This is a genomic window from Campylobacter sp. S4:11, from assembly GCF_024723695.1.
GTDB classification, from domain to species: domain Bacteria; phylum Campylobacterota; class Campylobacteria; order Campylobacterales; family Campylobacteraceae; genus Campylobacter_D; species Campylobacter_D jejuni_C.
Genome location: NZ_JANQDC010000012.1, coordinates 1 through 49,212 on the forward strand (window position 1 = coordinate 1; position 49,212 = coordinate 49,212).

50 protein-coding genes and 4 tRNA genes are annotated in these 49,212 nt (G+C 29.3%); 24 read left to right on the forward strand and 30 right to left on the reverse strand.

The window, feature by feature from the left end; translation table 11 throughout:
• Positions 1–234: 234 nt before the first annotated feature.
• Complete coding sequence (locus CAMP5053_RS05365) at positions 235–405, forward strand: hypothetical protein (RefSeq protein ID WP_337217429.1); 171 nt, start codon at positions 235–237, stop codon at positions 403–405.
• Positions 406–973: 568 nt separating this feature from the next.
• On the opposite strand, the gene CAMP5053_RS05370 is transcribed toward CAMP5053_RS05365, so the two are convergent.
• Positions 974–1,049, reverse strand: a tRNA-Met gene (locus tag CAMP5053_RS05370).
• 13 nt (positions 1,050–1,062) lie between these two features.
• A tRNA-Gln gene (locus CAMP5053_RS05375) sits at positions 1,063–1,137 on the reverse strand.
• Positions 1,138–1,246: 109 nt separating this feature from the next.
• Between CAMP5053_RS05375 and CAMP5053_RS05380 the strand changes: the two genes are divergently transcribed.
• Positions 1,247–2,269 carry a bifunctional 3,4-dihydroxy-2-butanone 4-phosphate synthase/GTP cyclohydrolase II gene (locus CAMP5053_RS05380; RefSeq protein WP_214126189.1) on the forward strand — a complete coding sequence of 341 codons (1,023 nt, stop codon included), beginning with the start codon at positions 1,247–1,249 and terminating at the stop codon, positions 2,267–2,269.
• On the opposite strand, the gene CAMP5053_RS05385 is transcribed toward CAMP5053_RS05380, so the two are convergent.
• The 5 genes from CAMP5053_RS05385 to CAMP5053_RS05405 are packed head-to-tail and all read right to left on the reverse strand — an operon-like array spanning position 2,259 to position 7,625.
• Positions 2,259–3,209, reverse strand: a complete 951-nt coding sequence (locus tag CAMP5053_RS05385; RefSeq protein WP_308400336.1) for an SAM-dependent methyltransferase — start codon at positions 3,207–3,209, stop codon at positions 2,259–2,261. The two genes, CAMP5053_RS05380 and CAMP5053_RS05385, sit on opposite strands and share 11 nt — an antisense overlap.
• 2 nt (positions 3,210–3,211) lie before the next feature.
• Positions 3,212–4,018: a M23 family metallopeptidase gene (locus CAMP5053_RS05390; protein ID WP_337217430.1), complete on the reverse strand. Its 807-nt coding sequence runs from the start codon at positions 4,016–4,018 to the stop codon at positions 3,212–3,214.
• Positions 4,015–6,009 carry a glycine--tRNA ligase subunit beta gene (glyS, locus tag CAMP5053_RS05395; RefSeq protein ID WP_337217431.1) on the reverse strand — a complete coding sequence of 665 codons (1,995 nt, stop codon included), beginning with the start codon at positions 6,007–6,009 and terminating at the stop codon, positions 4,015–4,017. Before glyS ends, CAMP5053_RS05390 begins: the two co-directional genes overlap by 4 nt.
• 33 nt (positions 6,010–6,042) lie before the next feature.
• A complete protein-coding gene (locus tag CAMP5053_RS05400; protein WP_214126181.1) occupies positions 6,043–6,183 on the reverse strand; it encodes a hypothetical protein in 141 nt (46 codons plus the stop codon).
• Complete coding sequence (locus CAMP5053_RS05405) at positions 6,183–7,625, reverse strand: alanine/glycine:cation symporter family protein (RefSeq protein WP_047208171.1); 1,443 nt, start codon at positions 7,623–7,625, stop codon at positions 6,183–6,185. Before CAMP5053_RS05405 ends, CAMP5053_RS05400 begins: the two co-directional genes overlap by 1 nt.
• Before the next feature lie 219 nt (positions 7,626–7,844).
• Here CAMP5053_RS05405 and CAMP5053_RS05410 point away from each other — a divergent pair, with 219 nt between their 5' ends.
• Complete coding sequence (locus CAMP5053_RS05410) at positions 7,845–8,597, forward strand: amino acid ABC transporter permease (protein ID WP_337217432.1); 753 nt, start codon at positions 7,845–7,847, stop codon at positions 8,595–8,597.
• Positions 8,590–9,318, forward strand: coding sequence for an ATP-binding cassette domain-containing protein (locus tag CAMP5053_RS05415; protein WP_087700533.1), 729 nt, complete (start codon positions 8,590–8,592; stop codon positions 9,316–9,318). The genes CAMP5053_RS05410 and CAMP5053_RS05415 overlap by 8 nt, the downstream gene beginning before the upstream one ends.
• Here CAMP5053_RS05415 and CAMP5053_RS05420 read toward each other — a convergent pair.
• The 4 genes from CAMP5053_RS05420 to CAMP5053_RS05435 all read right to left on the reverse strand — a co-directional run bounded on the left by CAMP5053_RS05420 (position 9,315) and on the right by CAMP5053_RS05435 (position 11,785).
• Positions 9,315–9,782, reverse strand: coding sequence for a tRNA (cytidine(34)-2'-O)-methyltransferase (locus CAMP5053_RS05420; protein WP_214126177.1), 468 nt, complete (start codon positions 9,780–9,782; stop codon positions 9,315–9,317). The genes CAMP5053_RS05415 and CAMP5053_RS05420 overlap by 4 nt on opposite strands.
• A 13-nt stretch (positions 9,783–9,795) precedes the next feature.
• Positions 9,796–9,872, reverse strand: a tRNA-Arg gene (locus CAMP5053_RS05425).
• A gap of 42 nt (positions 9,873–9,914) precedes the next feature.
• Positions 9,915–10,931, reverse strand: coding sequence for a fla regulon two-component system sensor histidine kinase FlgS (locus CAMP5053_RS05430; protein ID WP_087700531.1), 1,017 nt, complete (start codon positions 10,929–10,931; stop codon positions 9,915–9,917).
• 2 nt (positions 10,932–10,933) lie between these two features.
• Positions 10,934–11,785: a DUF234 domain-containing protein gene (locus CAMP5053_RS05435; protein WP_337217433.1), complete on the reverse strand. Its 852-nt coding sequence runs from the start codon at positions 11,783–11,785 to the stop codon at positions 10,934–10,936.
• A 58-nt stretch (positions 11,786–11,843) separates the two neighbouring features.
• On the opposite strand from CAMP5053_RS05435, the gene CAMP5053_RS05440 reads away from it, so the two are divergent.
• On the forward strand, positions 11,844–13,109 hold the full coding sequence (locus CAMP5053_RS05440) for an aminotransferase class V-fold PLP-dependent enzyme (protein WP_087700529.1): 1,266 nt from the start codon (positions 11,844–11,846) through the stop codon (positions 13,107–13,109).
• 1 nt (position 13,110) lies between these two features.
• On the opposite strand, the gene CAMP5053_RS05445 is transcribed toward CAMP5053_RS05440, so the two are convergent.
• The 6 genes from CAMP5053_RS05445 to CAMP5053_RS05470 all read right to left on the reverse strand — a co-directional run bounded on the left by CAMP5053_RS05445 (position 13,111) and on the right by CAMP5053_RS05470 (position 18,537).
• Entirely contained in the window at positions 13,111–13,869 is a 759-nt protein-coding gene (locus CAMP5053_RS05445) for a basic amino acid ABC transporter substrate-binding protein (RefSeq protein WP_337217434.1), read from the reverse strand.
• Positions 13,870–14,059: 190 nt separating this feature from the next.
• Complete coding sequence (gene ftsW, locus CAMP5053_RS05450) at positions 14,060–15,223, reverse strand: putative lipid II flippase FtsW (RefSeq protein ID WP_087700527.1); 1,164 nt, start codon at positions 15,221–15,223, stop codon at positions 14,060–14,062.
• A gap of 70 nt (positions 15,224–15,293) precedes the next feature.
• Complete coding sequence (locus tag CAMP5053_RS05455; protein WP_087700526.1) at positions 15,294–16,100, reverse strand: adenylosuccinate lyase; 807 nt, start codon at positions 16,098–16,100, stop codon at positions 15,294–15,296.
• Between the two features lie 18 nt (positions 16,101–16,118).
• Entirely contained in the window at positions 16,119–16,838 is a 720-nt protein-coding gene (locus CAMP5053_RS05460; RefSeq protein WP_337217435.1) for an arginyltransferase, read from the reverse strand.
• Positions 16,838–17,098: a hypothetical protein gene (locus tag CAMP5053_RS05465; RefSeq protein WP_337217436.1), complete on the reverse strand. Its 261-nt coding sequence runs from the start codon at positions 17,096–17,098 to the stop codon at positions 16,838–16,840. The genes CAMP5053_RS05460 and CAMP5053_RS05465 overlap by 1 nt, the downstream gene beginning before the upstream one ends.
• Positions 17,095–18,537 carry an acetyl-CoA carboxylase subunit A gene (locus CAMP5053_RS05470; RefSeq protein WP_039617956.1) on the reverse strand — a complete coding sequence of 481 codons (1,443 nt, stop codon included), beginning with the start codon at positions 18,535–18,537 and terminating at the stop codon, positions 17,095–17,097. The genes CAMP5053_RS05465 and CAMP5053_RS05470 overlap by 4 nt, the downstream gene beginning before the upstream one ends.
• 120 nt (positions 18,538–18,657) lie before the next feature.
• Here CAMP5053_RS05470 and CAMP5053_RS05475 point away from each other — a divergent pair.
• A tRNA-Arg gene (locus CAMP5053_RS05475) sits at positions 18,658–18,734 on the forward strand.
• Position 18,735: 1 nt separating this feature from the next.
• Here the strand turns inward: CAMP5053_RS05475 and CAMP5053_RS05480 are convergent.
• The 5 genes from CAMP5053_RS05480 to folD all read right to left on the reverse strand — a co-directional run bounded on the left by CAMP5053_RS05480 (position 18,736) and on the right by folD (position 23,726).
• Complete coding sequence (locus CAMP5053_RS05480; protein ID WP_087700523.1) at positions 18,736–19,500, reverse strand: CorA family divalent cation transporter; 765 nt, start codon at positions 19,498–19,500, stop codon at positions 18,736–18,738.
• Positions 19,494–20,615: a tRNA guanosine(34) transglycosylase Tgt gene (gene tgt / locus CAMP5053_RS05485; RefSeq protein WP_087700522.1), complete on the reverse strand. Its 1,122-nt coding sequence runs from the start codon at positions 20,613–20,615 to the stop codon at positions 19,494–19,496. Before tgt ends, CAMP5053_RS05480 begins: the two co-directional genes overlap by 7 nt.
• A gap of 88 nt (positions 20,616–20,703) precedes the next feature.
• The gene (locus CAMP5053_RS05490; RefSeq protein ID WP_337217437.1) at positions 20,704–21,870 is read right to left on the reverse strand and encodes a pyridoxal phosphate-dependent aminotransferase; all 1,167 of its coding nucleotides are present in this window, start codon (positions 21,868–21,870) and stop codon (positions 20,704–20,706) included.
• A gap of 162 nt (positions 21,871–22,032) precedes the next feature.
• Positions 22,033–22,881, reverse strand: a complete 849-nt coding sequence (lepB, locus tag CAMP5053_RS05495) for a signal peptidase I (RefSeq protein WP_087700520.1) — start codon at positions 22,879–22,881, stop codon at positions 22,033–22,035.
• Positions 22,878–23,726 carry a bifunctional methylenetetrahydrofolate dehydrogenase/methenyltetrahydrofolate cyclohydrolase FolD gene (gene folD / locus CAMP5053_RS05500; RefSeq protein ID WP_240386712.1) on the reverse strand — a complete coding sequence of 283 codons (849 nt, stop codon included), beginning with the start codon at positions 23,724–23,726 and terminating at the stop codon, positions 22,878–22,880. Before folD ends, lepB begins: the two co-directional genes overlap by 4 nt.
• An 80-nt stretch (positions 23,727–23,806) precedes the next feature.
• On the opposite strand from folD, the gene CAMP5053_RS05505 reads away from it, so the two are divergent.
• The 7 genes from CAMP5053_RS05505 to CAMP5053_RS05535 are packed head-to-tail and all read left to right on the forward strand — an operon-like array spanning position 23,807 to position 29,651.
• A complete protein-coding gene (locus CAMP5053_RS05505; protein ID WP_337212469.1) occupies positions 23,807–24,151 on the forward strand; it encodes a c-type cytochrome in 345 nt (114 codons plus the stop codon).
• Positions 24,148–25,425, forward strand: a complete 1,278-nt coding sequence (gene hemL / locus CAMP5053_RS05510; RefSeq protein ID WP_337217438.1) for a glutamate-1-semialdehyde 2,1-aminomutase — start codon at positions 24,148–24,150, stop codon at positions 25,423–25,425. The genes CAMP5053_RS05505 and hemL overlap by 4 nt, the downstream gene beginning before the upstream one ends.
• Positions 25,422–25,700 carry an AtpZ/AtpI family protein gene (locus CAMP5053_RS05515; protein ID WP_220555304.1) on the forward strand — a complete coding sequence of 93 codons (279 nt, stop codon included), beginning with the start codon at positions 25,422–25,424 and terminating at the stop codon, positions 25,698–25,700. Before hemL ends, CAMP5053_RS05515 begins: the two co-directional genes overlap by 4 nt.
• Positions 25,684–26,169, forward strand: coding sequence for a hypothetical protein (locus CAMP5053_RS05520; RefSeq protein WP_337217439.1), 486 nt, complete (start codon positions 25,684–25,686; stop codon positions 26,167–26,169). The genes CAMP5053_RS05515 and CAMP5053_RS05520 overlap by 17 nt, the downstream gene beginning before the upstream one ends.
• Complete coding sequence (locus CAMP5053_RS05525; protein ID WP_337217452.1) at positions 26,166–27,359, forward strand: MFS transporter; 1,194 nt, start codon at positions 26,166–26,168, stop codon at positions 27,357–27,359. Before CAMP5053_RS05520 ends, CAMP5053_RS05525 begins: the two co-directional genes overlap by 4 nt.
• Positions 27,349–29,358, forward strand: coding sequence for a flagellar hook-length control protein FliK (locus CAMP5053_RS05530; RefSeq protein ID WP_337217440.1), 2,010 nt, complete (start codon positions 27,349–27,351; stop codon positions 29,356–29,358). The genes CAMP5053_RS05525 and CAMP5053_RS05530 overlap by 11 nt, the downstream gene beginning before the upstream one ends.
• A gap of 2 nt (positions 29,359–29,360) precedes the next feature.
• Positions 29,361–29,651: a FlhB-like flagellar biosynthesis protein gene (locus CAMP5053_RS05535; protein WP_012661291.1), complete on the forward strand. Its 291-nt coding sequence runs from the start codon at positions 29,361–29,363 to the stop codon at positions 29,649–29,651.
• On the opposite strand, the gene CAMP5053_RS05540 is transcribed toward CAMP5053_RS05535, so the two are convergent.
• Both CAMP5053_RS05540 and CAMP5053_RS05545 read right to left on the reverse strand, forming a co-directional pair.
• Complete coding sequence (locus CAMP5053_RS05540) at positions 29,626–30,435, reverse strand: phosphatidylserine decarboxylase (protein ID WP_337217441.1); 810 nt, start codon at positions 30,433–30,435, stop codon at positions 29,626–29,628. The two genes, CAMP5053_RS05535 and CAMP5053_RS05540, sit on opposite strands and share 26 nt — an antisense overlap.
• A complete protein-coding gene (locus CAMP5053_RS05545; protein WP_337217442.1) occupies positions 30,436–31,566 on the reverse strand; it encodes a metallophosphoesterase in 1,131 nt (376 codons plus the stop codon).
• 71 nt (positions 31,567–31,637) lie between these two features.
• Between CAMP5053_RS05545 and abc-f the strand changes: the two genes are divergently transcribed.
• From abc-f to CAMP5053_RS05585, 8 genes are all read left to right on the forward strand, one after another.
• Positions 31,638–33,575, forward strand: a complete 1,938-nt coding sequence (gene abc-f, locus CAMP5053_RS05550) for a ribosomal protection-like ABC-F family protein (RefSeq protein WP_337217443.1) — start codon at positions 31,638–31,640, stop codon at positions 33,573–33,575.
• Between the two features lie 515 nt (positions 33,576–34,090).
• On the forward strand, positions 34,091–35,854 hold the full coding sequence (locus CAMP5053_RS05555; protein WP_337217444.1) for an autotransporter family protein: 1,764 nt from the start codon (positions 34,091–34,093) through the stop codon (positions 35,852–35,854).
• 100 nt (positions 35,855–35,954) lie between these two features.
• Positions 35,955–37,142 (forward strand): M48 family metallopeptidase, encoded by a 1,188-nt coding sequence (locus CAMP5053_RS05560; RefSeq protein WP_337217445.1) that lies wholly within the window; start codon positions 35,955–35,957, stop codon positions 37,140–37,142.
• Entirely contained in the window at positions 37,142–37,942 is an 801-nt protein-coding gene (locus CAMP5053_RS05565; RefSeq protein ID WP_337217453.1) for a HemK/PrmC family methyltransferase, read from the forward strand. Before CAMP5053_RS05560 ends, CAMP5053_RS05565 begins: the two co-directional genes overlap by 1 nt.
• Positions 37,943–37,971: 29 nt before the next feature.
• A complete protein-coding gene (locus tag CAMP5053_RS05570) occupies positions 37,972–38,439 on the forward strand; it encodes a DUF4149 domain-containing protein (protein ID WP_337217446.1) in 468 nt (155 codons plus the stop codon).
• Positions 38,440–38,472: 33 nt separating this feature from the next.
• A complete protein-coding gene (locus tag CAMP5053_RS05575) occupies positions 38,473–39,222 on the forward strand; it encodes a flagellin (protein ID WP_337217447.1) in 750 nt (249 codons plus the stop codon).
• Between the two features lie 37 nt (positions 39,223–39,259).
• On the forward strand, positions 39,260–40,135 hold the full coding sequence (gene cmoB, locus CAMP5053_RS05580) for a tRNA 5-methoxyuridine(34)/uridine 5-oxyacetic acid(34) synthase CmoB (RefSeq protein WP_337217448.1): 876 nt from the start codon (positions 39,260–39,262) through the stop codon (positions 40,133–40,135).
• Positions 40,136–40,137: 2 nt separating this feature from the next.
• Positions 40,138–40,698 carry a hypothetical protein gene (locus CAMP5053_RS05585; RefSeq protein WP_087700505.1) on the forward strand — a complete coding sequence of 187 codons (561 nt, stop codon included), beginning with the start codon at positions 40,138–40,140 and terminating at the stop codon, positions 40,696–40,698.
• Here CAMP5053_RS05585 and CAMP5053_RS05590 read toward each other — a convergent pair.
• Both CAMP5053_RS05590 and CAMP5053_RS05595 read right to left on the reverse strand, forming a co-directional pair.
• Entirely contained in the window at positions 40,678–40,863 is a 186-nt protein-coding gene (locus CAMP5053_RS05590) for a hypothetical protein (protein WP_039617919.1), read from the reverse strand. The genes CAMP5053_RS05585 and CAMP5053_RS05590 overlap by 21 nt on opposite strands.
• An 8-nt stretch (positions 40,864–40,871) precedes the next feature.
• On the reverse strand, positions 40,872–41,396 hold the full coding sequence (locus CAMP5053_RS05595) for a thermonuclease family protein (protein ID WP_214100608.1): 525 nt from the start codon (positions 41,394–41,396) through the stop codon (positions 40,872–40,874).
• A 54-nt stretch (positions 41,397–41,450) separates the two neighbouring features.
• Here CAMP5053_RS05595 and CAMP5053_RS05600 point away from each other — a divergent pair, with 54 nt between their 5' ends.
• Positions 41,451–42,719 carry a M20/M25/M40 family metallo-hydrolase gene (locus CAMP5053_RS05600; RefSeq protein WP_337217449.1) on the forward strand — a complete coding sequence of 423 codons (1,269 nt, stop codon included), beginning with the start codon at positions 41,451–41,453 and terminating at the stop codon, positions 42,717–42,719.
• Between the two features lie 138 nt (positions 42,720–42,857).
• Positions 42,858–44,252, forward strand: a complete 1,395-nt coding sequence (locus tag CAMP5053_RS05605; protein ID WP_133319306.1) for an anaerobic C4-dicarboxylate transporter — start codon at positions 42,858–42,860, stop codon at positions 44,250–44,252.
• A 31-nt stretch (positions 44,253–44,283) separates the two neighbouring features.
• On the opposite strand, the gene CAMP5053_RS05610 is transcribed toward CAMP5053_RS05605, so the two are convergent.
• The 4 genes from CAMP5053_RS05610 to CAMP5053_RS05625 all read right to left on the reverse strand — a co-directional run bounded on the left by CAMP5053_RS05610 (position 44,284) and on the right by CAMP5053_RS05625 (position 48,397).
• Entirely contained in the window at positions 44,284–46,140 is a 1,857-nt protein-coding gene (locus CAMP5053_RS05610) for an aryl-sulfate sulfotransferase (RefSeq protein WP_337217450.1), read from the reverse strand.
• Between the two features lie 23 nt (positions 46,141–46,163).
• Positions 46,164–46,901 (reverse strand): protein-disulfide oxidoreductase DsbI, encoded by a 738-nt coding sequence (gene dsbI / locus CAMP5053_RS05615; RefSeq protein ID WP_214100604.1) that lies wholly within the window; start codon positions 46,899–46,901, stop codon positions 46,164–46,166.
• A 15-nt stretch (positions 46,902–46,916) separates the two neighbouring features.
• Positions 46,917–47,579, reverse strand: a complete 663-nt coding sequence (locus CAMP5053_RS05620; RefSeq protein ID WP_039628174.1) for a thiol:disulfide interchange protein DsbA/DsbL — start codon at positions 47,577–47,579, stop codon at positions 46,917–46,919.
• 173 nt (positions 47,580–47,752) lie between these two features.
• Positions 47,753–48,397, reverse strand: a complete 645-nt coding sequence (locus tag CAMP5053_RS05625) for a thiol:disulfide interchange protein DsbA/DsbL (RefSeq protein WP_412175583.1) — start codon at positions 48,395–48,397, stop codon at positions 47,753–47,755.
• Positions 48,398–48,532: 135 nt separating this feature from the next.
• On the opposite strand from CAMP5053_RS05625, the gene CAMP5053_RS05630 reads away from it, so the two are divergent.
• A partial coding sequence (locus tag CAMP5053_RS05630; protein ID WP_337217451.1) for a pentapeptide repeat-containing protein occupies positions 48,533–49,212 on the forward strand: 680 nt, incomplete at its 3' end.

Genomic DNA, 49,212 nt, shown 5'->3' on the forward strand with positions numbered 1-49,212 from the left:
ATTTATATTAAGTATATATACTTTAAAAATAAACAAAGTTTAGTTTTAAACTGATTTTTATTAAGTATATTAAGTATATTTTTTATAATTTTGATTTTAAAAGCATACAAGAGTATTAAGTTATAGAATAATTCTTACTAGCATAAAAATAGTGTTATAATAAGCACATGATTGATTGTCAAAAAAGGAGAATCAGCATGAATGAGAACTATTTAGAAACAAAAGAATTTTTGTTTGAGAAATATAAAAAAAATGACTTTAAGTAAAAAAGAATTTGCTGAAGTATTAGGTGTTTCTTCAGGAACTATTGATAATCTAAGAAGAAAAGGTAAAACACAATCTATGGAAGTATCTCGCTATGTATTATTTTCCATTGAAGAAATAGCTAAAGTTATCAGGGGTTAAATCTTTAAAATGAGATTTAACCTACTTTAGCAATTCATATAATAGCAAATATTCTATTTTTGAAATTGTTTCTTGAATATATTTAAACACTTGTTCTTCATTAGTCAGGCAGTATTTTTCTTTGTTAGAATATAAATCCACAATATTATTTCCTTGAAATTCACACTCTAAAAATTTTAATATATCACCTATTTAGCAAAACAATATCACTTTTTTACACATTTTTACAATAAAATACAAAGTATGTGTAAAAGTATGTGTAAATGAAAAAATATTTCATTAAAGTATGGATACTTAAGGGTTTGGTTGGTAAATTACACGCCTGCTAAATCCACCATTTTATTTTATCTCGTATTTTTTTCTAATTATAAAGAAAATACCATTTTATTAAAACTTTTTAAATTATATTCTTGTTTCGTGTATTTTGTATTAAAGTAATTTAAAAATTTTTAACATGTTTAATTAAATTATAAAAATACTCAAGAGACTAATGAAAATCATTAAAGTAAGACTGATTAGACTTTTCTGTAGCTAACTCAAATTATTTAAAAAATCATTTATAAAATATTGGTTGCGAAGGGGAGATTTGAACTCCCGACCTTCGGGTTATGAGCCCGACGAGCTAACCACTGCTCTACTTCGCGGCATCATATGAAGTGGATGGGGTAAAGGGATTCGAACCCCTGAATGACAGGACCAAAACCTGTTGCCTTACCGCTTGGCGATACCCCAATAAATGAAGTAATTCTCAAATTAAAAGTGGTATTATATATTATTTTTTACATAATGTCAAGAAAAATGTTATATAATTTCTTAAAAATAGAAAAAAAGGAGATTAATAGTGGGATATATTAGTGTAGAACAAGCTATAAAAGAACTTCAAGATGGCAAGATGTTAGTAATGGTAGATGCAGAAGATAGAGAAAATGAAGGAGACTTGATTTTCCCTGCACAATTTAGCTCACAAGAAAAAGTAAATTTTGCCATTACTCATGCAAGAGGTGTAGTGTGTGTAGCATTGAGTGAAAACTTAGCTAAAAAATTTGAACTACCTTTAATGGTACCTAAAAATACGTCAAATCACGAAACAGCTTTTACCATCACTGTCGATGCAAAAAATGCAACAACAGGAGTAAGTGCTTATGAAAGGGATATGACGATTAAAATTTTTGCTGATGATAATGCAAATGCAAGTGATTTTGTGCGTCCTGGACATATTAATCCTTTGATAGCAAAAAAAGGCGGAGTTTTAGAAAGAACAGGCCATACCGAGGGAACAGTGGATTTATGTCGCTTGGCAGGATTAAAAGAAGCATGTGTAATATGTGAAATTGTTAAAGATAATGGAGATATGGCTAGAAGAAGCGATTTGCTTGAGTTTTGCAAAAAACACGCTATTAATATGATTACTATTTCAGATTTAATCGAGTATCGTTTAAAAAATGAAAGTTTGATTTCTTTAATCAAAGAAGAAGAAAGTATTTTAGCAGGTTTTAAAGCTAAAAAAATGACTTTTAAAGATCATAATGAAAATGAACATATAGCTTTTAGCTTTGGTACTTTGAAAGAATGCGAGAATGTTAAATTTTATCTTAGTGGAAGTGACTTTGAGCTTCTAACTTCTAATAAATTCAATGAATTATTAAAACAGATTGAATTTTTAAGTCAAAAAGGCGGTGTAATCATTTTCATGAAAAATGAAAAACAAGAAAACACACAATTTAAAAATTACGGCATAGGAGCGCAAATTTTAAGGTATTTAAAAATTTCAAAAATCAAACTTCTAAGTCAAAATACCGATAAAGAATTTATAGGCTTAAAAGGTTTTGGACTTGATATTACAAGCAGTGATTTTAAATCTTAAATTCTAAAAACTTAAATTTATCGCCAAAGTTAAACATCAAATTTTTACTTTGGCTGATAAAGTTTTTATAAATTTGAGAGTTAGCATTTTTAGCTTGCTCGATAATTTCTTCCAAACCAAAGTCAATTAAGGCTTGATTTTGATTTTTATATTCTAACACTTCAAAGCCCTCTTCTTTTAAAACTTGTAAAAAATGGTCAAAATTTACATTATATGTAATATCACTTTTAGCAAAAAAATCTTTTAAATTCTCTTCAAAAAGATTATATACTTGATGATTTTTATACATTCTAATACTAATTTTTTCTTCTTTTTTTGCATAATCAAAACATGCAAAAGTTAATTTTTCGCAAGTTTGTTTTAATTTGGATAAAAAAGGTTTATAAGAAATACAAAGCTCACTATTAGTGATAGAATATTTTTCACATTCTTTTAAAAGATCTTCATTCATAGGCTTAAAAACAATGTTTAAATCATCGTCAACATATGCCATTGTTCTATCTTTTATAAGTTCACACGCAAAACAATCAAATAATTCATTAGCATAAAAAAAGGCATTTTTAAAATGACATTCTTCTAAAGAATTATAAATTTTTACATCTAAATCATATTCATCAAAAAGTTTTTTTTGAACACATCTTAACTTTTCATGTGGCTCTATGATAAAACACTCAATCTGCTCTAAAACATCAACTCTAAGTGTGTATAAAGCTTGTATAAAATCAAGCATTAAATGCCCTTCATTTGCCCCTATTTCTACAACTTCAACCGGTAAAATTAGCTTTTTATCATCTATAAGTTTTAAAAAATGATTAGCTAAGAGCACTCCAAAAAGATTTCCCACACTAACTGCAGTATAAAAATCTCCATTTTTGCCAACACTCACAGCTTGGGAGTAATATTTATCAATCCAATTTTGAAAAAACTCGCTAAAAGCTATCATTATAAAGCATTAAATTTAGCTATAAAATCAAGCGGATCAACTTGCACACCATTGACTAAAATTCCAAAATGCAAATGTGGCCCTGTAACCCTACCACTAGCTCCACTCAAACCTATAAGCTCGCCTTTTTTTACCTTCTGTCCCACTTTTACATTAAGTTTTGATAGATGATAATACTGAGAATAAATCCCATATCCATGGTCAATCACCACTGAATTTCCTGCATAGTAACGATTTGAAGCAATCCTTACAATACCATCATTACTCGCATAAATTTTTGTCCCACTTGCTGCTCTAAAATCAGTTCCGCTATGATAACTTTTAAGAGTATCATTAAACAACCTTGCTTTTCCAAAAGCACTTGTAATTTTACTTTCTAAAGGATATGCAAAATTACCTTCAAATAAAGCTGTATTAGTATAAGTATTATAAACCTTAACAGCTTCTTGGTATTCTTTGCTAATGCGATCAAGTGTTTCTTTAGGTGGATTGACCTTAGAAGCACTAACTTTTAAAAATTCTTTTTTGTAATTTCCTTCGCTAAATTTTATATTAATTTCTTCTTTGGAATTATCTTTAAATTCAGCTATTAATTTTCTATCTTTAGGATTTTTATAAGGCATAGCTATGCTAACAATAACTTTATTTTTATACTCAAAAAAAGGAAGTTTTTTAGAATTTGAGCTAATTTGTAAAAAATTACTTTTATCAAATTCTAAAAAAACTACTTGACCTTTTACAAGCTCAATCTCTCTAGCTTCTAATGCAAACACTAAAAAACAAAGTAAAAAAAGAATTTTTCTCATACACTAAGTTCTTTAATATCAGCTATTTTTAAAAACTCACGATAGATTGCACATACTAAAGCTTGACGATTGTTTTTAATATTTTCATCTTTGTCATTAATCATTACTTTATCAAAAAAAGCATCAATTTGTGGTTTGAGCGCAAAAAGGCTTTCTAAAAGCTCTTGGGTATTATTTTCTTTTGTTTTACACTGCATAAAAGCTTGGTATAAATCTTTTTCCTCTTGAGTGTTAAACAAATTTTCATTAATTTGAACTTCACTTAATACTGCAATATTTGCTAAACGCTTAAAAGTAGCAAAATTTTGACTAAAATCTGCCTTATTTGCGCTTTGAATCAAAGCTTTAATACAAGAATCAATGTAAATAACATCATAAGTTTTAGAGCTAAGCACAGCTTTAACAAAAGAAGCATTTACTTCATAAAAAGTATATAAACGCTCTAAGATAAAGTCTAATAAAATTTTCAAATCAAAGCTTTTATATTCACTAGCTATTGCTTCTAAAAATACCTTAAGATCAAAATTTTTATTTAAAGCTAGAATAATTTTTAAAACACCATTTGCTGCTCTTCTTAAAGCATAAGGATCTTTTGTACCACTTGGGATTTTTCCCACTAAAAAAAGCCCCATGAGTGTATCAAACTTATAAGCTAAAGCTACAATAGAACTAAATTCATTACTTGGCATAGCTGAATTATCGCCATTTGGAAGGTATTGTTCTTTAATCGCTAAAGCAAGCTCATCACTCATGCCCATAGCCTTAGCATAATAAGATCCTATAATACCTTGAAGATCAGTAAATTCATATACCATTTGAGTGCTTAGATCAGCTTTTGAGTATTCTATGGCTTTTAAGATTTCATCTTTTTGGGTATTAGCAAAAATCTCACAAAGCTTAGCAGCGATTTTTTGTTCTCTAATGATTTTATCTTTTAAGGTTCCAAGTCCTTCAAGATAAACCATTTGGCTTATTTTATCATTATTTAAGCCCTGTGCTAAGTCATTTTTCCAAAAAAACATCGCATCGCTTAATCTTGCTCTTAAAACCCTTTCATTTCCATTAATGATTTTAGAATAATCCTCACAAACCGCATTAGAAACTACGATAAAATGATTGCTTAAAGTATTGTTTTTAAATACTGCAAAATAGCGTTGGTTTTCTCTCATGGAAGTGATGATTACTTCACTTGGGATTTCTAAATACTCTTTTTCAAAATGCCCTAATAATGCCTTTGGATACTCTGTAATAGCTACAACCTCAGCTAAAAGCTCATCATCTTCTGCAATAGTAATATCATTTTCTTTTTCAAGTGTCTTTAACTGTTCAATGATAAGCTTTTTTCTTTGTTCTTGATCTAAAATAATATAATTTTGCTCTAAAGTTTTAAAATACTCATCAATATTCGCAAAAGCTATCAAATCATAACTAACACTTCTATGTACAAAAGTACTTTTTGCACTTTTAACACCATAGCTTTCAAATTCAATCAACTCATCATTTAAAATACAACAAAGCGAGCGAATAGCTCTGATAAATTCAAATCTACCATCGCCCCATCTCATAGTTTTACCAAAGCTCAAGCTTTTTAAGAAAGCTTCAATCATTTGAGCTAAAACTGCTTTACTTTGTAAGCCTTGCACTTGTTTTTGACAATACAAGACTTCTTTGCCTTTAATTTCTTTAAATTCAAGCTCTTCTTCTTTTAAACCACTTTTTTCTAAAAAACTAAGCCCTGCTTGAGTAAGCTTTCCATCTTTATAAGCTATCGCCCTAGGTGCACCTATAAATTCCACAAAAGAATCATCTTGTTTTTCTTTAAAATTTTCATGAATAAAAACTAATCTTCTAGGAGTATAGAAAAATTTAAATTCAGATTCTAAATGATACTCTTGTAAAATCTTTTCCCATTTTTTAGTAATATTTGGAAGCTCTTTTAATAAAGGAATAGCAGGAAGTTCTTCTGTGCCTATTTCTATTAACAATTTCATTTTACACTCTTTTTTAAAAATTTTTAGTGTATTTTACCTATTTTTTTTAAAATCTTTCTTTGTTTTTAGTTTTTCTTCTCTTTGTTTGGCTTTTTCTTGCATTTGGCGGTTAAAACCAAACACAAGAAAAACCATAAAAGCTACAAACAAAGTAATAATAATATAATCTATCATTAGTCCCAACACTCTGCGTTTTTAATACCAAGTTTTGAAGCACTAAATACCGGATCTCTACCTTGTCTTTTTTGCTCGCTAAAGTCTTTTAATACCTTTTTCACTATACCACCAAGCAATAAAATAGAAATGATATTAATCGTAGCCATAAATGCCATAGTAGTATCAGCTAAATCCCACGCAAATTTTAAATCCATATTTGCACCAATAAAAATCATAAGCACAGCGCTTGCTTTAAAAAGATTAATAATAATAGGATTTTGAGTAAGGTATTTAATATTTGCTTGAGCGTAATAATAATTTCCTATCAAAGAAGTAATAGCAAATAAAACTATACTAACAGTAGTAAAATGCACACCTAAATTTCCATAATATTCTTTCATGGATTCTTGCACCAAAGGCAGTGCTGTTAAAATAGGCTTACCATCTACGCCGATATTATTTGCATAAGCAAGTGAAAATAATACTAAAAATCCTGAACTTGTACAAATAATCACATCAATTAATACAGAAAATGCTTGGATAACCCCTTGTTTTGCAGGATGAGTTGTAAGAGCAGAAGCTGCTGCATTTGGCGCTGAACCCATACCCGCTTCATTAGAAAACAATCCTCTTTTTATACCTATAACCAAAGCAGAACCTGCAAATCCACCAAAAATAGCTTCAAAATCAAAAGCACTTTTAAAAATCATAGAAAACACTTCAGGAATTTTATCAAAATTCATAAACATTGCTATGATAGATAAACCTACATAAATCATCGCCATAATAGGAACGATAACTGAGCTTACTTTACCTATTTTAGTATGATCACCAAAAAACATATAAGCAGCAAAAACAGCTAAAATTGCTCCTATTACAATAGGCCACCAACTTTGAGCAAAACTCACTTCGCTAGCATCAACCATGCCTTTATAGTAAAACTCAAATGCTGAAGTCATAGTTTGGCTTTGAAGACCATTAAATCCATAAGCATAAGTGATAATCAAAATCACCGCAAATATAGCTCCAAGCCATTTTAAATTTAAGGCTTTACTAATATAATAAGCAGGACCACCTTTAAAGCTTTTGCCATCACGGCTTTTATAAACTTGTGCTAGAGTGCTTTCTGCAAAAGCTGAGGCACCACCAAAAAATGCCATAGCCCACATCCAAAATAAAGCACCAGGTCCACCCAAAACAACAGCTACCGCAATACCTGCAATATTTCCTATACCAACTCTTGAAGCTGTTGAAATCATCAAAGCTTGAAAAGGAGTAATATGGTGTTTTTCATGCTTTTCTTGCTTTTCTGTTAAGATATCAAACACATAAGGGAGCATTCGAAATTGCACAAAACCGGTCAAATAACTATAATAAAACCCTGTGACAATAAGTAAAATTACTAAAATAGAATAATACTGATTATTCACAAAGGCAACAAATTGGGATATCAAATCCATATTTATCTCCTTTTTATAATTTCTGAGCATAAATTTATCATAAAAAAATGAATTTGTCATAAAAAAATATAATTTTATGTTAAATTTATTTTATTTTTTAAAGCTATGTGAAAATTTAACTCAAAATACTAGTAATAAAATCATATAAGACACCTTTAAGTAAAAAGAAAACTTAATTTTTATACACTTAGATTTTTAAAATTTTACAAGGTGCGTAAGTTGAAACAAAATACGATGAAAATTTTTGTATTTTTTGCCATTATTGTTTTTTGGGCTTATTTTTCATTTCCTATTGAAATTTTACAAGTTAAAGATCAAAATGGTTTAGCCACAGGTGAATATGCTTATACAGTAGAAGCCAAAGCTTATGTTCATAGTTATTTCACAACACTTGGTTTAACAGTGGGTGGAATTTTAATAGGAATAGCACTTGGTTTTTTCCTAGCATTTTTAAGATTTTTAAAAATTCAAAGTTTAAATTTTATTATAGATGAATACATAGACATTATACGCGGAACCCCTCTGCTTTTACAACTTTTAATTTTCTCAGTAGTGATTTTTGCTACTTGGAGTGATAATTTTTATGTAGCTATTATCGCACTTGGGCTTAATAGCTCTGCTTATGTAGCTGAAATCGTAAGAAGTGGAATTCAAAGTGTAGATAAAGGACAAATGGAAGCAGCAAGAGCAATGGGACTTAATTACTCTACCTCTATGCGATTAATCATCTTTCCACAAGCAATTAAAAATATTTTACCTTCTTTAATGAATGAATTTATTTCTTTATTTAAAGAAACTTCAATAGTAGGTTATATTAGCGTTATGGATATTACCATGCAAAGTAAAAGCTTACAAGCAATCTATTATAATCCTAAACCTATTATTTTTACAGGACTTGTGTATTATATAAGTGTTAAAATTTTAACACTCATTGCAAGATTGATAGAAGTGAGATTAAATAAACATGATTAAAATAGAAAATTTGATTAAAAAATACGGAGATTTAGAAGTTTTAAAAGATATTAGCGTTGAAGTACATAAAGGCGATATTATTGCTATTATAGGGCCTAGTGGGGGTGGAAAAAGTACTTTTTTACGCTGTTTAAACAAACTTGAAACACCAGATAGCGGTGATATTTATATCAATAACACTAATATACTTGATAAAAAAACAGATATCAATAAAATTCGTCAAAAAGTAAGCATGGTATTTCAACATTTTAATCTTTTTAATAATAAAAATGTTTTAGAAAATTTATGCTTAGCACCAGTACAAACTAAAATCATGAGCAAAGATGAAGCAGTAAAAAAAGCACGAGAATTACTCAAAAAAGTTGGCTTAAGTGATAAAGAAAGCTATTTTCCTCACAAGCTTTCAGGTGGACAAAAACAGCGTATTGCCATAGCAAGATCATTGATGATGAATCCTGATGTGATCTTATTTGATGAGCCAACTTCAGCTTTAGATCCTGAAATGATAGGTGAAGTTTTAAACATCATGAAAGAAGTAGCTAAAGAAGGTCTAACCATGCTTGTAGTTACCCATGAAATGGGCTTTGCAAGAAATGTAGCCAATCGAATTTTCTTTATGGATAAAGGCATTATAGCAGTAGATGAATGTCCTAAAATAGCATTTGAAAATCCAAAAAATGAAAGATTGAAAGAATTTTTAAATCAAGTTTTAAATCATTAAAATTTTTCAAAAGAGGCAAAATTTTGCCTCAAAGCCTCATAGCTCACTATACCCACACTTGTAGCTAAATTCAAACTTCTGCCACAATCTTTCATCGGTATAGTAATAGCATTTTCCCATTTTTTTTGCATTAAATCCATAGGCAAACCAAAACTTTCACTTCCAAAAAACAAAAAATCGCCTTTTTGGTAATTTACATCAAAGTAAGTTTGAGTGGTTTTAGTTGTTGCAAAGAAAAATCTATCTTGAAATTTTTCATATTTTTTTAAAAAATCTTCTAAATTATTCCATAACAAAGGATTTAACTTTTTCCAATAATCAAGCCCTGCTCTTTTAACCGCCTTTTCATCAATACTAAAAAGTGGATTGATAATATGTAAAGTAAATCCTGCGTTAAAACACATTCTACCTATGCTTCCTGTATTTTGCGGTATGCGAGGTTCAACTAAGACTATATGAAACATCTTTTTCCTTAAATGGTGTCCCCAGCAAGGTTTGAACTTGCGACCTCAGAATTAGGAATTCTGCGCTCTATCCAGCTGAGCTATGAGGACAAATATTTTTATTATTTTAAGAAAAAATTTATTTTATAGAGCTTAAATTTTAAGCTCTATAAAAAAACATTTTGGATTTTCATTAAAACCTAAAACCCCATTATGCGCATCAATAATTTGTTTTGACAAAGAAAGGCCCAAGCCATTACCTTTTAACTTAGTTGTTTTAAAAGCTTCAAAGACCATTTTTTTATCTTTAATGCTTACTCCATTATCATAAACCTTGATAAAAACTCTATCTTCTTTTTGCTCACATTTAACTTTTATACAACCATCATCATTTTCGCTTTCTTCAATAGCATCTATGGCATTATAAAGCAAATTTTGCAAAACTAAAGCAAGCAAGGATTTATCTGCATTGATTTTTAAATCCAAAAATTCAAATTTAAAATCAATATTAGCTAGATAATTATAAGCTCCAATAGCTTGTTCGCATTCATCTTGTAATTCTTTTAAATTAAACTCATTTAAATTAACATGAACTCCTTTTGTAAAAAGCAGGGTAGAATTTACAATACGCTCTACTCTTGAAATTGCTTTTTGAATTTCTAAAACTATATGCTTATTTTTCAACTCACTTCTTTCAAACAAAGTAGAACTTAACAAAGAAATAGAACCTATAGGATTGCGTATTTCATGTGCTAGGTGTGCTGCAACTGTTCCCATACTAGCTAATCTTTCATTTCTTTTCTCATCACTAATATCTGTTGCATTCACTATCAGTTTATCAGTATGGGAGGTGATTTTGATTAAATAAAACTTATGATCAAACTCAAGCTCATAATGTGTTTTATCAAGATCAATGCATTCTAAAAACTTTGGCTTTTGTGTAGCTAGATTATTTTGCAAAATAATATTTTTATTCGCATCTAAAATCCATAAAGCCATAGGTAAAACCTCTATAATCTCACTTACCATTTGTCTTAACGCGGTATAGTTTTCATTAAGTTGTTTGTATTCATTTTCTATAACATAGGTTTGCTCTATTAAGGCTTTTAATCCTTGTTGTAAGTTTTCTTTTTCACTAGAATCTAAACTTTTTAAAATATTCTCATCCACACTTAATCCTTAATTAAAAATTGAAAATCTTCTAAAGTATATAAAAGCAAATTACGCTCCTTATTTGAAATAAGCTCTTTACTAAAACCACTCTTTGAAAAAAGTACATATAAATTAGGTTGAATTTGTAACTGTTTTGCTTTGCTTTTTAAAATATTTAAAACATTTTTACATATTTTTCTTTCTTTAAATTTAACTTCACCTAAAACACAAAAATTGTTTTCATGATAATACAAGTCTATTTCATGATAATAATTCCAAAAACTATACACTTGATCCACTTTAAGTTTTTTTGCTAAAAATTCTTTACATAAAAGTTCAAAAGTAAAACTTTGGTATTTTTCCAAATTTTCTTGGATAAGTTCTATTAATTCATTGTATTTTTTCATCACAATTAAATTAAGTTTAGGATATATAAAATAAAAGAAAAATCTTAATCCTTGATTTTTAAAAACAACCTTATCTTGTATATTATAAGAGCGTAATTCTTTTTTAACTTTCTGTCTTTTGTTTTTTATAATTGGCTTTTCTTGACTTTTTTCTAAGATCAAAATATTTCTTTCTAAAAGTTTATTAATAAGTCCTAGAGCCTGAAAATGCGGAATAGATTTATTAATAGAATAGCGTTTTCTATCGTTTTTACTTAAAACACTCAAAGCTTTTAAAGCATTCTTATCTAAATTTAAAGAAGCTAAAATATCAAAGGCTTTCAAAATAAAAACATTTAAGATATTTTCATATAAACTTAATTTCAAATCAAATTCAAACTCATCAAAAATACTATAAAAATCAAAAATACTTTCAAGCTCCAAAGTTTCACAGCGTTTTGAAAAATCACCAAATTTTATAATCACATCCTTAAAATAAATATTTTGTATGTTATAATTTTAACAAAAAATTAGAGGATTTTTTTTGGATATTGAAAAACTAAAACAAGATACTATTTTAAAAAAAGGAATATATTATTTTGATTTTACAGCTAGCGCTTTAGCACTAAAAAGCATAGAAAAAGAAATTAAAAAAATTCTTACTACCTATGCAAATACACATTCAGATAGCTCTTTAAATTCTTTTATTACACAACAGCATTATGAAAATGCAAGAAGAAATTTAAAAAAATATCTTGAATTAGATGATAGCTTTGCTCTTATAGCTTGCGGAAGTGGGTCTTCAGCAGCTATAAAAAAATTTCAAGAACTTTTAGGTCTATACATACCACCACTTATTAAAGAAAAATATTTTAAAAATACAAACAAAAATACCTTACCTTTGGTTATAGTTGGACCCTATGAGCACCATTCTAATGAACTTTCATTTAGAGAAGCTTTATGTGAATGTGTTCGAGTGCCCTTAGATAAAAATGGAGAATTAGATTTTAATTTTTTAGAAAAATTATTACAAAAATCCAAAAACAGACAAATCATAGCAAGTTTTAACGCAGCTTCTAATGTTACAGGAATTTTAAGTGATTATAAAAAAATCTATACTTTAATCAAACAGCACAACGGTATAGTTGCTTTTGATATTTCCACTTTAGCTCCTTATGCTAATTTAGATCCTAAATTTTATGATGCAGTGTTTATTAGCTCTCATAAACTACTTGGGGGTGTAGGATCTTGTGGCTTACTTGTTATCAAAAAAAATCTATGCGGCAATACCCCTAGCTTTGCAGCAGGTGGGACTGTAGGTTATGTTTCAAGAACCTCTCAGCAATATTTATGTGAAGTTGAAAATTTAGAAGAAGGTGGTACACCAGGTATCATTCAGCTTATTAGAGCAAGTTTAGCTTTTAAAGTACGCAATGAAATGGGTTTAAAAAATATAGAAAAAAAAGAAAAAGAACTTTGTGAATATTTTTTCAAACAATGCGCAAATTTTCCAAAAATGATCTTATATGCAAAAAATATCACTCATAGATTGCCTATTTTTGCTTTTAATATAGAAGGAATTTCTCCTTTTGATTTAGCTTACAAATTAAGCAAAACCTATAAGATAGAAACAAGAGCTGGTTGTGCTTGTGCTGGACCTTATGGACATGATTTGCTAAATTTAAAAGATAATCAAGAATTAAAATCTAAACCAGGATGGCTAAGAGCGAGTTTTCATTATACGCACACAAAAGAAGATATAGAGTATTTTTTTAAAGCCTTGAAAGCAAGTATCAAGGCTTTAAGTTAAATTATTGCAAATCGTATTTTTCTACGATTTTTTGATAAGTACCATCAGCTTTAACTTTTTCTAAACCTGCATTGATTTTTTGAACAAGTTCAGTTTGCTTTCCTTTATCAAAAGCCACACAAAATCCTGAACTTCCATCATTTTCTTCTAAAAATGCCTCCAACTCTTCGTTGGTTTTTAAATAACCTTTGCCAATATCTTTATCTGTTAAAACCGCATCAACTTTACCAGCTTTTAAAGCCAAAATCGCGGCTAACATTTCTTCACTAGCCACTACTTGAGCGTTTGGAATAGCCTTAGCAGCACCTTCTTGAATAGTTCCAAGTTGAACACCTATTTTTTTACCTTCTAAACTTTGCTTATCACTAATACTAGAATTTGTTTTTAATTTTAAATATAAATTTTTAGTATTAAAATAAGTATCACTAAAATCCATACTTGTTAATCTTTGAGGAGTTGAACTCATAGCAGAAGCTATCATATCAATCTTTCCAGCTTTTAAGGCAGGAATTAAACCATCAAAACTCATATTTACCCATTCAAGTTTTAAATTTTCTCTTTTTGCTATCTCTTCTAATAAATCAACATCAAAGCCGGTAATTTTTGCATCTTTAATAAAATCAAAAGGAGGATAATTTGCTGCTATACCTACTTTATAAACCTTTTCACCAGAAGCACTAGCTTGATTTTTATCGCTTGAACAAGCACCTAAAGCTAATATACCAAATAACGCTAAAACAACATATAATATTTTTTTCATTTTTTTCCTTTGTTAAAATTAAAATAAAATTGATAAATGATTATAATGTGTTTAAACGCCTGTATTTCTTCATATCCGCCTCCTTTATAATAAATGTGAGCATAATTATAGCAGAAAAAAGTTTTTTGTAAAGAGTTGTTATAGAATATTTTTTATTTAAGTTAATTTTTATATATTTTAATTAATGAGTTTAAATTTTTACCTTCTTGCTAATCATTAAAACATAACCTATTCCAAGACAAATAGACCACATAGAACTACCACCATAACTTAAAAGTGGCACCGCAACTCCTTTTAATGGAGTTAAAGAGATAATTCCAAAAGCATTCATAAAGAATGAAAATAATAATAATAAAGCCACACCTGAACAAAATAAAAAATGTACTTTATTTTCACAACGCCCAGCAATCCTAAAAATCCTGAGTATTATCATTAAATAAATTACACATACAATACTTAAACCAAATAAACCTATTTCCTCAGTAATCCCTGATAAAACAAAATCTGTATGCACTTCACTTAAAAATCCTAGTTTAAAAGTTCCAAGCCCCAATCCTTCTCCAAAAATTCCACCATGTGCTATAGCATTTAAGCTGTGTGAAATTTGATAGGGTTCTGAATTATGACTTACCCTTAAAACTTTTGCTAACCAATCAGGAAAAAAAGGCAAAAAAGCATCTTGGATATTTCCCCACCAAGCAGAAATACGCTGAATTCTTCTTTGATTACTTAAAATTACCAAAACCCCAATCATTCCAACAATAACTACACCAAAAGCAAAAAGTCTTTTACTAGCTCCTGCAAAAAAAGCTAAAGCAAAAACCAAGAAAAAAGAAATAACGCTTTGTCCTAAATCATTTTGCGTCATATAAATATAACCAATAACAAAAGCAGCTAAAATAAAATAAGGGATTAAGATTAAAACCTCATGCTTGATCGCCTTTTTACTATCATCAATCCTTCTTGTATAAGACCAAGCAAGAAAATAAATCAATCCTATTTTAAAAAATTCAACAGGCGAAATAGATAAGGGGCCAAGTCTAATCCATCTTTTAGCACCACCTGCTGCAGTAGCTAAAAAAGTTGGTAAAAAAGGTAGAATAAGAATACACAAAAAAGCAATTATCAAAACACCTATCATTAAATAATGCATTGTCTTATTATCAGGATTTAATCTTGATACAAAATAAATAATTGCTATACCACTAAGTCCAAAAAAAAGCTGTCTAATAAAAAAATGAAATTCACTATATTCTAAATAAAGCACAGTAAAAGCACTTAATGAATATGAGAAAAGTATTCCTATGGTTATTAAAATACAACTTAAAAAAAATAATTGTTTATCAGCAACCAATATTATTCCCTAAATTTTTATAAAAAATTAATTTTAATAAATTGCAACTTAAAATGATGTTATTTTAATATCAAGTATTATTTTTATATAAAGATTTTAAACTCTCATAAGCAAGCTGAATTTTCTCAAATTCTTCACGGCAATAAGCTTGCTCGATCTTACTTTTACCTTGATGACGATCAGGATGATAAATTTTTACTAAATTGAGATAATTTTGTCTAATAGTAGCAAAATCATCACTAGAATTACACCCTAAGGTTTGAAAATAATTTTCAAAAAGCTTTGCTAGGGCATTAAATTTCCAATTAGTATTAGCTTTGTTTTTCATTTTATTTCTAAATTCTAAAAGCTGAGTTTCATGAATCGTAAAATCAACACAATATTTCAAGTGCTCGTTTACACTAGCTAAAATTTCTAAAAGATTTAAAGTATTATCATCTTTGTATTCTACTGAAAAAATACAATTTTTTTCATCATACACGCTTTTATGATCTTTAAAATACTGCTCTAAATATACAGCAAATAATTTTTCATTCGAACTTAGTGTGATTAAAATATTTTTTTGTGCAAAGCCTATTTTGGCAAAGATTACAGGCTTTAAAGTATTTGCTTGAGCAAGGTTTAACTTAAAGGTTTTATAGTGTGCAAAAGCAAGATTATCAATTTGATTTCCAGTATTTTTTTTATATTTGTGATTAACAAGTTTTAAAAAATATCTTCTTTGGGGAATTTCATTTTCTACAAAAAAAGACAAGGTTTTATTTTTATTACCTATAACTTTGGAAAAATTTTTACGGATAAGATCTTGAAAATATTTAAACATTAAAAAATCATCAGTATTAACACTAACTGATTCTAAAGTTTGCACTACTTGCATAAAATCCTCTCTATAAACCTAACTCCACAAAAATGCTTGCTCGTTTAAAGCACTAGTGTGTTTTAAAATTTCATTTGGACTATAATCGGCTTTATACGCTAAAGATTGACACCCTTTTACAAAATATCCCAAATAAATATATTTTAATTTTTTTAATTGTGCAAGTTTAATTTCTGTTAAAAGTGAATATTTCCCAAGACTTAGATGTGAAAAATCAGGGTCATAAAAACAATATATACTAGAAATTCCATCTTCTAAAATATCAATCAAATCAACACAAACTAACTTATTATCCATATAAAAATCAAGCTCATATCCAAAAGTACCCGCATTATCTACATAAAGATTATAATATTTCCTGAAATTTAGATCATAAATTTTCCAATTTCTCTTATCTTTTTGATAATGGTGGTATTTTTCATATAATAATAAATGCTCATCACTTAAAGAAGGTTTTTGTAAGATTATTTTAGTGGCTGTATTTTTTTTCAAAACCCTGCGATAACTTTTGCTAAAATGAAAATTCTCCACTAAAATACGCAAATTTTGACATTCATTGCAATCATTACATATTGGTCTTGAAAAATACGAACCAAAACGACGCCAACCTCTTGAAACTAATTCTTGATTTTGTGCTTTATTAATAAAAGATATATAATTGTACTCATTTCTACAATACCTATTTTCAAGATAAGGACATTCTTCTTCTAAAGTACAAAAACCAATAATATTATTCATTAGATCTTTTTGATATCACTATTTTTTACAAATTCCACAAATTCATTAGCTAAACGCTCTTCTTTTAAAAACATATCTTCAAATTCCTGCTCTTGTTTTTTATCTTCATTTTGCTTAGCTAAATCTTTTTGCATAGTATCTAAGTCAATATTTTTCATACTAACTCCACTTTTACTCGCTTTAACTTTTTCTTTTTTTGTTTGATCTTGTTCTTTTTGGAGTGCTTTTTTTATATCTTTTAATTCATCTAAAAAACTCATGATTGCCTACTTTCTTTTATCTTTTGTAAGGCTGCAGCTATAGCAGCAATTACTTCTTCTTTATTTTCTTGGTGTCTATCTTCTGTCTTTTCCAAAAGCTCTTCCATATGTGTTTCTATGAAAGAAGTATCAAAATACCCTCTTCTAAATTCTCTTATTTTAGTAATTGCAATCAAAAATGGCACAGTTGTTCTAATATCATCAATCACAAATTCTTTCAAAGCTCTCTCAAGCCTATTAACTGCACTATCATAACTTGAACCCTTAACAATTAATTTTGCAAGTAAAGAATCATAATAAGGTGGCACAGTATAGTCTTTATACAAATGACTATCCACTCTTACAGATGGCCCTAAAGCTGGAAAATATTCTGTGATTTTGCCTGGACTTGGAATGAAATTTTTCCATACATTTTCTGCTGTAATCCTAGCTTCTATAGCAAAGCCTCTTGGTTTTATATCGCTTTGTTCAAGATCTAAAATTTCTCCATTTGCTATACGAATTTGTCTTGTGATAAGATCAATTCCTGTGATTTCTTCAGTAATTGGGTGTTCTACTTGAATTCTTGTATTCATTTCCATAAAATAAAATCTATTATAATCATCAAGCAAAAACTCAACCGTCCCAACATTCGTATAACCCACTGCTTTTGCAGCAGCTACTGCAGTAACCCCTATGGTTTTTCTTAGTTTTTCTGAGATACTTGGACAAGGCGCTATTTCAATTATTTTTTGGTGTCTTCTTTGTATTGAGCAATCTCTTTCACAAAGATGAATGATATTGCCATAATTATCTGCTAAAATTTGAAATTCGATATGCCTTGGATTGATAACATATTTTTCCATAAAAACTTCATCATTTTTAAAAAAGCTTAGTGCTTCTCTTTTGCATGCTTCAAAAGATTTTTCTAAATCCTCTTCTTTATGCACTACGCGTATACCCCTACCGCCACCGCCACCACTAGCTTTCAAAATTACAGGATAACCTATTTTTAAAGCTTGGAGTTTGATTTCCTCTAATGTACAATGATTTAATTTTTCGGTGCCTGGAACTACAGGAATTCCATTTTTTTTCATTAAATATCTTGCTATATTTTTATTTCCCATCTTACGGATAACATCTGATTTTGGTCCTATAAAGATAATCCCTGCTTCTTCACACTCTTTTGCAAATTCATAATTTTCACTTAAAAAGCCATATCCAGGATGTATAGCATCAGCTCCACAAGCTTTGGCAATTTCAACTATTCTTTTACCATCCAAATACCCTCTTATAGCATCAGTTCCTATTCTATATGCTTCATCAGCAACTTTTACATGTAAACACTCATGATCAGGTTCAGTATAAACAGCAACACTTTTTATATGTAAATCTCTACAAGCACGGATTACCCTTACTGCAATCTCACCTCTATTGGCTATTAAAATCTTATGTATCATTACTTTGCCTTAAGCTAAAATATTATTCAAAGAAGATTAGCATAAAAATATAAAAATTCTATAAAATTACTTGTTTTTGCTAATTTTAAGAATTTTTTGATAAAATTACTCTTTTATTTTGCGCCCATAGCTCAGCTGGATAGAGCATTTGATTGCGGTTCAAAAGGTCAGAGGTTCGAATCCTCTTGGGCGTACCACTCATTTCTTTTTCTTTTTTACAGAAAATTCATCTAAATCCAACTCTTTTTTATCTTTAAATTGATACCATAAAAATAAAATAAAAAATATAACTAAAATTGTGGTCAAAATATAATAAGTTCCATATTCATTCTCAGATAAAAATAAATTTTTAGTATTCATACCAAAAAAACCAACAATTAAATTTAAAGGTAAAAAAATCGCAGAAATAATACTCAAAAAATAAATGTTTTTATTGATTTTTTCACTTCTTGCAGTATTAATATAAGTATATATTCCTTCTAATCTTGCAATGTTGTCTTTTATGCTTCTTTCTAAAATTGCTAAATTTAAAATAATTGTTTTTAAATTTTTCTTTATAAAGTGTTGTTTACTGTGACATATTTTACAAGCTTCAAGTACAGATGAAACAATCTTAGAACTTTTACCAAGCTTAACTTTTAATATAAAATATTTGGTTAAAAAATTCTTGACTTTTTTATTTTCCAAAATCAACTCTTCTCTTTTTTCTATAGAGAGATTAATAGTATTGTTTTTTTCTTTTTCATTTTGCAAAATTTCTTTTAATATGGCTATAAATTCTGCATTAGAAAATAAAATCAAATTTTCATCTTTGTATTCAAAAATTTGATTATCTTTAAAAATAAAAATATTTCTAGAATTTTTAGCAATATCTAACATAAAAACATCAAATTCATCAAACTCATAATAAGCATTTGATATATTAATATTATTAATAATTTGCTTTAAAGTATCATTTAACATATTCTTTGCCTATAAAATTCTTTTCTAAAATTTTCAAATTCATCTTTGATAATAGCTTCACGCATTTGCTTTACCAAATTTAGATAGTAATGCAAATTATGAATACTTGCAAGTCTAAAAAAGGTTAATTCTTTAGCTTTAAATAAATGATTCAAATAAGCTCTTGAAAAGTTTTTACATGTATAACAAGAACATTTATTATCTATAGGGGCATGATCAGTGATAAATTCTGCTTTTTTGATATTAAATTTTCCAAAGCTAGTAAACAAAGTTCCATTTCTTGCATTTCTTGTTGGCATCACACAATCAAACATATCCACACCCCTTGCTACATTTTCTACTAAATCTTCAGGTGTGCCAACTCCCATTAAATATCTAGGACGATTATTATCTACATAAGGCATCATAGCTTCAACCGTATCATACATAGCCTCATTTTCCTCTCCTACACTTAATCCACCTATAGCCAAACCATCAAAATCCATCTCACAAAGTGCTTGAGAACAAATTCTTCTAGCTTCAAAATCTGTTCCACCTTGGATAATACCAAAGATATTTTGCCCTATTCCTATACCTTGACTTTGCTTTAATTTATGATAATCAATAGCCTCTTTTGCCCATTTTATAGTGCGTTTTAAAGAAAGCTCTATCCTTTCTTTGCTTGCAGGTAAAGCCACTAAATCATCTAAAATCATCATAATGTCTGAATTAAAATCATACTGTGCATCTAAAACACTTTGCGGGGTAAAATAATGCAAACTTCCATCAATATGACTTTTAAATTGAATTCCTTTTTCATCAGGTTTGGAATTTTTACTTAAAGAAAAAGCTTGAAAACCACCGCTATCTGTTAAAAAAGATCCATTAAATTTACTAAAACCATGCAAGCCACCCATTTGTTTAATCACCTTAGATCCTGGTCTTAAATACAAATGATAAGTATTTGCTAAAATGATTTTTGCGTTTAAAATTTCACTCATATCAACAGCATCTAAGCTTTTAATCGCAGCCAAAGTCCCAACTGGCATAAAAATGGGAGTTAAAATTTCACTATGTGTAGTTTTTATACGACAAGCTCTAGCATTTGCACTTTTATATTGAACTTCAAATTCCATTGATTTTCCTATATTTTTTGCATAATCATACCAAAGACTTGCTTATAAGTTTTTTGAAAGAAAGCCTGTTTTTAACAGGCTTAAGAAATTAGTAGTTTTTTACAAATTCAACGATCTTTTCACAACCTTCAATGATATCTTTTTCATTAGTTGCATAAGAAAGTCTAAAATACCCTTCCATACCAAAACCTATGCCTGGCACTAAAGCTACTTTTTGCTCTTCTAATAATCTTTTACAAAATCTCATAGAATCACTATCAACTTCTTTACAAGAGATAAATAAATAAAAAGCTCCTTGTGGAATTTGTTCTAATTTTAACTTATCGCTTTTAGCTAAAATTTCACACGCTAATTCTCTACGCTTTAAAAAAGCTTGTCTCATCATTTCAATATCACTATCTGCTTTTCCAAGTAAGGCTGGTAAAGCTGCGTGTTGAATGATTGAGCAGATATTTGAAGTGCTTTGTCCTTGTAATTTTTTAACAGCATTGTTAAACTCACTCATTTTGCTTGCCATATAACCAAAACGCCATCCTGGCATAGCACCGCATTTACTAAGACCATTAATACTTACAGTTCTATTTAAAGCATCTTCGCTCACTTGCGCAAAAGCACAAAATTCTCCATCATAAACTAATTTTTCATAAATCTCATCACTTAAAACTACGATTTTAGTTCTTTCCAAAACCTTAGCTAAAGCAGTAATTTCTTCTTTAGAATATATTGCTCCTGTAGGATTTGATGGAGAATTAAACATCAAAACCTTTGTTTTTGAAGTAATAGCTTGTTTTAATTGCTCAGGAGTAATTTTAAAGCCATTTTTTGCTTCACCTTCTATAAATACAGGAGTTCCACCTGCAAATTTCACCATTTCAGGATAACTCACCCAATAAGGACTTGGTATGATAACCTCATCACCTTCTTCAACCAAACACTCAATCGCCATAAATAAAGAATGCTTAGCACCAACATTGGTAATGATTTCACTTGCTTTATATTCTAAATTATTATCATTTTTAAATTTATATTGTATAGCTTCTATAACTTCTTTTATACCCACAACTGGCGTATAAGCCCCGCAACCTTTTTCAATAGCTTCAATTGCTGCTTTTTTAATGATTTCTGGAGTATCAAAATCAGGCTCACCTGCTGAAAAACTAATAACTTTTTCACCATTTGCTTTTAAAGTTTTGGCTATATCAGTCATTACTAAAGTTAAGGATTCTCCTAAATTTTGAGATCTTTGACTTAGCATTTTTTATCCTTTATTTTTGCTTTGATTTTTATTTGTGTTAATTGTTACAACTTGGAGCTTAAAAAAATCTACGAATAAAATTAAGAGCGTATATTTTTATAAATTTGTGTAGAAACTATACATTTTCTACACATAAAAATTTTATATTGTTTCTTTGAGTAATTATTCTAAAGCTTCTATATCGCTTTCATTATGATGGATAAACCGCTCATCTTTTTCTATAGTTTCAACCAAACGCCCTACTCTTTCCCATCTAACTTTTTTATTTTCATCCCATGAAAAATAAATAAACCAAGGTTGACCAACTATATATTTATAATCTACACTTCCCCAAAATCTACTATCACTAGAGTGATCACGATTATCGCCCATCATAAAATACTCATTTTCAGGCACCTTATAATAATATGCATTAAAACCATAAATATTATTAGTACCTAATTCATCAAAAGAAGCAGGTTTCATAGCAAATTGACCTAAATTTAAATAGCGAAAAAACACACTTTCTATATCCACTCTAGAATCATAATGTATTCCTTTTTCCACAAAAGGTTCTTTTACAAAAAGTCTTCCGCCTATGATTTTTGTTTTATTAGGATAATAATCTTTCATATATTCATCACCCTCAACCATACGCACATATAAGGTTTTATTTGCAAAAACAACCTCATCTCCGCCCTTAGCCACACATCTTTTTACATAATGAATTTTTGGCTCATGTGGATATCTAAATACTACAATATCTCCTCTTTTAGGACCTTCAGCGCTTACTAAATGTCCATTTTTATTAAAATCAGGCAAAACAGGCACTTCTATCCAAGGAATATGCGGAGTTGGAATACCATAAGAGAATTTTTTTACAAATAAAAAATCCCCTACTAGTAAAGTATTTTTCATAGAACCACTTGGTATAGTAAAAGCTTGTATAAAGAAAAATATAATCAATAAAACAACTATTAAAGTTCCTGTCCAAGATTGCGTGAATTTATAGATTTTTTTCAAAAAATTCATTTTTTAATCCTATTTTTAGCTGATTTTATAGTATTTTCTAAAAGCATTGCTATGGTCATAGGCCCTACCCCGCCTGGTACAGGAGTAATATAACTAGCTTTTTTACTTACATTTTCAAAATCAACATCACCTACTATTTTTCCATCAACTCTATTAATCCCTACATCAACTACTATCACACCCTCTTTAACCATATCTTCTTTTAAAAGATTTGGACAACCTGCTGCTACGATGATAATATCAGCATTTTTTGTATAAGCTTTTAAGTCTTTTGTATAAATATGACAAATACTCACACTAGCATTAGCATTTAATAAAAGCGTAGCCATAGGACGACCTACTATATTAGAAGCCCCTATTACAACTACATCAGCACCTTGTAATTTTATATCATAATGCTCTAAAATTTTCATAACGCCTAAAGGTGTACATGGCAAAAAACCGCCTTTTAAATTTAAATTTAAATTCCCAACATTAAAAGGATGGAAACCATCTACATCTTTATTAAAATTAATGCTTTCTAAGATTATATCTTTATTAATATGCGCTGGCAATGGAAGCTGAACCAAAATTCCATCAACACTATCATCATGATTTAAGGTATTAATCAAAGCTAGCAGCTCATTTTGGGTTGTATTTACATCAAGTCTATAAACCAAAGACTTAATCCCACATTGTTCGCAAGCCTTTGCTTTAGAACCCACATAAGTAGCGCTAGCAGGATCTTCACCTACTAAAATCACAGCCAAACAAGGCTCTATACTTTGGGTTTTGAGTTCTAATACTTCTTGTTTTAGATTATTTTTTATCTCATCACTTAGCTTTTTACCATCTAAAAGTGTCATTTCTTTCCTTAAATTTATAGCTTTCTTTAACTTAAAAAATTGTATCATAATAAAACTTCTTTTTTTGTTAAAGGTGATAAATGAAAATTATTTTATTTTTGTTTTTTATAGTTTATGGTGCTTGGGCTGAAGATTTCATCTCACCTAAAGAATACCAAGAGTCCCTTTACAAAAATCCAAGAGGCATAAGTTGTGCTAAATGTCATGGCGATGGAGGGCAACAAATACTAGGTTATTACACTAAAAATGGAGAAAAAATTCCTTTTATTGTGCCAAGTATTAAAAACACTCCTTATGCACGTTTTAGAGAAATTCTAAGCCAACCTCAAGAAGCAAAAAGCATTATGCCAACTTACTCATTAACAGAAGATGAGATGAAATCGCTTTATGATTATATTACTAATAACAAAAGGAGTAAAAAATGAAAAATAATAAAAAAGCCTTTGAAGAAGCTTGTGAATATATAGCAGGTGGTGTTGATTCACCTGTGCGTGCCTTTGCCAGCGTGGGTAGCAATCCTTTATTTATCAAGCAAGGAAAAGGTGCTTATATTAGCGATATAGAAGATAATACTTATATAGATTATGTACAAAGTTGGGGGCCTTTACTTTTTGGGCATTGTGATGAGGATATTGAAAAAGCTTGCAAAAAAGCATTAGAACATGGTTCAAGCTTTGGTGCACCAACCCTAGCTGAAACTAAGTTAGCTAAATTTATCTTAAAAGATTGGCCACATTTAGACAAAATACGCTTTGTAAGCAGTGGCACAGAAGCTACTATGAGTGCTATTCGTCTTGCAAGAGGATTTAGCAAAAAAGATAAAATCATCAAATTTGAAGGATGTTATCATGGGCATTCTGATTCTTTATTAGTAAGTGCTGGAAGCGGTGCAGCTACTTTTAATACCCCAAGCTCACTAGGAGTTTTGACCGATGTAGCTAAAAATACTCTAGTGGCTATTTATAATGACATCGATAGTGTTAAAAACTTAATCAACAGTGATGATAATATAGCTTGTATCATTATAGAGCCAATTGCAGGAAATATGGGCTTAGTACCTGCTAAAATAGAATTTTTACAAGAATTAAGAAAACTATGTGATGAACATCAAATTCTTTTAATTTTTGATGAAGTAATGAGTGGCTTTAGAGCTTCGTATTTAGGCTCTTTTGGAATTAATAATATAAAAGCTGACATAGTAACTTTTGGTAAGGTTATAGGCGGAGGTATGCCTGCGGCTGCTTTTGCTGCAAGAGCTGAGATTATGGATTTATTAAGTCCTTTGGGTGGGGTCTATCAAGCAGGAACACTAAGTGGCAATCCTCTTGCTATGGCTGCAGGTTATGCGAGCTTAAAAAAAGCAAGAAATTATGAAGGTTTATATGAAAAATTAGAAAAACTAGGTAAAAGACTTACTCAAGGCTTTAAAGAAGCTGCAAATGATTGCAAAATTCCTTTGCAAGTTAATTGCGTTGGTTCTATGTTTGGATTTTTCTTTTGTGAAAACCCTGTTAATAATTATCAAGATGCTTTAAAATCAGATACTAAATTATTTGCTAAATTTCATGCACAAATGTTAAGCAAAGGTGTGTATTTGGCACCATCTCAATTTGAAACAGGTTTCATATGTGAATGTATGGATAAAAAAATCATTGATAAAACTATACAAGCAGCACAAGAAAGTTTTAAAGCCCTATGAACAAAAGACAAAAAATCATTCGCAAAGGCATAGAAGCTGCAGATGGATTAAGCCTTGGTATATCTATGGTTGTGGCTGTTTTAATCGGGATTGGCATAGGCTATTTTTTAAAAAATTTAACCGGTATAGCTTGGCTTTTTTGGGTAGGAGTATTCATAGGAGTAGCTGCAGCGATTTTAAATGTTTATAAAGCTTACAAAGCACAAGTAAAAAGCTATGAAGAATTTAAAGAAGAAAATCGCTATAAAGATTTAAAAAATGATCCTAAAGCCTAAAATTTTATTAAAACTCTTGCTAGGATTAAATTTACTTTTCTTAGCAGGAGTTTTTTTCTACAAAGAATTAAGTTTTAAAACCTTTATAAGCTTTGAATTTGGCTTTTTGGCTCAAAATTTAATCATTCTGATATCTTTTTTAAATTATAAAAATTTTATTTTTAAAGCGGCTAAAAATTACGATTTTACGCAAAGACCTTTGCAAATTTTTGCTAAAAAACAATATTCTTTACCAAAAATTATAAAATTTATCCATATAGATGACGATTTAAAACCAAAATTTAAAAGTATTTTTAAAAACACATTAGTTTTTTTTTCTTTGTTTAAAATTTTTGCTTATGTGTTTTTAATAGCAGGATTTTTATTTTTAGAGTTTCAAGGCCTAATGAGTATTTTTGCCTTGTTTTGTGCAATGTTTGTCACACCCATAGCGGTATTAATATATAATTTTTTAATAAGAAAATGTTGAGCTCAAAAAGAACGATTAGATCACTAACAGCATTATTTCTTGGTATGATTTTTGTTTTTATAGGAAGTGCTTTAACAGTAAATTCCATAGCAATTATTTTAAAACATAACAATGTTAGTAATTTTTACATAGGAATAATAGGAAGTTGTTATTTTCTTGGTGCTATGGTAAGTACAATTAGCGCCCATAGAATAGTTTCTAAAGTAGGACATATAAGATCTTTTGGAATTTTTGCTATCATTTTTGGTATAGCCACTATGCTTCATAGTTTAAATTCTAATCTATATTTTTGGATGGTTTTGAGATTTTTGCTAGGTTTTTGTTACTATGCACTTTTAATGGTCATAGAATCATGGCTTAATGAAAAAGCAAAAAATGCTATTCGCTCAAGAGTAATAGCCTTTTATGAAGTAGTATTTTACTCATCATCAGGCTTTGGAATTTTACTTATGTCATTTGACTTCCCAAGCAATACAGTATTTATTTTAAGTGCTAGTTTTATTATGTTTGCTTCTATTCCTTTATTTTTAATCCGTATTAAAGAGCCAGTTTTACCACAAAAAACCAAAATTTCCATTCCTAAAGTTTTTGATATAGTACCTTTAGCTTTAGTGACAAGCTTTATAGCAGGTATGCTTTTAAATGGATTTTTCTCCATGGCTTCTTTATTTATACTCATACAAGGATTTGGCGCAAAAGAAGCTTCGATTTTTATATTTTGTACCATGTTAGGAGGGTTTATATCTCAACTTTTCATCGGAACCCTTTCTGATAAAATTAGTCGTAAATTTGCTATTATTTTATGTGCTTTTACCGCTTTAAGTGCTATGCTTTGTATTTTGTTATTAAGCTATAATATTTATTTAAAATACTTTTTTGGCTTTTTGCTAGGTATGGGAATGTGTTGTTTATATGCTCTTTCTTTAGCTAGAGCAAATGATATGCTTGATGATTCTAGCAAAAGAGTTGAGTTAGGTAGAGCAGTTCTTTTTACTTATTCTTTTGGTGCTTTATTTGCGCCTGCTGTGCTTGGAACTTTGATGTATTATTTTGAAGGTAATGGTTTTATGTATTTTTACATCGTTTTATTAACTGTTTTAATTGCCTTTGCCATAGATAAACCAAAATTTAAAAATCTAACCAAATTTAAAAGAAAACCAGGTAATATGGTAATGCTAGATGATAACTAATATTTCTAACAATCAAAATCAATTTGCAAAAAACGAAACAAGCAAAGACAACAAAAGTGAGAAATCAGACAAAAAAACCTCACTCAATGATGCTTTAAAAAATCCTTTATTTTCTAAAAATAATCCTGAAGTCAAACTACCTAAAGATTATGTAAGCAAAATCGATCAAAAACTACAAGAATTATTAAATAAACTTTTAGATCAAATCAAAACCAGCAAAGATCCTGATTTAGCAGTATTAAAAAATCACAAAGATTTAAATTTTGCACCTAATTTTGCTAATGAAGTTAAAAAACTTCAAACAGAGCTTTCTAAAAATCCTGAATTTGAAAAACTGCTTAAAATTTTAGAAGATCTAGTTAAACCTGCTAAAGATATCAATAATAAAAATCTTTCATCTTTGGTAAAAAATTCAGGTGTATTTTTAGAAGCAAAACTCAATCATTCTCTAAAAGAGCAAAACCTACCACAAAGCTTTTTTAATCTTTTAAATACTATAAAAGGGGCTACTAGTGAAAATCTAAAACGCGATATAAGTAATTTAGATCTTAAAAATCTTGATACCACAAGCACCTTAAAAGAACTTATTCATATCTTACAAAATCACAAAAAAGATAACAAAATTTCTTTAGAAAATACAAACTACAAGACACTTTTTAAACTATTTGATAAAATAGAAAATTTCAAAAGCTATATCAATAAAAACCCAAGTTCTATTAGTCAAGAAAAGTTACAAAATATTGCTAATAATTTCATTAAAAATCTTAATAAAAATTTAGCACTTATCAATAAAGAACTAGCCAAACCTGAAAATATAAAAATTCAAAATACGCATATACTAAAAGAACTTAGTCAAAACATTAAAGATCTTATAACACTTTTAAAAGACATAAAAAATCACAAAAACAAAACTGAAACAACACAAGAAAATTTAAATAAAGCTCCACATACTAAAGACATCAAAGAAGTGTTAAAAGAGGGAATAAAAACTCCACAAAAAAACACAGAAGATAAAAAAGAAACTCAACAAAAACAAGAAAACATAGCAAAAGATAAAGAAATTCAAAACACAAAAGAAGAAAAAACACCACAAAGTAAAGATATCAAAGAAAATCCCAAAGAAGAGCCAAAAACACCACAAAAAAATACTGAAGAACCAAGCAAAAATGATAACAAAAGTCAAAATTTACAAGCAAATAATACCAAATTAGAAGATATATTTAAAAGCACTTCGGGTAAAATTTTACTAGAAGATATTTTCAAACAAAATGTAAGTAAAAATCTTAATTTTAGCCAAAATCTACAAGAAGAGGTTTTAAATAATCTTAACAAAGAACTAGGCCTAATAGGAAGAAAACTCAACGAGGTTTTAAAAGCTTTAGATCCTAAAAATTATGAAGCAAAAAATTCTTTAGATGATATAAAAAATATAGAAAAAAAATTAGAACTTTCTATAAAAGATCTTGGAAAAATTACCCCAAAAGATACCACAGAAATTTCTTCAGAATTACAAAAAGATATTAAATCTACTCTTTTACAAGTTTCTAATCTGGCTAAAAATTTAGACAATGAAAACATACTAAATCAAGCAAATCGTCTTATAGCTCAGCTTGAGTTTAACCAGCTTTTATCTTTAGCTAATAATAGCATTCATACTTTTTTACCTTTCTTTTGGGATGATTTAGAAAAATCTAATGTAGTTTTTAAACGCGGTAAAAAAGATAAATTTTATGCACAAATTAATCTTGAATTTGAAAAATTAGGAAAAATCAATGTATTTTTATCACTAAGCAATGATAAATACATTGATATAAATATGATGGTAGAAAATGCTAATTTTAGAAAAAAACTTTACGAAAGAGCACATGAGTTAAAAAAAGCCTTAGTTAAAGTAGGACTTCTAAGCTCTAATTTTTTCATCAGCGATATAGTTAAAAGTAAATTTCACAATCAAGAAGAATATAATGACTTTAATATGGGTTTTGATACAAGGGCTTAAAAATGGCTAAAAAAACAAAAAAAGCCGTTGCGCTAGGCTATAACAAAGAAGATCAAAATGCACCAAAAATTCTAGCTAATGCCAAAGGTGAAAACGCTGCTAAAATCATCTCTTTAGCTAAAGAAAATGGCATACCCATAAAAGAAGACAAAGACTTAGTAGAAGTACTTAGTAAGCTTGATCTAGGCGATGAAATCCCACCTAATATGTATAAAGCAGTGGCTGAAATTTTTGCCTTTTTATATAAAGTTGCTAATGAAGATGAGACTAAGCAAAGTCCGCAATCTTCTTAGAAAATTCAACTTGCTCATAAGCATTTTTACTAAATTTTAAAAATCCTTTTTGAGCGATTAAAACTATAGTTGAACCTAGCTCAAAATTTCCAAGTCTTTGACCTTTTTTTACAAAAAGATCTTCATAGGTATGAGTAAAATCAAAATTTGCAGCATTGGTTTGTATGCTAGTATCAAAACTAAAATGCATTTTACCAACATTTAGCGCACCCACAAATACCATCCAAAGTATAAATTTTCCCTCCACTAAGCACTTTAAAACTACTCTTTCATTTTTAGTATAAAGGTTTATAATCTTAGCTAACTTTGCCTCACTCACACTAAATAAAGCTCCACTCATATAAGTAGCACTTAAAATTTGCATATTACAAGGTGCATGATAATGATGATAATCTTTTGGAGATAGATAAATATTTGCATAATCTATGCCATTTTCTAATTCTTCTTTGCTAGCTGAGTTTTTTAAAAGCTCTTCTATACTATAACTTGAACCTTTAATGCTAAAGGCTAAATTTTCTTTTAAGTCATTTTGAAAACTACTTCCAAGTTCTAAAATTTTACCATCACTTGGGCTTATAAAGCCATCTTCTAATTCTCGCTCATTTAATAAAGTTCTTGTAAATAAAGCATTTAAACTCTCGTATTCTTCTAAGGATTTAAATTCGCTCATATTGATATTAAAAGCATTTACATAAGCTTTATTAATGTTTTTTTGTATGATTTTTGGAAATTTATATTTTGCTATGATTCCAAATATTTTTGAAGCACTATTGCTAAATCCCACTCATTCTCCTTTTAATCTAATCAAAGCTATCTCACTAGGAGCTAAAAATCTCACAGCAGGCCCCCAAAATCCAGCTCCACTGCTTACATAAAGCAAACTATCCTTGCTTAATTTATAAAGCCCATACACAAAGCCTTGTTCTAAATATACTAGCAAAGAAAAAGGGAAAATTTGTCCTGCGTGTGTATGTCCTGATAAAATCAAATCAAACCCACTTACATCATAAGTTTTTACATATTTTGGCTGATGCGTGATTAAAATATTAACTTTTTCTTGATTGATTTGAGTTTTGATTTTTTCTATATTGCTTTCTTTAAAACCCAAACGTTTAGCAGACAAATCCAAAGTCCCACTTAAAGTAAAATCCCCAAAATCAACGCTTTCATCTTCTAAAACTTTGAAATTCTTAAGCGTTTTAAGCTTTTTGCTTATCGCATTTATATCATTATAATACTCATGATTTCCATAAACATAATAAGTGCCATATTTTGATTTAAAATTTTCTAATAAATTAATATAAGGCATACTAGCAATATCTGCATCGATCAAATCCCCAGCTATGATGATTATATCAGCATTTAAAGCATTAACCTCATCGATTAAGGTTTTTAAAAAATCTTCTCCTAAATTTTTTCCCAAATGCACATCAGAAAGCAAAACTATATTTAAATCTTCTTTTAAATTTTTAATTTTAATATCTACTTCATTAACCTTAGGCGTGCTGATAGCATTTGCAAAACCTTTAAATACCATACTAACACTAAGTATAATAAGCCAAGAATCAAAAATTAATTTTAAAAACTTTCTTCTTTGAAGGCTAAAAATTTGCTCTTTTTTATTTTCATTAAAAAAAATCCAAGAACCAATTTCAAAAACCACTCCAAAAAGTAAAAAAAAGCAAGTAATGGTAGGAAAAATAGCCAAAATATAATAAAGCTTTTCATGCAAAAAATCCCCGCGCATATTTACAAAAAAGATTAATTCACATGCAAAAACTATTAAAACAAAAGCTATTACAAACTTCTTATAAGGTTTTAAAAAATCAACCCTACTTAAAAATCTTTTATAAATATACCAATTTGCCAAAGCAAAAAATAAAACTAGTAAAGTAAAAAAAACAAACACTCTCATAGTGTAATTTTATTTAAGCAAAATTAATACTTTTTAAAGTAAAATCGCAAAAAAACATTTGGGAAAGAAATTTGGCTTTATTAGATTTAATCGATGCAAATAAGAAATTTAATACAAAAATAGTTTTAGAAAATGCAAATTTTAGCGCAAATTTAGGAGAAAAAATCGCCATTATAGGCAAAAATGGTGAAGGAAAATCAAGCTTTTTAAAAGCCCTTATGGGGACTTTAAAACTAGATAGCGGTAGAGTGATTAAACAAAATAACGCTAGTATAGGTATGCTAAGCCAACAAGTAAGTTTTGAAAGCACCTTAAGTGTGAGCGAAGCCATCAAAAAAGAACTTGAAGAAATTTACCAAGCCTTAAAAGAATTTGAAAGCTATAATGAAAAATTAGCTCTTGATCCAGAAAATAAAGAATATTTAAAAAAAGTAGATGAATTAAGTTTATTTATAGATTCAAAAGATGCATGGAATTTAGACCAAAAAATACAAAGAATATTAGAAGAATTTAAACTATTAGAATATAAAGACAGAACACTTTGCTCTTTAAGTGGGGGCGAGATAAGACGTGTAGGACTTTGCACACTTTTGCTGAAAAATCCTGATATATTATTGCTTGATGAGCCAACCAACCATCTAGATGTATATATGAGTAGCTTTTTAGAAGAAAGATTAAAAGCCTCTAAAATGTGTGTTATTTTCATCTCTCACGATAGATATTTTATCGATGCAATAGCACAAAAATGCGTAGAAATAGAAGCAGGAAAATTAAGCATTTTTGAGGGTGGATATACGCAATATCTAGAAAAAAAAGCAGCTATTTTAACTTCCTTAGCTAAAAGCCATGAAACCCTACTTAAACAACTCAAAAGCGAGGAAGAATGGCTAAGAAGAGGAGTCAAAGCTAGGCTTAAACGCAACGAAGGACGCAAAGAACGCATTTTTAAAATGCGCGAAGAGGCTAAAAAAAACCCAGGAGCTATCAAACGCCTACAACTTGAAATCAAAAGAGCAAGCAAAAATTTTAACCAAACTCAAAGTCAAAACCGCAAAAAAATGCTTTTTGAACTTAAAAATATCTCAAAATCTATTGCCAACAAGACACTTTTTAAAGACTTTAATACACGAATTTTACAAGGTGAACGCATAGCCATAGTAGGTAAAAATGGCTGTGGCAAATCTACTTTTTTAAAAATTTTACTTGATCAAATTCCGCTTGATAGTGGAGAAATTAAAAGAGGTGAAGTTAAAATAGGCTATTTTGATCAAAATAGGAGCTTATTAAATACTGATAAAAAACTTTTAGAAATTTTTTGCCCAAATGGCGGTGATCACATTCAAGTGCGTGGTAAAAATATGCATGTTTATGGGTATTTAAAACAATTTTTATTTCCAAAAGAATTTTTAGAGCAAAGCGTGAGTGTGTTAAGTGGGGGCGAGAAAAACAGAGTTGCCCTAGCCTTGCTTTTTACTAAAGAATATGATGTATTAATCTTAGATGAACCAACAAATGATTTAGACATAGCTACAATTAATATCTTAGAAGAATACTTACTTTCTTTTGAAGGTGCGATTTTGCTTGTCTCACATGATAGATATTTTGTTGATAAAATAGCAACTAAACTTTATGCTTTTGAAGATAATGCAAATATCAATATAGAAGTTCTTTCTTATAGTGAATATTTAGAAAATGAAAAAGAATACAAAGACTTTGAAGAATTTTCTAAAAGTTTAGAAACAAACACTACAACAAGTGTAAAAACAAAAGAAAAATCAAGTAAAAAACTAAGCTATAAGGAAAATGAAATTTTAAACTCATATCCTGATAAAATTCATAAATTAGAAGAAGAAATCAAAGAAATCAAAAATGCTCTAAGTAATCCCACAATCTATCAAGAACTAGGTATAAATACCCTTTATGAAAAGCTAAACTCTTTAGAAAGTGAACTTAGTATTTTAGAAGAAGCTTATTTTGAGGTTTTGGAAAAAAGTGAGGATAATTTATAATAATTTTTTATTATTTTATTTGCTCTATTTAACAATCATAAATTTTAATTTGTTTTTGATTGATTTTTTTTGTTATAGTTGGTATAATTTTCTTCCTCGTCATAAAAATTTATTAAAGGAGTTTTAAAAACAATGAAAAAGTTGAATAGAAAAATTTTTCTTTCCGCTTGTGTTGCTACTATGGTAGCTAGTTCAGCTCATGCTGTTGTGGGGGGGGGGTATCGTTTACAGATTCTAACCTAAAAGATGAAAATAAAAACGGAAATTACTCTTTCATAGTAGATAAAGATACAGGTTCTATCTACAATATCTCTTCTGTCATTGGATCTAGTTTTGATGGCAAAACAAACAAATTTATCAATCACCTAAATATAGATGCAGCTAAAAGCACATTTAATGTTGGTGCCAATGGCCAAGATGCGGAAATCGGTCATTATTTTGATGGAGAAAAAGATAAATTTTATTCTTTTAATATAAAAGCAAAAGAAATAATTTTTGATGGCAAAAATAATGCTTTGGGTCAAGATACTTCATTAAATGTAGGCAATACTGGGGTTATAGAAGGAAATCTAGCTCTACTTAATGGTGCTGATCTTTTCATTAGCAATGGTACCTTAGGAAGTCAAAGTGCAAATGGTTCTTTACTAGTAAAAGGTAATTTTGCTGCAACAAATGCAAATCTTGACTTTTATGGTAACCATAGCTTTCATATAACTGGAAAAGCAAATATAACAAACTCAACATTTAGCGCTACCAATGCTCCAGTAAGTGAAAACGGTATCTTTTTACTAAGTGCTGATGGTGGTTTTAATAAAAACATTACAACTTCAAATACAGCAGGTGTTTATACTGAAATTTCCATTGGAAACAACAATGAAATTTTACTTAAAATATTAACAGGATCTACTCCAGGTTTTACGGAAAACCCAGGATCAATAGATCCAGGGGAAATTCGAATACAAATTAAAGATCTTAAATACAAACTTACAACAATTGGAAATTCTTTATATCTTCAAGCAGATACATCAGCTTGGAAAAATTATAAACCAAATGAAATTAGTCAAAATTTAATTACTGCAAAAAAAGAAGCATTAACACAATTGAGCAATCATTTGAGAGCACAAATTGGATTGCCAGCGCCATTAAATCAAAATCAGCAACAAGATCCTGATGCTGATATTAAAAAGATTATAGAAAAAATAGACACTGAAATAGATCGATTAAACAATTCAACAACGGCATTCAATCAGCAACTTGATGCTATTTTAGCATCTTTATTAACATCAAACAGACAACAAGCAGCAAGCAGTGCGTTAACTGATGCTATACTAGGCAATGCACAACAAGCCAAAAATATAGCAAATTCAGCCAGAGAAAGCACAAACAACTCTAACCGTCAAGGTGCTATCCAAGTTATCAACCTAGCTAATGAAATGGCTATTTCAACTAGAATGATGCAAGATAGAAATCAAGGCGAAAACAGTATTTGGTCTAATGCATTTGGTGGAGCAAATATGATAGGTAGCGAAAGCGACTCTGTATATGGTATTACACTAGGTATAGATAGACAATTTAGTGATTCAGTATTATTTGGAGCATATTTAACTTATGCTGATTCTAAATTAAACTACAATTCTATCAGTCAAGATGCAGACAATTTACAATTTGGTGCGTATTCAAGAATAACAAATGGGCAACATGAATTTGACATCAAAGCATATGCACAATTTAGCTATACAGATCAAGAGAGATTTTTAAATGGAACCAGCAATAAATCTGACTACACTCAAACTTTCTTAGGTGCAAGTGGTGCATATGGATATGTATTTAACATGGGTGATAAATTTGATATTAAACCATTGATTGGATTAAATGTTTACTATGGAAAAACTCCAGATTATACAGAAAATGGTCTTTGGGCTCAAAAAGTTTACTCAATGGACAGCTTTGCAGCGAGTGCTGAAATTGGAGCAGAATTTAGAAAAGGTTTTGATGGCGGTAACTATTTCTATATCACTCCAAAAATCGAACAATTCTTTGCTACAAGTGGAGATGACTTTGAAGGACGCTTTACAGGAAATAATAGCATGAAATACCATGTAGCTGGTGCTGAAAAAGATAAAACTTTTGGTAAAATCCTTATCGGAAGTAACATTAGTATAACAGATAGATTCTCTGTTGATCTAAGCATAGGTGCTAAACAAATCTTAGGCAATAAAGATGATAATACCGATGAAACTTACCTAACTGGTAATATTGGCGTTAAATACTCATTCTGATTAGCAAAAAAAGAATTCTTCTTATGCAAGCATAGGTAAATTTACCTATGCTTATTTACTTTCTTATTGCATACTTTTAAAAAAATTACATGGAAAAACTATGACTTTAATATCTATTTTATGTATTTACACAACTTTTTTAGTTTTTATATCTTATATGCAAATTTCTTTTTTAAAAAAAGAAAAAGGAAAACAAGCAATTATTTTAAGTGAGCATGATTATAAAAACGCTGCAAATATCGCCATAGAAAATGAAAAATACAAAATATTTTCTAATCTTTATAATCTGATAATTAACATTTTTTGGATTAGCTTTGGCTTTTTGTATTTAAAAGAATTTTTTATAAAAGAAAATTCTACTTTAGAAAATACTTTATTTTTACTTGCATTTTTATTGATTATTAGTATTTTAAATTTACCACTTAGTTATTATGAAAGCTTTGTAAAAGATAAAAAACACGGCTTTTCAAATATGACTTTAGCGCTTTTTGTTAAAGATAGTATTAAATCTTTAGCTCTAATGCTCGTTTTTGGCTTTTTAATCATCTATGCCTTAGTATTTTGCTTTGAATTTTTTAACACATACTGGTGGATTGTTGCTTTTGCCCTAAGTTTTATAATCATACTTATTATAAATCTTATCTATCCTACACTTATTGCACCTATGTTTAATAAAATGAAAAAACTTGAAGATGAAAATTTATTAGAAAAAATCACTAATTTGATGCAAAAATGTGGTTTTAGCACAAATGGTGTTTATATTATCGATGCAAGCAAAAGAGATAAAAGATTAAATGCTTATTTTGGTGGTTTATTTAAAAGCAAAAGAGTAGTACTTTTTGACACGCTTTTAAATGCTTTAAAAGAAAAAGAACTCATTGCTGTTTTGGGTCATGAGCTAGGACATTTTGTACATAAAGATTTACTAAAAATGTTATTTTCTAGTGCTTTGATGCTTTTTGCTTTATTTTTTATCTTTGCTCATTTACCAAGCTTTTTTTATATTGAAAGTCATTTAGATGGAGTGAATGCTGGAGTTTTTGCACTTTTATTGATTTTTGGCAATATTTTTACTTTTATTATCTCTCCACTATTTAATAAAATGAGTCAAAAAAATGAATTTAATGCTGACTTACATGGGGCAAAACTAAGTTCTAAAGAAGATATGAAAAATGCTCTTATAGCTTTAGCAAAAGAAAACAAAGCCTTTGTTAAAACAAGTAAAATTTACACTTTCTTTCACCTAAGCCATCCTTGCATTTATGATAGAATTAAAGCTTTACAATGATTTCAATCAAACAAGCTTTAAAGCAAGCTTACACAAAAGATCCTGCTCACAAAGAATATATACTTTTTATTCTTTGTGAGCTTTTGCAAAAAGATAAGGCTTGGATTTTTTTAAATCCTGAATTTCAAATTAATGAAAAAGTTTTTTTAGAATATGTAGATAAATTTTTAAATGGCGAGCCTTTTGAATATTTATTTCAAAAAACGCAATTTTATGGTTTAGATTTTTTTACTGAAAAAGGGGTTTTAATACCGCGTTTTGATAGTGAAATATTACTTGAAAAATGCTTAGAAATTTTAGATCATAACTCTTTTAAAAATATACTTGAGATCGGTTTTGGAAGTGGAATTTTAAGCATCTCTCTAGCAAAGTTAAAACAAATTTTTATACAAGCTTGTGATATTAATCCAAAAGCACTAGAGCTTGCTAAAAAAAATGCAGATTTTCATAATGTTTCAAATTTAATTAATTTTCAACTTTGCGATTTTAAAAATATGCGTGGAAATTTTGACTTTATTTTTTCTAATCCACCTTACATAAAAAATGACTATCCTTTGGATAAATGGGTGCAAAATGAACCGCACAATGCTTTATTTGGTGGGGATAAAGGCTGGGAAATTTTACATGAAATTATCCTTTTTGCTAAAAATAATAACACAAAAGTTTTAGCATGCGAGTTTGGTTATGATCAAAAAGTAATTTTAAATAAAATTTTAAAAGAAAATGATTTCAAGGCTACCTTTTATCAAGATTATAATGGATTTGATAGGGCCTTTGTTGCGTGGAATTTAAAAAATTAGACTATAATTATCTTTTTATAGGAGAAAATATGAAATCAATATATTTATTTTTATTAGCAAGTTTAATTGGGATTGAAATTAGCATAGGTGTATTTTTAGCTCCGACTATATTTTATCCTGCTAAATTCATAGGCGAAGGGATTTTAACTCATTTTCAAAGTGGGCTTTTAATGACACACATTTTTGTGCAATTTGGTTATGTTTTATTAGGTATGAGTGTTTTATCTATTTTAATGGAAATTTTTTCATTCAAAGACAAAAATTTAACTTTTAAAATAAATTTTTCAAAATTTATGCTTTCTTTAATCATTTTGGCACTAAGTTTGCTTTTTGTATTTTACTTCACTGCTTATGTTTTAGAAGCGCAAAGCTTAGGAGAAGAAGCAACTAAGACTCAAGAATTTATAAAAATTCATGGTGCAAGTGAAGTTGTGATGAAAATTATCATGTTATCACAGGTAATTTTGTTTTTTTTAAATTTTAAAACAAAAAAGTGATATAATAAAACAAGTCTTTAAAAGGAGTCAAAGATGAAAATAGGCGATATAGGAACAACTCAACAAAACCATTACTTAAATCAAGCTCAAAAAAGCCAAGAAAAAGCTTTAGAAAATATAGCCGCAATGCGTGCTATAGACGGAAGCGATGGGGCAAATTTAGCTATAGCTGATTCTTTAAGAAGTCAGTATAGCACTATAGATCAAGGTATTTTAAACGCTTATGATTCAGTGGGTGTTTTACAAATTGCCGATTCAACACTAAGCAATATATCAGCTACAGCAGATAGACTTAATGAACTTTCTGTACGCTCAAATAGCGCTGCATTAAATGACAGACAAAAAAGTATGCTAAACGCTGAAGCAAATAAACTTATAAGTTCAATCAATGATGCATTTTCAAATGCAACTTTTAACGGAAAAAATGTTTTCCAAAGTATGGATTTTGTTGTTGGAGCTGGGGTTGAAAGTATTAATTTAAATCAACTAAGTACAGCAAATTTAAGCCTTGAAAACCAAGATGGAATTCGCGATTTTCAAGATCAAGTAGGTTCTTTACGTGCAGATATTGGTGCTGGGATTAACGCTATTCATTCTAATATCAACTCATCTTTGCAAACTAGCATAAATACCAAAGAAGCTGAAAGCAAATTGCAAAATAACGACTTAGCACAAAATATCAATGATTTTAATGCAAATTATCTAAAAGAAAATGCGTTTTTATTTGCAAATGCTCATTCAAATGTAATGTTACAAACTAAACTAGCAAGCCTACTTCAATAATAAAACTCCCAAATAAGGGAGTTTTTCAAGGAAAAATATGCAAGATAATGCTTTGTTAAAGCAAGTTTTAAAACATCCTTTATATGAAAAAATTCAAAAACTTAGCACAAAAGTTCAAAACTCAAATTATTTTACAAATGAAAGTTTTGATATTTTTTGTGATAAAAGCTTAGATAGTGAGATTAAAGATATCGCTTTAGAATTAAAACCTTGGCGTAAAGGGCCTTTTAAAATTAATGATTTATTTATAGACACAGAATGGCAAAGTTTTATAAAATTTAATATATTAAAGCCATATATGCAAGAAATCAAAGGTAAAATAGTTGCAGATATTGGCTGTAATAATGGTTATTATATGTTTAAAATGCTTGAATTTAGTCCTTCAAAACTCATAGGTTTTGATCCTTCTATTAAGTATTATTTACAATTTTTACTTTTAAACTCTATTGCAAAAACTCCTATACAATATGAGCTTTTAGGTGTAGCTGATGTGCCAAATTATGGCATAAAATTTGATGTGATTTTTTGCCTTGGAGTAATTTATCATCGTAGTGATCCTATAGCCATGCTAAAACAACTCAAGCAATCTTTAAATAAAAATGGCATAGTCTTTTTAGATACTATGTATATAGAAGATGAAAGAGAAATAGCACTTATTCCTCAAAAAACTTATTCAAAAATACCAAATATTTTTTTCATTCCGTCGATATTGGGTTTAAGAAATTGGTGCCATAGAGCTGGATTTAGTGAATTTGAAGTCATAACAACTAAGCAAACCGATCTTTTAGAACAAAGAAAAACACAATGGATTGATTCTTATTCTTTAGATCAATTTTTAGATAAGCAAGATTCAAATTTAACTTGTGAAGGCTATGAGGCACCAAAAAGAGTTTATGTTAAATTAAAGGTGTAAAAATGGCAAGAGTAGCAAGTGCTGTTAGTATAGAAGAATTAATAGATCCTGAAGAATTAAATCGCATTAAATCAGAACTTATCACTTGTCCTGGGATAAATAATACTTTAGCAGGAAGTATTTCTCATATAGAAAAAAATTTCGCCAAAGGTATTTTAATCACAACTCATGATATGGCAGTAGATGAATTAGGGCTAGTACATAGTGGATTTGTATTTAACGCGGCAAATTATATAGCTCAAGCTGCAATCAATAAAGAGTTTAGCGTATTAATAGGCTCAAGAAGCTTTTTCTATGCTCCTTTAAAAGTTGGAGATATCCTAAATCTTGAAGCAAGCGCTTTGTTTAGTGACGACTCAAGAAAAAGAGAAGTTAAAGTGGTTGGCTTTGTAAATGAGATTAAAATTTTTGATGCTTCTTTTCAAGTTGTTACAACAGAAGAGCATATATTCAAGCTCAAACAAACACAAACAACAAATAACAATCAAAATCAGCAAGAACCAGCTAAACAAGAAACTACACAAGAAGAACTCAATGCAGCCTTAAAAGGAATCGGGGGTTAAAGGTAAATCTACCCAGTTCTTTGGGCATTCTTTATGGTAAGTCCCACTTGCATCATAATATTCTTTACAATCATCATAAAAGCGGTTTGAAATTCCTCTTTCATTTACAAAACAGCCACCAAAAAACAATACTACAAACCCAATGAAAAATATTTTTTTAAACATCTCTTTTCCTATTTTAATCTTATTTGTTTACGCCATTTATAAGGCTCTATAGGATTTTCATCTACCCATAAACCTTTTTTATTTTCTTTAGCATAGTTTTGCTCATTTACATATAAATCACTATAATATTCATAAGCCCAAGCAAAACCATTTTTAACCATAACTTGATTGATATCTTTATCGTTTAAGTACACAATGGCCAAAATTCTACCATATTTATCCTCATCTTTTACATTTAAAACAACTTCTTTATTTAATACAATAGCTTTTAAAAATTGCGTAGCCATTTTTCCATAGGCTTGATCACTCTCAGGTGCGTCTATACCAAAAAGTCTTATTTTAAGTTTTTCATCTTCAAATCTAGCTTCAATAGTATCTCCATCTACCACGCGACTTACTTTAGCATTGATATATGAGCCGTTATCATAATTTAAAACATAAGCAAAAGCGACTAAAAAAAGCACAATTAAAAATTTCTTTGGCTCTTTTAATAAGGTTATTGATAATTTAATTTGCTTTTTAGAAATTTTCATTTAAACCTCATCTATATAAAAATATGCCATAATTACAATAAAAAGGAGAAATTTATGCAAGAAATTATACAAAATTTTAAACAAATTACTCAAATACCTCATTGTAGTTTTAAAACCGAAGAATTAAAAAATTTTCTCATTGATTTTGCTAAAAGTCACAACTGTCAAGTAAGCGTTGATAATGCAGATAATATCCACGCATACAAAGGAAATCCAAAAATTTGTTTACAAAGCCATTATGATATGGTTTGCATGGGGGAGGCTCCAAATATACAAATGTATGAAGAAAATGGATATTTAAAAGCTAAAAACTCAAGTTTGGGTGCAGATAATGGCATAGGAGTATCATTAATGATGCAAGCTTTAAAAGACTTTGAAAATATCGAATGTCTTTTTACTAATGATGAGGAAGTTGGCCTTTGTGGAGCAAATAATCTTACACATACTTTGATTTCAAACAAGCTGTTAAATTTAGACCATGAAAGCGATGATGAAGTTGTTATAGGTTGTGCTGGCGGAGTAGATATTTTTGCTAATTTGAAATTAGAAATAGATGAAAAAGAAGATGAATGCTATGAAATAGAGGCAATAGATTTTAAAGGTGGACATTCAGGGATTGATATTGTTAAAAACATCAAATCTTCTATCAAAGAAGCAAGTTACTTTATCACTCAAAATCAAGGCGAACTTTGCGAGTTTAAAGCAGGCGAGAGAATAAATTCGATACCAAAACATGCTAAAATCGTAGCGTTTTTTAAAAATCCTCCAAAAGAAAATAATCATTTTAAAGTAAATTATATAGGTAAAATCAAAAGAACATATTATAAAAACTCTCAAATCATTTTAAATCTTATCAATGCTTTTGCACAAGGTGTTAGAACTTTTAATCATCATCTAAATTTAGTCCAAACAAGTATCAATCTTTCATTAGCTTATGAAAAAGAAGGTAAATTTCATTTTGAACTTTTTGCAAGATCAAATGATTTACAAGAGCTTAAAAATATAGAATTTGAAACCTTAACTTATTTTAAAATGCAAAGCTGTGAAGTTTCAAGTGCAAATTTTTATCCACCTTGGGCTAATAAAGATACTAAATTTGGAGAAGAAATTCTAAGTTATTTTAAAAAAGAAAATCCAAACGCCAAGCTTTACACTATACATGCTGGTTTAGAATGTGGTATTATAAGTGAAAAACAACCTCTAGAATGTTGCTCTATAGGGCCAAATATATATAGTCCACATTCAACAGATGAAAAATGCGAAATAGCTTCTATTGAAAAAATCAGTAAAATTCTTTTTGCTATATTAAAAAATTATCAATAGAGTACAAATAGAAAATCAATATTTTAATAAACAAAATTAAAATATTGGTAAATATTTATTTAAATAATAAAAAATTTTATTTACTATTAATAAAACTTGGATTATACTCTCACATATTTCAAAAAATAAGGAGAGAGTATGGAAATACTAACTAGCCTTAGCGAAGGTGTTCAATTTAGTATCCAACTAATTGTTGTTCTTATTTGTCTTTTTTATGGGGCAAAAAAAGGCGGTATCGCTCTAGGCTTATTAGGCGGTATAGGTTTATTAGTTTTAAGTTTTGGTTTTGCTGTAGCACCTGGAAAACCTTCTATTGATGTTATGCTTACCATTTTAGCTGTTGTTGTTGCTAGTGCAACTTTACAAGCTAGTGGTGGTTTGGATGTAATGTTGCAAATTGCAGAAAAAGTTCTAAGAAAAAATCCTAAATTCTTAACTATTTTGGCGCCATTTGTAACTTGCATTCTTACCATGCTTTGTGGAACTGGGCATGTTGTCTATACTATGATGCCTATTATTTATGACATTGCTATTAAAAATGGTATTCGCCCAGAAAGACCAATGGCTGCTTCTAGTATTTCTTCACAACTTGGTATTATCGCAAGTCCTGTTTCAGTTGCAGTTGTAAGCTTAACAGCCCTACTTTTAAATCCAGAAATTAATAAACATCCTTTAGCAGGATTTGATGGCTATGTAGATTTACTTGCTATTACTATACCTTCTACCTTAGTAGGTGTTTTGGCTATAGGAATTTTTTCTTGGTTTAGGGGAAAAGATCTTGATAAAGATGAGGATTTTCAAGCTAAGATTAAAAATCCAGAACAAAGAGAATATATCTATGGCGATAGTAAAACTCTTCTTGGACAAAAACTTCCAACTATCCAATGGGTAGCTATGTGGATTTTCCTAGGTGCTATTGCTATAGTAGCTATACTTGGAGCTTTTCCAGAGCTTAGACCGCAATTTACCTCAAAAGGCGTTACCAAGCCTATGAATATGGTAGCAACTATTCAAATGTTTATGCTTTTAGCAGGTGCAGCGCTAATCATTTTTACCAAACTTGATGCAAGCAAAATTGCAAAAAATGAAATTTTTAAATCCGGTATGATAGCCTTAGTAGCTGTTTTTGGAATTTCTTGGATGGCAGATACAATGTTTGCAGTGCATACTCCTATGATGAAAGAATCTTTAGGTAATATCGTTATAGAACATCCTTGGACTTATGCTATTATGCTTTTACTTATTTCTAAATTTGTTAATTCTCAAGCAGCGGCAATCGCAGCTTTTGTGCCACTTGCACTAGGCATTGGTGTTGAACCAGGCATTATCATTGCTTTTGCAGCAGCTTGCTATGGATATTATATTTTACCAACATACCCAAGTGATCTTGCAACCATACAATTTGATAGATCAGGTACTACAAAAATAGGTAAATTTGTTATCAACCACAGTTTTATCTTGCCGGGTTTAATTGGTGTGATTGTTTCTTGTATAGTAGGTTATTTCTTAGCTTTAGGTGCAGGATATTTATAAAATTTAAAGGGCTTTAAAAAGCCCTTTTTTCTTATTTAAATGCTTTTTCTAAATCAATAGGCATAGCTTGATAACCAGTACTTGCTCCACTAAAGCGAATTTGTACCGAAGGTTCTTTAGCTCCCCATTTAAATTCATCTATTTCAGGTCTTGGCTCACCCAATGCAACACCTTTATTTAAATCAAAAGCCATTCCAGCAGTAGCACTATAAACCACTATAGAATTTTTATCTTTATGATACTCAGTTAAAGAAGTAACAGGTGAAAACCATTCATTACCTCTTTGTTTTCCGTATTCCCATACCTGTTCTACGGTTTTATTTTTTTGATCTATTTTATACACAACCGCTCTTGAATATTTCATCGAAGCAAAAGCAGGTTGCTCTATACCCCTTGCATCACCATTATCAAAAGCTGTGATATAAACATATCTTTTATCAGATTTTTCATCTATTCTAAAAGCAGTATGCTGTGTCCATGTAAAATCAAAGCCACCATCTTCATTTTCATAACCAGGGCATTTACTATATTCATCCTCACAAACTATTTTTTTGCCATTTTTATCAACAGGTTGTAAAAGTGCTTTTTTATATTTTTCTCCCCATCCTTTGTGTGCTCCTAATATCCATTTTACTTTTTTATCACGTCCTATTTTTATAATAGCACTTTGATGACGACTTGAAATAATAATACTATCATCACTTGGATCATAATCTACACTATTTACATGAGCCCAGTTGCGCCCTACTCCAGTGCCTGCTATATCGCCAAAAGAATCACTTGCATCCATTTTAGCTAAATCCTCATCACTCAAAGTAACCCCTGCCTTACTAGAATCGATATTCAAACAAACAGCACCTTGATCTAATGCTTTGATTACATTTGCTCTATATGGATCTAAAATTTCAAACAATCTCCACTCATCTACTACATTGCCATTTTTGTCAACTTCTACTATCACATCACGCACTGAACGCACATTTTTACCATCAGGGCGCTTAACATTAGCAGAAGCTACCCTTAAAAGGTAATTTCCATTCTGCATATCATCCATAGAATGAGAAAAATCTATATAAGAAGAAGGTAAAATACGGTTAAAAATTTCTCTACCCATCAAATCATATTTAACATATCTTTGACCAAATCCAAAACTCAAAGCCCCATCTTCATTTTGATGAAAACCCATCATAATACCACGCTTATAAATATTACCCCAATCCATTAATTTATCACTATCTAAATACCAACGAATTTCACCTTTTGTATCAATGATAAATGCATTTGAATTCTCATCCCACTCCATTGCACCACCTGCTGGATTATTCCATACAGACTGAGAACCTTTACCACTTTGTCTTCCTGGAGCATTATTAACCAAATACAATCTATCTTCAAAACCCTTATCTACTTTAATCACTTCTACTTTTTCAAAAGGTACACCTCTTTGCATAAGACTTCCACTAGCTTCTATATTTACCCCACCAGTTGCTATTTTATACACTTCATCTACTACTTTTTCACTTTTTCCAAAAGCAGTTTTGGTATAACTTACTTTTACTGTATTTAAATATGATGGATAAAGTCCAAAAACAGGAATTCCTCCATATGTTTTAATTTTATTAGGACTAACCTTATAAGATATAGTCTGTCCATTTGGTTTTGGAACTATAGTTACACTTACATCGCTTAGTTTGTATCCACCATCCATAATTACAGCACTAAGCGGGGATAAACCATAAGGATTTATTTTTATAGCACCAATTTTACCTTGAATCTCCCAATTAATACTAGCACCACTAGGTCCACCCATAGCTAAAGAAACATTAGGTGCAACTACAACAACACTACTAGCAAGCAAAATACTACTTACAATTTTACTAATTTTCATTCTTTCTCCTTTTTTTAATACTACTAAGCCATTTGCACACTTGGCTCACCTAAAATTTTAAGAATAATTATAAACACCAAAACAATCAAAGCATAAATTTTAGCCTTAGGATGTGAAAATGCATAAGAAATAAACATGCCTCCTAAAATCACCAAACAAACAACAAAAGCCAATAAGCAACAAACCGCCATATTCATAAATTCCATACTAGGAATCAAATACCAACCATTACTATACAACCCATCTTCAAAATTTGGAGGAGTTCCAACAAAAAATTTCTGAAAAGCATTTAAACTACCATAAACATCTTCAGGTACTATAGGTGTATCCATACCACACTCACCTGTTGGTAAAAACCATCCTGGTGCCCATTCATGCAATGGTAAATTAAAAGGATATATAGGAATTTCTCTACACCCATCAACACCAGCAAAAGGATTTTCTGAATGTACTACTTCGTGGATATGATTAAGAGTAAGACAATACTCCATACCAAGCCATATACCCCAAAATACAAAAGTATATGCAAAAATTTTCAAATAATCATTTTTAGGATCTATCAAGGCTAAAATACCACCAAAAGCCATAGTTAACATGGCAAATCTTATATAAACACACTGCTCACAAGGCTCCATATAAAGGTATTCTTGAAACAAAAAGTGTGCTATGAAAGTTAAACTTATCATAGCTACAACCATTATCAACCAAGGTATTCTAGTGTTTTGCCAAGCACTAACTCTACTAACAGGACAAGAACTCATAAAATACTCCAAAAACTACATCTTACTTAACTCTTCTGTTATTTCTATCAAAGCTTGTGGAGATGTGATAGCTTGCGGTGTAATTTGATATTTACCATTTACTATAAAAGCAGGTGTACCATAGTTTTTAGAGATATCATTAGCACTTTCATAAGATTTTAAAATTTCACTAGCCTCAGGAGTTTTTAAAAAATTATCTAAATCTTCTTTGCTTGCTGAAATTGCTTTTAATCCTACTTCATAAAACGCTTCAGGGTTAGCTCCATTTCCCCATCTTTGTTTTTTCTTAAAATAAGCATTAAAATACGCTTCAGAAGCTTTATGAGTTAAACTATTTTTATCACTTTGACTTACTTTATTTTGCTCATCTTTAAAAGCAGCAAAAGCAAAAATTTCATTAGCTTGCTTTCCATAATCACCCATAGAACTAACAGGATAAAATTTATAAGTTAATTGTGGTAATTTTTCTTTAACTTTTGAGATTGTATTGAATTTATGATGATCATAACAATGCGTGCAACGATAAGAAAACACCTCTATTAAAGAATTTTGTGCATTTGGGATAGGTGTTTTTAAAGTAATATACTCTTTACCCTCGCTTAACGCATTTGCGTTTACACCAAAAACAAAAACAGCCAACAAAGCCGAACCTAAGAACATGCTGAATCTATTTTGCATTTAAGCCTCCTTTATTATGTTTATAATTAATTATTAAAAAATCTTATAAACAATATTAGCTTATACTAATCCAACTTAAATGATAATAAAAATATAAAATAAAAATTAAATAATAATTTATTATTTAAATAAAACATTATATCTTGAAACTAAAGATATAATGTTTTGTGTGTTTATTTAGTAGAAAGTTCTTTAACTATACGGATTAATTCTTCCAAAGAAGTGATATACTCAGGATTGATTTGATATTTACCGTTTACTACAAAAGCAGGCGTGCCATAATTTCTTGAAATTTCATTAGCCACATCATAAGCAGCTAAAAGCTCTTTGGCTTCTTTAGTTTGTAAAAATTTTTGCAATTCTTCTTTATTAGCACCGATAGCATTTAAGCCTATTTTGTAAAATAAATCAAGATTGTTTAAATTTAACTTTTGCTCAAAATGACTTATAAAATACACATCAGCAAGCTTATAGGTAAGACTTTTTTCACTAGTAACATCTAAACCTAAAGCTTTTTCTTTAAAAGAAGCTAAAGCAAACATTTCATTTAAAGCCCCGCCATACTCTAACATAGAACTTACTGAAAAAAGATCATATTTTAAATTTGGCAAAGCCTCTTTAACCTTTGCTAGAGTGTGAAATTGATGATGATTATAACAATGAATACAACGATAAGAAAAAATTTCTATCAAAGAATTTTGTGCATTTGGGATAGGCGTTTTTAAAGTAATATACTCTTTACCCTCACTTAATGCATTAGCATTTACACTAAAAACAAAAGCTATAATAGCTAACAATTTAAACATTTTTTGCAACACTTGCATGATTTTCCTTTTTTTGATGATATAAAATACAATTTTAACATAAGATATAAAATCAAGAATATTTTATGCTTTTCTTATAGCATTTTAGATAAAATTTATATTTATTAGACATAAAACAAGGCAAAATAAATGCAAAAGCTTCTAGAATCTTATGGTATATTAGTGCAAGAAAACATCAAAGATATAAATGTAAAAATAAATAAGAATACAATAACTATTCACAACTCCAAAATTAGCGAAATTGATTTAAACATTCTAGGGCAAAAACAAATAAATAAAATCACTATAACAAACTGCGAAATCGATTGTATTTATTTTGCAAATAATAATATAGCATTATTTTTTACAGACTGTATTTTTAAAAATCAAATCATTGCTAGAGGATTTAGCTTTCATAGAAAAGTTAGTTTTATTCAATGTATTTTTGAAAAAAAAGTTGATTTTTCAGGCACAATTTTTAATAATCAAGTTGATTTTGGTTTAACAAAATTTGAAAGTGAAGCAAGGTTTATAGAAACAAAATTCTTAGCTGAGTATACAAACCAAGAAAACATAGAAAATAATTTTAGAGAAGCGGTTTTTAAAGATAAGGCCTATTTTGATAGGGCAGAATTTAAAGCCAGGGTTAATTTTGACATAGCACGCTTTGAAGGTGAAGCTAGATTTATACAAACAAAATTCTTAGCTGAATATACAAATCAAGAAATCACAGAAAATAATTTTAGAGAAGCGGTTTTTAAAGGTAAAACTTCTTTCGCTAGGGCAGAATTTAAAGCTAGGGTTAATTTTAATATGGCATGCTTTGAAGG

Coding starts and splice junctions, on each gene's coding strand:
- CAMP5053_RS05390 (WP_337217430.1), bottom strand. CDS start 4,018: ATGAGAAAAATTCTTTTTTTACTTTGTTTTTTAGTGTTTGCATTAGAA.
- glyS (WP_337217431.1), bottom strand. CDS start 6,009: ATGAAATTGTTAATAGAAATAGGCACAGAAGAACTTCCTGCTATTCCT.
- CAMP5053_RS05400 (WP_214126181.1), bottom strand. CDS start 6,183: ATGATAGATTATATTATTATTACTTTGTTTGTAGCTTTTATGGTTTTT.
- CAMP5053_RS05405 (WP_047208171.1), bottom strand. CDS start 7,625: ATGGATTTGATATCCCAATTTGTTGCCTTTGTGAATAATCAGTATTAT.
- CAMP5053_RS05415 (WP_087700533.1), top strand. CDS start 8,590: ATGATTAAAATAGAAAATTTGATTAAAAAATACGGAGATTTAGAAGTT.
- CAMP5053_RS05420 (WP_214126177.1), bottom strand. CDS start 9,782: ATGTTTCATATAGTCTTAGTTGAACCTCGCATACCGCAAAATACAGGA.
- CAMP5053_RS05445 (WP_337217434.1), bottom strand. CDS start 13,869: ATGAAAAAAATATTATATGTTGTTTTAGCGTTATTTGGTATATTAGCT.
- CAMP5053_RS05455 (WP_087700526.1), bottom strand. CDS start 16,100: ATGCAAGTAGTGCAAACTTTAGAATCAGTTAGTGTTAATACTGATGAT.
- CAMP5053_RS05460 (WP_337217435.1), bottom strand. CDS start 16,838: ATGAATAATATTATTGGTTTTTGTACTTTAGAAGAAGAATGTCCTTAT.
- CAMP5053_RS05465 (WP_337217436.1), bottom strand. CDS start 17,098: ATGAGTTTTTTAGATGAATTAAAAGATATAAAAAAAGCACTCCAAAAA.
- CAMP5053_RS05470 (WP_039617956.1), bottom strand. CDS start 18,537: ATGATACATAAGATTTTAATAGCCAATAGAGGTGAGATTGCAGTAAGG.
- CAMP5053_RS05480 (WP_087700523.1), bottom strand. CDS start 19,500: ATGTTAAATGATACTTTAAAGCAAATTATTAATAATATTAATATATCA.
- tgt (WP_087700522.1), bottom strand. CDS start 20,615: ATGGAATTTGAAGTTCAATATAAAAGTGCAAATGCTAGAGCTTGTCGT.
- CAMP5053_RS05490 (WP_337217437.1), bottom strand. CDS start 21,870: ATGCTAAGTCAAAGATCTCAAAATTTAGGAGAATCCTTAACTTTAGTA.
- lepB (WP_087700520.1), bottom strand. CDS start 22,881: ATGAATTTTTTGAAAAAAATCTATAAATTCACGCAATCTTGGACAGGA.
- folD (WP_240386712.1), bottom strand. CDS start 23,726: ATGACACTTTTAGATGGTAAAAAGCTAAGTGATGAGATAAAAAATAAT.
- CAMP5053_RS05505 (WP_337212469.1), top strand. CDS start 23,807: ATGAAAATTATTTTATTTTTGTTTTTTATAGTTTATGGTGCTTGGGCT.
- hemL (WP_337217438.1), top strand. CDS start 24,148: ATGAAAAATAATAAAAAAGCCTTTGAAGAAGCTTGTGAATATATAGCA.
- CAMP5053_RS05515 (WP_220555304.1), top strand. CDS start 25,422: ATGAACAAAAGACAAAAAATCATTCGCAAAGGCATAGAAGCTGCAGAT.
- CAMP5053_RS05520 (WP_337217439.1), top strand. CDS start 25,684: ATGATCCTAAAGCCTAAAATTTTATTAAAACTCTTGCTAGGATTAAAT.
- CAMP5053_RS05530 (WP_337217440.1), top strand. CDS start 27,349: ATGATAACTAATATTTCTAACAATCAAAATCAATTTGCAAAAAACGAA.
- CAMP5053_RS05535 (WP_012661291.1), top strand. CDS start 29,361: ATGGCTAAAAAAACAAAAAAAGCCGTTGCGCTAGGCTATAACAAAGAA.
- CAMP5053_RS05545 (WP_337217442.1), bottom strand. CDS start 31,566: ATGAGAGTGTTTGTTTTTTTTACTTTACTAGTTTTATTTTTTGCTTTG.
- CAMP5053_RS05560 (WP_337217445.1), top strand. CDS start 35,955: ATGACTTTAATATCTATTTTATGTATTTACACAACTTTTTTAGTTTTT.
- CAMP5053_RS05570 (WP_337217446.1), top strand. CDS start 37,972: ATGAAATCAATATATTTATTTTTATTAGCAAGTTTAATTGGGATTGAA.
- CAMP5053_RS05575 (WP_337217447.1), top strand. CDS start 38,473: ATGAAAATAGGCGATATAGGAACAACTCAACAAAACCATTACTTAAAT.
- cmoB (WP_337217448.1), top strand. CDS start 39,260: ATGCAAGATAATGCTTTGTTAAAGCAAGTTTTAAAACATCCTTTATAT.
- CAMP5053_RS05585 (WP_087700505.1), top strand. CDS start 40,138: ATGGCAAGAGTAGCAAGTGCTGTTAGTATAGAAGAATTAATAGATCCT.
- CAMP5053_RS05590 (WP_039617919.1), bottom strand. CDS start 40,863: ATGTTTAAAAAAATATTTTTCATTGGGTTTGTAGTATTGTTTTTTGGT.
- CAMP5053_RS05595 (WP_214100608.1), bottom strand. CDS start 41,396: ATGAAAATTTCTAAAAAGCAAATTAAATTATCAATAACCTTATTAAAA.
- CAMP5053_RS05600 (WP_337217449.1), top strand. CDS start 41,451: ATGCAAGAAATTATACAAAATTTTAAACAAATTACTCAAATACCTCAT.
- CAMP5053_RS05605 (WP_133319306.1), top strand. CDS start 42,858: ATGGAAATACTAACTAGCCTTAGCGAAGGTGTTCAATTTAGTATCCAA.
- CAMP5053_RS05610 (WP_337217450.1), bottom strand. CDS start 46,140: ATGAAAATTAGTAAAATTGTAAGTAGTATTTTGCTTGCTAGTAGTGTT.
- dsbI (WP_214100604.1), bottom strand. CDS start 46,901: ATGAGTTCTTGTCCTGTTAGTAGAGTTAGTGCTTGGCAAAACACTAGA.
- CAMP5053_RS05620 (WP_039628174.1), bottom strand. CDS start 47,579: ATGCAAAATAGATTCAGCATGTTCTTAGGTTCGGCTTTGTTGGCTGTT.